At 43.6% G+C, this 57671-nt stretch carries 58 protein-coding genes and 1 other annotated feature (2 of these 59 cut by a window edge); of the genes, 17 read left to right on the forward strand and 41 right to left on the reverse strand.

Annotated features, from left to right (window positions below):
- The 6 genes from ACXQIQ_RS08855 to ACXQIQ_RS08880 all read right to left on the reverse strand — a co-directional run.
- Nucleotides 1-1762, reverse strand: partial view of an endonuclease MutS2 gene (locus tag ACXQIQ_RS08855; RefSeq protein WP_439299127.1) — the 5' portion only. The gene continues 137 nt to the left of window position 1, outside the view; only the first 1762 of its 1899 coding nucleotides appear in the window; the start codon lies at nt 1760-1762; its stop codon lies off the left edge, out of view.
- A 348-nt stretch (nt 1763-2110) separates the two neighbouring features.
- Nucleotides 2111-2740, reverse strand: a complete 630-nt coding sequence (locus ACXQIQ_RS08860) for a hypothetical protein (protein WP_439299126.1) — start codon at nt 2738-2740, stop codon at nt 2111-2113.
- 107 nt (nt 2741-2847) lie between these two features.
- Nucleotides 2848-3291 (reverse strand): GNAT family N-acetyltransferase, encoded by a 444-nt coding sequence (locus ACXQIQ_RS08865; RefSeq protein ID WP_439299125.1) that lies wholly within the window; start codon nt 3289-3291, stop codon nt 2848-2850.
- Between the two features lie 9 nt (nt 3292-3300).
- Nucleotides 3301-4281 (reverse strand): S66 family peptidase, encoded by a 981-nt coding sequence (locus ACXQIQ_RS08870; RefSeq protein ID WP_439299124.1) that lies wholly within the window; start codon nt 4279-4281, stop codon nt 3301-3303.
- A 119-nt stretch (nt 4282-4400) separates the two neighbouring features.
- A complete protein-coding gene (locus ACXQIQ_RS08875; RefSeq protein WP_439299123.1) occupies nt 4401-6800 on the reverse strand; it encodes an immune inhibitor A domain-containing protein in 2400 nt (799 codons plus the stop codon).
- Nucleotides 6801-7092: 292 nt separating this feature from the next.
- On the reverse strand, nt 7093-7734 hold the full coding sequence (locus ACXQIQ_RS08880) for a toast rack family protein (protein WP_439299122.1): 642 nt from the start codon (nt 7732-7734) through the stop codon (nt 7093-7095).
- Nucleotides 7735-7895: 161 nt separating this feature from the next.
- Here ACXQIQ_RS08880 and rnz point away from each other — a divergent pair, with 161 nt between their 5' ends.
- Complete coding sequence (rnz, locus tag ACXQIQ_RS08885; RefSeq protein ID WP_439299121.1) at nt 7896-8831, forward strand: ribonuclease Z; 936 nt, start codon at nt 7896-7898, stop codon at nt 8829-8831.
- A gap of 34 nt (nt 8832-8865) precedes the next feature.
- On the opposite strand, the gene ACXQIQ_RS08890 is transcribed toward rnz, so the two are convergent.
- From ACXQIQ_RS08890 to ACXQIQ_RS08915, 6 genes are all read right to left on the reverse strand, one after another.
- Nucleotides 8866-10413 (reverse strand): ABC-F family ATP-binding cassette domain-containing protein, encoded by a 1548-nt coding sequence (locus tag ACXQIQ_RS08890; protein WP_439299120.1) that lies wholly within the window; start codon nt 10411-10413, stop codon nt 8866-8868.
- 342 nt (nt 10414-10755) lie between these two features.
- Nucleotides 10756-11982: an MFS transporter gene (locus ACXQIQ_RS08895; protein WP_439299119.1), complete on the reverse strand. Its 1227-nt coding sequence runs from the start codon at nt 11980-11982 to the stop codon at nt 10756-10758.
- 96 nt (nt 11983-12078) lie between these two features.
- Nucleotides 12079-12435 carry a cyclic-phosphate processing receiver domain-containing protein gene (locus ACXQIQ_RS08900; RefSeq protein WP_439299118.1) on the reverse strand — a complete coding sequence of 119 codons (357 nt, stop codon included), beginning with the start codon at nt 12433-12435 and terminating at the stop codon, nt 12079-12081.
- A 73-nt stretch (nt 12436-12508) separates the two neighbouring features.
- A complete protein-coding gene (locus ACXQIQ_RS08905; protein ID WP_439299117.1) occupies nt 12509-13024 on the reverse strand; it encodes a GDYXXLXY domain-containing protein in 516 nt (171 codons plus the stop codon).
- A complete protein-coding gene (locus ACXQIQ_RS08910; RefSeq protein WP_439299116.1) occupies nt 13021-14235 on the reverse strand; it encodes a DUF2157 domain-containing protein in 1215 nt (404 codons plus the stop codon). Before ACXQIQ_RS08910 ends, ACXQIQ_RS08905 begins: the two co-directional genes overlap by 4 nt.
- A 133-nt stretch (nt 14236-14368) precedes the next feature.
- Entirely contained in the window at nt 14369-15115 is a 747-nt protein-coding gene (locus ACXQIQ_RS08915; protein ID WP_439299115.1) for a DUF1836 domain-containing protein, read from the reverse strand.
- A 395-nt stretch (nt 15116-15510) separates the two neighbouring features.
- Here ACXQIQ_RS08915 and htpX point away from each other — a divergent pair, with 395 nt between their 5' ends.
- The 3 genes from htpX (at nt 15511) to ACXQIQ_RS08930 (ending at nt 17453) form a co-directional block, all read left to right on the forward strand.
- Nucleotides 15511-16392, forward strand: a complete 882-nt coding sequence (htpX, locus tag ACXQIQ_RS08920) for a protease HtpX (RefSeq protein ID WP_439299114.1) — start codon at nt 15511-15513, stop codon at nt 16390-16392.
- Nucleotides 16393-16539: 147 nt separating this feature from the next.
- Nucleotides 16540-16863, forward strand: coding sequence for an ArsR/SmtB family transcription factor (locus ACXQIQ_RS08925; RefSeq protein ID WP_439299113.1), 324 nt, complete (start codon nt 16540-16542; stop codon nt 16861-16863).
- A 104-nt stretch (nt 16864-16967) separates the two neighbouring features.
- Nucleotides 16968-17453, forward strand: coding sequence for a BsuPI-related putative proteinase inhibitor (locus ACXQIQ_RS08930; RefSeq protein WP_439299112.1), 486 nt, complete (start codon nt 16968-16970; stop codon nt 17451-17453).
- 51 nt (nt 17454-17504) lie between these two features.
- Here the strand turns inward: ACXQIQ_RS08930 and ACXQIQ_RS08935 are convergent, their stop codons facing one another.
- The 5 genes from ACXQIQ_RS08935 to ACXQIQ_RS08955 all read right to left on the reverse strand — a co-directional run bounded on the left by ACXQIQ_RS08935 (nt 17505) and on the right by ACXQIQ_RS08955 (nt 21687).
- Nucleotides 17505-18017, reverse strand: coding sequence for a DinB family protein (locus ACXQIQ_RS08935; RefSeq protein WP_439299111.1), 513 nt, complete (start codon nt 18015-18017; stop codon nt 17505-17507).
- A 72-nt stretch (nt 18018-18089) separates the two neighbouring features.
- The gene (locus ACXQIQ_RS08940) at nt 18090-19262 is read right to left on the reverse strand and encodes an MFS transporter (RefSeq protein ID WP_439299110.1); all 1173 of its coding nucleotides are present in this window, start codon (nt 19260-19262) and stop codon (nt 18090-18092) included.
- A gap of 158 nt (nt 19263-19420) precedes the next feature.
- Nucleotides 19421-20812 (reverse strand): N-acetylmuramoyl-L-alanine amidase, encoded by a 1392-nt coding sequence (locus tag ACXQIQ_RS08945; protein WP_439299109.1) that lies wholly within the window; start codon nt 20810-20812, stop codon nt 19421-19423.
- Nucleotides 20813-20946: 134 nt separating this feature from the next.
- Nucleotides 20947-21111 (reverse strand): YtzI protein, encoded by a 165-nt coding sequence (ytzI, locus tag ACXQIQ_RS08950; RefSeq protein WP_439299108.1) that lies wholly within the window; start codon nt 21109-21111, stop codon nt 20947-20949.
- 81 nt (nt 21112-21192) lie between these two features.
- A complete protein-coding gene (locus ACXQIQ_RS08955) occupies nt 21193-21687 on the reverse strand; it encodes a hypothetical protein (RefSeq protein ID WP_439299107.1) in 495 nt (164 codons plus the stop codon).
- Between the two features lie 328 nt (nt 21688-22015).
- Here ACXQIQ_RS08955 and ACXQIQ_RS08960 point away from each other — a divergent pair, with 328 nt between their 5' ends.
- From ACXQIQ_RS08960 to ACXQIQ_RS08975, 4 genes are all read left to right on the forward strand, one after another.
- On the forward strand, nt 22016-22927 hold the full coding sequence (locus ACXQIQ_RS08960) for a glycoside hydrolase family 16 protein (protein WP_439299106.1): 912 nt from the start codon (nt 22016-22018) through the stop codon (nt 22925-22927).
- Entirely contained in the window at nt 22927-24264 is a 1338-nt protein-coding gene (locus ACXQIQ_RS08965; protein WP_439299105.1) for a glycosyltransferase family 2 protein, read from the forward strand. The genes ACXQIQ_RS08960 and ACXQIQ_RS08965 overlap by 1 nt, the downstream gene beginning before the upstream one ends.
- A 42-nt stretch (nt 24265-24306) precedes the next feature.
- Nucleotides 24307-25236, forward strand: coding sequence for a polysaccharide deacetylase family protein (locus ACXQIQ_RS08970; protein WP_439299104.1), 930 nt, complete (start codon nt 24307-24309; stop codon nt 25234-25236).
- A 184-nt stretch (nt 25237-25420) separates the two neighbouring features.
- On the forward strand, nt 25421-26296 hold the full coding sequence (locus tag ACXQIQ_RS08975) for a peptidoglycan-binding protein (protein WP_439299103.1): 876 nt from the start codon (nt 25421-25423) through the stop codon (nt 26294-26296).
- Between the two features lie 207 nt (nt 26297-26503).
- Here ACXQIQ_RS08975 and ACXQIQ_RS08980 read toward each other — a convergent pair whose 3' ends face one another.
- Complete coding sequence (locus ACXQIQ_RS08980; RefSeq protein ID WP_439299102.1) at nt 26504-27424, reverse strand: DNA-3-methyladenine glycosylase family protein; 921 nt, start codon at nt 27422-27424, stop codon at nt 26504-26506.
- A gap of 206 nt (nt 27425-27630) precedes the next feature.
- Between ACXQIQ_RS08980 and ACXQIQ_RS08985 the strand changes: the two genes are divergently transcribed.
- A complete protein-coding gene (locus ACXQIQ_RS08985; protein ID WP_439299101.1) occupies nt 27631-28650 on the forward strand; it encodes an acyltransferase family protein in 1020 nt (339 codons plus the stop codon).
- A 98-nt stretch (nt 28651-28748) separates the two neighbouring features.
- Here the strand turns inward: ACXQIQ_RS08985 and ACXQIQ_RS08990 are convergent, their stop codons facing one another.
- Nucleotides 28749-30464 carry a S8 family serine peptidase gene (locus ACXQIQ_RS08990; RefSeq protein ID WP_439299100.1) on the reverse strand — a complete coding sequence of 572 codons (1716 nt, stop codon included), beginning with the start codon at nt 30462-30464 and terminating at the stop codon, nt 28749-28751.
- Between the two features lie 291 nt (nt 30465-30755).
- Here ACXQIQ_RS08990 and ACXQIQ_RS08995 point away from each other — a divergent pair, with 291 nt between their 5' ends.
- Nucleotides 30756-32135, forward strand: a complete 1380-nt coding sequence (locus tag ACXQIQ_RS08995) for a Glu/Leu/Phe/Val family dehydrogenase (RefSeq protein WP_439299099.1) — start codon at nt 30756-30758, stop codon at nt 32133-32135.
- Between the two features lie 156 nt (nt 32136-32291).
- Here ACXQIQ_RS08995 and ACXQIQ_RS09000 read toward each other — a convergent pair whose 3' ends face one another.
- Together ACXQIQ_RS09000 and ACXQIQ_RS09005 are read right to left on the reverse strand one after the other, a co-directional pair.
- Entirely contained in the window at nt 32292-33695 is a 1404-nt protein-coding gene (locus ACXQIQ_RS09000) for a sensor histidine kinase (protein WP_458026020.1), read from the reverse strand.
- The gene (locus ACXQIQ_RS09005) at nt 33679-34344 is read right to left on the reverse strand and encodes a response regulator (protein WP_458026099.1); all 666 of its coding nucleotides are present in this window, start codon (nt 34342-34344) and stop codon (nt 33679-33681) included. The genes ACXQIQ_RS09000 and ACXQIQ_RS09005 overlap by 17 nt, the downstream gene beginning before the upstream one ends.
- A gap of 261 nt (nt 34345-34605) precedes the next feature.
- Between ACXQIQ_RS09005 and ACXQIQ_RS09010 the strand changes: the two genes are divergently transcribed.
- Nucleotides 34606-34995: a PepSY domain-containing protein gene (locus ACXQIQ_RS09010; protein ID WP_439299097.1), complete on the forward strand. Its 390-nt coding sequence runs from the start codon at nt 34606-34608 to the stop codon at nt 34993-34995.
- A gap of 238 nt (nt 34996-35233) precedes the next feature.
- Here ACXQIQ_RS09010 and hutG read toward each other — a convergent pair whose 3' ends face one another.
- From hutG to hutH, 4 genes are read right to left on the reverse strand one after another with little or no spacing between them, the layout of a single operon-like run.
- Nucleotides 35234-36217, reverse strand: a complete 984-nt coding sequence (hutG, locus tag ACXQIQ_RS09015; protein ID WP_439299096.1) for a formimidoylglutamase — start codon at nt 36215-36217, stop codon at nt 35234-35236.
- Nucleotides 36162-37436, reverse strand: a complete 1275-nt coding sequence (gene hutI, locus ACXQIQ_RS09020; RefSeq protein ID WP_439299095.1) for an imidazolonepropionase — start codon at nt 37434-37436, stop codon at nt 36162-36164. The genes hutG and hutI overlap by 56 nt, the downstream gene beginning before the upstream one ends.
- Nucleotide 37437: 1 nt before the next feature.
- Nucleotides 37438-39120, reverse strand: coding sequence for a urocanate hydratase (gene hutU / locus ACXQIQ_RS09025; RefSeq protein WP_439299094.1), 1683 nt, complete (start codon nt 39118-39120; stop codon nt 37438-37440).
- Between the two features lie 26 nt (nt 39121-39146).
- Nucleotides 39147-40652 (reverse strand): histidine ammonia-lyase, encoded by a 1506-nt coding sequence (gene hutH / locus ACXQIQ_RS09030; RefSeq protein ID WP_439299093.1) that lies wholly within the window; start codon nt 40650-40652, stop codon nt 39147-39149.
- A 346-nt stretch (nt 40653-40998) separates the two neighbouring features.
- Between hutH and ACXQIQ_RS09035 the strand changes: the two genes are divergently transcribed.
- Entirely contained in the window at nt 40999-41466 is a 468-nt protein-coding gene (locus ACXQIQ_RS09035; RefSeq protein ID WP_439299092.1) for a hypothetical protein, read from the forward strand.
- A gap of 65 nt (nt 41467-41531) precedes the next feature.
- Here ACXQIQ_RS09035 and ACXQIQ_RS09040 read toward each other — a convergent pair whose 3' ends face one another.
- The 3 genes from ACXQIQ_RS09040 to ACXQIQ_RS09050 form a co-directional block, all read right to left on the reverse strand.
- Nucleotides 41532-42266: a C39 family peptidase gene (locus tag ACXQIQ_RS09040; protein WP_439299091.1), complete on the reverse strand. Its 735-nt coding sequence runs from the start codon at nt 42264-42266 to the stop codon at nt 41532-41534.
- Nucleotides 42267-42573: 307 nt separating this feature from the next.
- On the reverse strand, nt 42574-42804 hold the full coding sequence (locus ACXQIQ_RS09045) for a hypothetical protein (protein ID WP_439299090.1): 231 nt from the start codon (nt 42802-42804) through the stop codon (nt 42574-42576).
- Nucleotides 42805-42897: 93 nt separating this feature from the next.
- The gene (locus ACXQIQ_RS09050) at nt 42898-43884 is read right to left on the reverse strand and encodes an aminoglycoside phosphotransferase family protein (protein ID WP_439299089.1); all 987 of its coding nucleotides are present in this window, start codon (nt 43882-43884) and stop codon (nt 42898-42900) included.
- 112 nt (nt 43885-43996) lie between these two features.
- On the opposite strand from ACXQIQ_RS09050, the gene ACXQIQ_RS09055 reads away from it, so the two are divergent.
- Entirely contained in the window at nt 43997-44098 is a 102-nt protein-coding gene (locus tag ACXQIQ_RS09055; protein WP_439299088.1) for a YjcZ family sporulation protein, read from the forward strand.
- A 261-nt stretch (nt 44099-44359) separates the two neighbouring features.
- On the opposite strand, the gene ACXQIQ_RS09060 is transcribed toward ACXQIQ_RS09055, so the two are convergent.
- Complete coding sequence (locus ACXQIQ_RS09060; protein ID WP_439299087.1) at nt 44360-44983, reverse strand: hypothetical protein; 624 nt, start codon at nt 44981-44983, stop codon at nt 44360-44362.
- Nucleotides 44984-45164: 181 nt separating this feature from the next.
- Between ACXQIQ_RS09060 and ACXQIQ_RS09065 the strand changes: the two genes are divergently transcribed.
- Complete coding sequence (locus ACXQIQ_RS09065) at nt 45165-46007, forward strand: CAP domain-containing protein (protein ID WP_439299086.1); 843 nt, start codon at nt 45165-45167, stop codon at nt 46005-46007.
- Between the two features lie 96 nt (nt 46008-46103).
- Nucleotides 46104-47447 carry a DUF2254 domain-containing protein gene (locus tag ACXQIQ_RS09070; protein WP_439299085.1) on the forward strand — a complete coding sequence of 448 codons (1344 nt, stop codon included), beginning with the start codon at nt 46104-46106 and terminating at the stop codon, nt 47445-47447.
- Between the two features lie 20 nt (nt 47448-47467).
- Here ACXQIQ_RS09070 and ACXQIQ_RS09075 read toward each other — a convergent pair whose 3' ends face one another.
- A complete protein-coding gene (locus ACXQIQ_RS09075; RefSeq protein ID WP_439299084.1) occupies nt 47468-47650 on the reverse strand; it encodes a hypothetical protein in 183 nt (60 codons plus the stop codon).
- A 58-nt stretch (nt 47651-47708) separates the two neighbouring features.
- On the opposite strand from ACXQIQ_RS09075, the gene ACXQIQ_RS09080 reads away from it, so the two are divergent.
- Nucleotides 47709-49040, forward strand: coding sequence for a DUF2254 domain-containing protein (locus ACXQIQ_RS09080; protein ID WP_439299083.1), 1332 nt, complete (start codon nt 47709-47711; stop codon nt 49038-49040).
- A gap of 3 nt (nt 49041-49043) precedes the next feature.
- Here ACXQIQ_RS09080 and ACXQIQ_RS09085 read toward each other — a convergent pair whose 3' ends face one another.
- Nucleotides 49044-49610 (reverse strand): peroxiredoxin family protein, encoded by a 567-nt coding sequence (locus ACXQIQ_RS09085; protein WP_439299082.1) that lies wholly within the window; start codon nt 49608-49610, stop codon nt 49044-49046.
- A 174-nt stretch (nt 49611-49784) separates the two neighbouring features.
- Nucleotides 49785-50002: a binding site (T-box leader), on the forward strand.
- A 50-nt stretch (nt 50003-50052) separates the two neighbouring features.
- Here ACXQIQ_RS09085 and proS point away from each other — a divergent pair.
- Entirely contained in the window at nt 50053-51492 is a 1440-nt protein-coding gene (proS, locus tag ACXQIQ_RS09090) for a proline--tRNA ligase (RefSeq protein WP_439299081.1), read from the forward strand.
- 166 nt (nt 51493-51658) lie between these two features.
- Here proS and ACXQIQ_RS09095 read toward each other — a convergent pair whose 3' ends face one another.
- From ACXQIQ_RS09095 to ACXQIQ_RS09140, 10 genes are all read right to left on the reverse strand, one after another.
- Nucleotides 51659-51817, reverse strand: a complete 159-nt coding sequence (locus ACXQIQ_RS09095) for a hypothetical protein (protein ID WP_439299080.1) — start codon at nt 51815-51817, stop codon at nt 51659-51661.
- Between the two features lie 100 nt (nt 51818-51917).
- Nucleotides 51918-53213: a M48 family metallopeptidase gene (locus tag ACXQIQ_RS09100; protein WP_439299079.1), complete on the reverse strand. Its 1296-nt coding sequence runs from the start codon at nt 53211-53213 to the stop codon at nt 51918-51920.
- Nucleotides 53214-53570: 357 nt separating this feature from the next.
- Nucleotides 53571-54035, reverse strand: coding sequence for an SRPBCC family protein (locus tag ACXQIQ_RS09105; RefSeq protein ID WP_439299078.1), 465 nt, complete (start codon nt 54033-54035; stop codon nt 53571-53573).
- Complete coding sequence (locus ACXQIQ_RS09110) at nt 54019-54378, reverse strand: MerR family transcriptional regulator (protein WP_439299077.1); 360 nt, start codon at nt 54376-54378, stop codon at nt 54019-54021. Before ACXQIQ_RS09110 ends, ACXQIQ_RS09105 begins: the two co-directional genes overlap by 17 nt.
- Nucleotides 54379-54711: 333 nt before the next feature.
- On the reverse strand, nt 54712-55083 hold the full coding sequence (locus ACXQIQ_RS09115; protein WP_439299076.1) for a VOC family protein: 372 nt from the start codon (nt 55081-55083) through the stop codon (nt 54712-54714).
- A gap of 26 nt (nt 55084-55109) precedes the next feature.
- The gene (locus ACXQIQ_RS09120; RefSeq protein WP_439299075.1) at nt 55110-55589 is read right to left on the reverse strand and encodes a hypothetical protein; all 480 of its coding nucleotides are present in this window, start codon (nt 55587-55589) and stop codon (nt 55110-55112) included.
- Nucleotides 55590-55615: 26 nt separating this feature from the next.
- On the reverse strand, nt 55616-56008 hold the full coding sequence (locus ACXQIQ_RS09125; protein WP_439299074.1) for a DUF4181 domain-containing protein: 393 nt from the start codon (nt 56006-56008) through the stop codon (nt 55616-55618).
- A gap of 1 nt (nt 56009) precedes the next feature.
- Nucleotides 56010-56453, reverse strand: coding sequence for a hypothetical protein (locus ACXQIQ_RS09130; protein ID WP_439299073.1), 444 nt, complete (start codon nt 56451-56453; stop codon nt 56010-56012).
- A 104-nt stretch (nt 56454-56557) separates the two neighbouring features.
- Nucleotides 56558-57352, reverse strand: a complete 795-nt coding sequence (locus tag ACXQIQ_RS09135; protein ID WP_439299072.1) for an IucA/IucC family C-terminal-domain containing protein — start codon at nt 57350-57352, stop codon at nt 56558-56560.
- Nucleotides 57327-57671, reverse strand: the 3' end of a protein-coding gene (locus ACXQIQ_RS09140) for an ABC transporter ATP-binding protein (protein WP_439299071.1). Its footprint extends 474 nt past the window's final position; 345 of the gene's 819 nt are visible here — the last part of the coding sequence; its start codon lies off the right edge, out of view — the gene reads right to left on this strand; it ends in the stop codon at nt 57327-57329. Before ACXQIQ_RS09140 ends, ACXQIQ_RS09135 begins: the two co-directional genes overlap by 26 nt.

Consider the following 57671-nt stretch of genomic DNA (forward strand, 5'->3'; position numbering starts at 1 on the left):
ATTCGAGCTTTACACGCTTATGGTTCATTTTCTTGAACGCACCATCTATGAAAAGAGTCAGATTCCCATTGGCATCTACACTTTCGTATACGATCGCTTTCCTTTCTTCTGACGGGATAAAAACGCTGTCCCCTTTTTTAAGAGTAGAGTCCGGTTTCTTACTCTTTTCCATTTTTCTCACTGGACCAGATGTAATTTGCAAGTCATGATGCGCTTCACTTTCATAATGGACTTCTTCTCCATAAGTGCGTCCATGTGCGTTTTCAAGAATTTTCGGATGCAATCCAAGCTTACGAGCGATATGGAAGGCCTGACTTTGCCCAGGTTTTCCAATCGTTAACTGATAGAGCGGTTGTAACGTTTCTAGGTCGAACTCCATTCGGGCATTTTCAAAGTCGGGATGTTCGGAAGCAAACGTTTTGATATCGTTGTAGTGGGTTGTGGCAATGGTCTTCGCCCCCATGTCATTCAACTGTTCAAGAATGGCGATGGCAAGCCCCATTCCCTCTGCCGGATCCGTTCCTGCCCCCAATTCATCCAACAAAACGAGACTTCGGGGGTTGGACAGTTTCAAGATTTCAATGACGTTCGTCAATCTTGACGAGAACGTACTTAACGATTGTTGGATACTCTGCCCGTCACCAATATCGGTCAATACGGTCTCAAAAATCCCCACTTCGCTCTCCGGAGAAGCCGGAACGAGCATTCCAGACAAGGTCATTACCGTCAATAGTCCCGCTGTTTTCAGGCTGACTGTCTTACCTCCAGTGTTCGGGCCTGTAATGACCAACGTTTGATATCGGTGTCCAAGATCAAGCGTCAAAGGCTTCGCTTCAGACCCAAGCAATGGATGCCGCGCTTCAACCAACTTCAATGCCGGCTCTGATACGATTTTCACCTGGTTACCTGAGATCTCTTCGCTGTACTTCGCTTTTGCAAAAATAAAATCGTAATGTGCCATCGTCTCGATGTTGATTCTGAGTTCATGTTCACAGCCTTCTACATGCCCTGTGAGCATTGAAAGAATTCGCTGTTCTTCCAAATATTCATCTGATCGGAGCTCTGCGATCTTCACCTGATCCTTTTGAACGACCTTCGGCTCCATGTAAACGGTGGACCCGCTTGCAGAGGCATCGACCACCTGACCGCCAAATTGTTTTCGGTATTCTTTTTTAACCGGGATGACATATCGACCATCTCTCTGACTTACAATAGGTTCTTGTAAGTATTTGCTTTTGGAAGGTGAGCGGACGATCTGATACACACTTTCTTTGATACGGCTCTCAAGAATCGCAATCTGCTTCCGGACTTTGGCTAGCTCTTTTGAGGCGTGGTCTTGAATTTGACCACTCCGAATGGATTCTCTGAGCGTTTCCGCCAACTCCTCCAGGTCGTAGATGGAATCGGCATAGCTTGATACGGTTGGACCCAGTGAGGCCTGGTTTTTCATAAAACGCTTGATTCTTCCACAACCCTCAATCAAATCGAGAACAGCCTCCAATTGATGTGGTGTGAGTACGATACCTTTATTGAATTGATTCAACAACGTTTCTGTTCCACTTAATCCATGGACAGGCACGCTTCCTTTTCGAATGATTGCTTGTGCTTCAGCCGTTTCTTGTAGTCGTAATTCAACCGCACGTTTTTGTGTAAATGGTTCTATCCGTTCAATCAATTCTTTCCCTTGCACGGAAAGAGCATATTCCTTCATTTGTTGTTTGATTGTATGAAATTCTAACATCATTTCAGTTGTATGATTCAATGTATTTTCCTCCTGATTGATTTGAAATATAAAAAAGCCACAGGTGAACACATCGTCACCTGCGGCTTCGCAGTAAAGTCGATCGAGATACAAATAACCCAATCCCAGAATATTCGTATTCTTGGAGTCAGCTTATGTGTACGAGTGTGTTCTTAACATGCAAACCAGAGAATGGCAAAATGGGCATACGTATCCCGTTGCAATGAAAGGCGATTTTTAAGAAAACCCCTTTCCACCATTACTCTGTATCTAATTTGCGTTAGTTAAGAACCCTCAGTAACATAAATTACATCTACCTTTTTATTAGAATGTACTATTACTATACTGAATCCTTGTGCATTTGACAAGTCAGCTTACGCCCAATTTCTTATAAATCCGTTTCACCCTTTTCAATTGAGGGGCAGTGAGATACTCTTCTCTTTCTTGTAACACTTCAATGAACGCTTCTTTATTCTGTTCGTTCACCGCGACCATTGTGCTTTCGGCATGCTGCGGAATTTCTTTCACCCGGCAATTCTTCAAATGTTCAATTAGGCTCGGAAACACTTTTTCGTTATTTGATTCATGAACAGAAGCAAGCTTCGCCAACGTAAGCACACCTTTATCCACCGTAATGACAGAGCCCGTTTTCATTGCTGAAAGGATGGGTGACAGGTGTTGCACCAGTGTATCTGGGACTTGGTCTGCGATTGTGGACAATGCAGACATCGCTCCCCACACCATACGGTTTTGCCCGCTCTTCAGTAGTTCAATGAAACTCAATACGTAATTGCTGATCAGGCCAGGGTCCCTCTCACCAATTTCATACGCAACTTTTATGCAATCACTTTGGATTTTTTTATCCTTATTATGCAAGTTTTCCATTACCTCTTTTATTCCAGAATGATCTCTTTCTTGAACCAATCTTTCCGCCAGCTCAATATTCGGTTGTTCATCGTTTCGACCTTGCTGGGAAGCTAAAGAATGAACAATCGACATACTATCACCCCTTTTATGGATGGTTTTTTGACAAAGTAGAACAGGGTGTTCATGATACAAATGAATCGTATGTAACCAATTTCCTCCCAAGTGCTGGATTGCAGAAGTCAGCTTATCAACTTTTTCTCGAGTATGATTTTCGGTTCTCCTTTTTGATCGGTGAACGTTCCGATTACATCAAATCCATTTTTCAGATTCAGGACAAGCATATTTTTGAATTGGTTTTTCGTATGCGTTCGGATCGTATGATAGCCCTCTCTTATACACCAGTCCTTTTGTTCCAACAGTAAAGCTTGACCGATTCCTTTTTTTCGGTGATGAGGGTCCACTCCACCCAACCAACTATAAAAGTGCTTGTCCTTCCGTTCATACCCGATCTTATAACCGACTAATTCATCGTCCAGAAAAGCCGCAGCGATGTGTACGTTGTGCTTCTTCTCCAACTCGTCTTCCAGTTCGTTAGAACCGGACCTGAACACGCGGTCATGTAAAACCATCAACTTTTCAAGAGTTGTCACGTCCAGCCTACCTGTTATGCTCCGTATCTCCATAATCCCACCTCAATGCTTGATGATTTTTATAGTCGCTTTGTTTTCATTTGCTGTTAGTTGTACTCGTCCACCTATCGGGAAAGTCGTGATTGGTTGTGTATGACCGAAATTGACGTTCGTAATGATCGGAATGTTCTTCAATTCGTTTTTGGTTTCAAGTACTTTTTTCAAAATCTCTTCTGCCATCTCTGACTTCTTCTGAAAACGACCGATGACCAATCCTCTGATTTGATCGGCATCAGGTAGATGAAGCAATGACTGCAAGTCCCGGTCGAATAAAGCCGGTTCTGTCATGTAGTCATCTTCTAGAAACAGGATGGCCTCTTTCAAGCTTGGCATATATTCCGTGCCTTGGAGGAGGTTCAACGTACATAAGTTGCCACCGATCAGTTGCCCTTCGGCAGTACCGTTCCGTATGACATCAAAGTCATCTTGTTGTAAAAAGTTTCGATTCTCCTGGTCCATGTACCACGCGTCATCGCTCCAATAATCTGCCGGTTCGATTTCATACGGCTCCTCAGACATCAAGCATTTCTTGAGATTGTCCCTCGTATATTCAATGCCTTTCAGCATACTGAATGTTGAAAAATGAGGACCAGAATATGTAACTAATCCCGTTTTTGCATAAATGGCAGTAGATAAAGCTGTGATGTCGGAAAATCCACAAAGAATTTTCGGGTTGTTCTTGATCAATTCGTAATCCAGATACTGCAACAGCTGGTTGGAATTGAAACCGCCGATGACCGTCAGAATCCCTTTCACATTCGGATCACGGAAAGCGTCATGCAGGTCTTCCACTCTTGACGCAATATTCGATGAGTGAAAATCATTCGCTTCCTCAACGTGCTTACCGAACGTCACCTTCAATCCAAGCTCTTCTAACCTTTGAATCGCAGTCTTTCTTTGGTTCTCATCTAAGATGACCATGCTTGTTGCTGGAGCAACTACCCTGATTTCATCACCCGGTTGTAATTTTTTGGGTATGTGCATATGTATCTTCTCCTTTTCGTATGTATGTAGCTCATAAGTTTACCAGATTACAGGAAAAAGAGAATAGAAAAGAAGAAAAACCAACCTCGAATATTCGAGGTTGGTTTCCAACTCAATGATTATTTGAATAATAATACTTTACCGACAGTTCCATCATCACTTTGTCCGATAACGCGGAACTTCAAGCCATAGTTTGGAACGTTTCTTCCAGCATCAACAAGTCCTGGGTTCAGGTAGTTGTTGCTGTCATCGAATAATGGATTACGTTTTGTATGATTGTCTTTCATAGTGATACCGAGCAAGTCTGTGTAATCCAAGAACATCTTCTCGCTCTTATCTAGGCTGAATGCAGCATCATGCACTTGGTAACGAGTAGAACCTACTGAACCATCACTCCAATAGTTTGTGTGTTGATCAGCATCAACTACACCAACAAATCCTTCACCAGGATGTGCACCAGTCCAGTTATCGCCATACTTCTTGTCTACATACCACACGACTAAGCCATCATCGAATGTCATCAAGCTATCACCACGGCGGATATTGTCAAGTCCTCTATCCACACCATTGTGACTGCGCCATTCTAATAGATAATAATGATCGGAACGCTTAATTCCATCGTTTGTTGTAAACCCATCCAGGTTGAATTTCGGTTCACCTTCAACGTCATCGAACAACACTTCTTCTCCATCAACAACGATTGAAAGATCGTCCGCATATAGACCAGGATTTGTAACTGCTGCATCTGTTACATATTCAATTGCCACTTCAACTTCTTCTCCAACATAGTCAGATAGGTCAAATGAAGCATCGATCCATCCATTTGAAGAACCAGTAATTCCATTTCCTAGGTTACTACCATATGGATTAGTATCCGTTGTAATATCACTTGGAATTGTCTCACCATTCACCGTTACGTATGCATAATCCCAATCAACTTCAATGTCGTACCAAGCTTTGAAATTGAACTGAGCAGACGTGGCATTGGTCAAATCAACCGTTTTTGTCAAATACGTATGCAAATCATCTGCACTTCCAGAGAAATACTCTTTTTCTCCACTTGCAGGTTCATTGATTACCGTTTCTTTTTGAGGAAGTGTCACTTTAACAACGTCATTGTTTGTACCTTTCGTTACACCCTCGTCAAGTAAAACCTCTACACCATTTGCATCGATTTCGCTTTGATCGATTTCAGTACCTGTCAACCAGTTTCCTTTTGTTCCCTGGTTATCGACAACGGCAGTTTCTTGAAGCATTTCTTTCATATAAGGACTGAATCCTGTAGGCATTGTACCTGGGATTTGTCCAGCCCAGCTTCCACTAGACATGATCGACCAGTAACTTACCGGTTCGCCTGCACCAGTGTACTGCGTGTCATACTCATCCGGGAGTCCAAGGTCGTGTCCAAATTCGTGGGCCATAACACCAACCGCACCATCTTCAGGCTCGATTGTGTAGTCGTAGGCAGCCATTTGACCTCCCCAATAAGGGACCTCAGCTTCGGTTCCACCTAAAGTATACACGCCACCTAAATTCCAACGGTGAGACCAGATCGCATCCGAACCAAGGGAACCTCCACCTGCTTCTTCACCTACACCAGAGTGGATAATCATCAAATGATCGACAAGTCCGTCTGGCTCAAGGTAATTTCCGTCACCATCAAGGTCATAACGATCCCATTGGTCGTAGTCTGCTAGGTTTACATCAGGGTCTGCTGCTGCAGCTTCTAATGCTTCTTTTACCAAGCCACGCGCATTTACGTCATTACCGTTTTCATCCGGATAGTTTCCGCCATATGCTGCCGCCGGTTGACTTGCTGTATACCATCCAGCTACTTCCCCTTCTACGGAGTAGCTTCCACCGGATTGTTGCTCATAATATTGTTTCATTGATACGTAGTTTTTGCCGTCTGGACCTGTCCAACCACCGGTACCGAACAACATATCTTGATAGTGTTCACGTGAGTATGCATTCTCACCTTCGTAATACATATCTGTTTCATCAGCGGTCATTGAGTTGGTAGGCTTGTCCGGATAGTCTATGAGGATTGCTAGAACTTTATCGGTACGCATTTGTCCATCGTACGCTTCCTCTACAACTCCGTCAGGCTTGTTTTTCTTAGCTTGTCCTAATTTATTTCCTTTTCCGGAAGTTAATCCGTTCTTCTTCATATCCTTTTGCAACTTGGCTTTTGACTCTTGAGCCTCATCATGAAGCTCTCCTTCTTCATGCGAATGCTCAGAGTTAGCTGATCTTTTCTTCAGATATATCTTTAACGCTTTTTCTGCTTCTGCTGCAGTTGCATTCTTATCGATTGTTCCTTCTTTCTTGAGCATTTCTATCAATCTTTCATCGTTGGCGATGCCCAGATCAATCGGTGCTCCACCATATTGCTGAGTTACACTCTCTCGTGCCTTTTCTGCTTCTGCCATTTGCGGTGAAGCGACTGCACCGTATGTAAGCGTACTCAACCCCATCATGACTGCTAAGGCTGTTGATGTGATTTTACTTTTCTTCACGTATTGATGCCCTCCCCTAAATTAGTAAAATCTTGCAATCTAATACTTTTGTAGTAATAGTAGCAATTTGACGAAAAATTGTAAATATTATGTTTAATATTTCAGAAAAAGGGGAATAAAGGTATATTTTTGTAGGTATTTGAGATAAATTGGTAAAATTCGTAGTACAATGAACCTTATTATCTTGAAATATTTTGAAGAATAAAGAAGTTTTCCAACCAATTTACTTGTCTTCATAAATTTTACAACAGTAAAAAGACCCATTTAACGAACATGGGTCGTTGGTTACCAATTATGAAATTTGCTCAATAATGACGTCACCTATGCCGATATCAATATCTATATCAATTTTTACATCTGCGGTTTCATAGGCTTGGTTTTGATAACTGCTTCCTACCTTCATGAAATAGTCAGCATCGATTTTTCCGACCCCTTTATCGACATCCAGACTTACACCGATTCGCTTCGGGACCATTACTCTCGTTTTTCCGACACCGCTATCGATTTTGACCTTGAAGCTTTCTTTCCAGTCACCAGAAAGGTCAATTTTTGTTTCTCCTACACCTGCTTCAATGACCAGGTCTTTCAACTTCAAATTCGTTAAGTTCAAATCCGATTTTCCAGCTCCTAACGCCAGATTCAAGGACAGAGGTAGTGTGTCGTTCAGTGCGACTTCCCAATCTTGTTTTACAGAAAAGAAATCCCATCCCTTTGTACTTTTCTGACTGACGGTCAAATCTCCCTTCTGATTCTCATGGATTTCGTAGTTCACATGAGGATCCATTTCTTCGCCTTTGTAGGAGAACGTCCCTTCCATAATTTGATTGGTTCCTCCCGTCACCTGAAGCTTTCCAGCTCCTAGTTGCAGGGATACTTCCAATTCCTTTTCTTCTTTTCGCTCGATCACTTTCTTCGTTTTCTCTTTCGTAAACATTACCTTCGCTCCTTTTTGTTCTTCTTATTTGTAGTGTAAGCCAGTTCGACAAGACAGATAACGTTCAGGAGGTTGGTTCTCTATCCGTCTCAGGGCTGATTTTTTCGTTCGGTTTGAGGACGAATTCGAGATGGTATACTAGTAACGAAAGGATGAATGGTATGGAGTTTCAATTTTTAGGAACTGGTGCAGGGATCCCATCGAAAGGTCGCAACGTTTCATCCATTGCGCTGCGATTCATGACGAATCGTCAAGGTGAAGTTTGGCTGTTTGATTGCGGGGAAGCGACCCAGCATCAGATTTTACATACGAATCTGAAATTATGGCAAATCACGAAAATCTTCATCACGCATATGCATGGAGACCATATTTATGGTTTGCCTGGCGTTCTCGGGAGCCGATCATTTCAGGGAGCTGATGATCCTCTCACGGTTTATGGTCCGAAAGGAATCAAGGACTTTATCACCGTCACGCTTGAAACGAGCCGGACCTATCTGAAGTACCCGTTAGAAATCGTCGAATTCGAGGATGATTTTGTAGAGCTTGATAACGGCTATGAAATCAAAATTGCCCAGCTTGAGCATGTCATTCCTTCGTATGGCTTCAGAATTACAGAGCCGGAACAGCCTGGCCGCCTTCAAGTGGAGAAATTGAAAGAAGCTGGTATTCCACCTGGTCCTTTGTATAGTGATTTGAAAACAGGGAAATCCGTAACGCTCGAGGACGGACGGGAAATCGATGGTGCAGATTTCACTAGTCCACGCCAACCTGGGAGAGTTGTAACGATATGCGGTGATACTCGGCCATCTGTCAAAACCGTTGAGCTTGCAAAGGACGCTGACTTGTTCATTCATGAGGCGACCTTTGCTGAAGGGATGGATGAAAGAGCGATCGAATACTTCCACTCGACAACGAATCAAGCCGCTGAATTAGCGAAACAAGCTGGTGCTAAGCGTTTGATCCTCACCCATATCAGCTCCCGTTACTATGATCAAGCTGACGAACTGCTTGAAAGCGCGGTGAATGTTTTTCCGGATACAGAATTGGCCCATGATTTCTCCGTCTATCAACTGAATAAGCGTAAAAACGAAGAATGACTCCACTAGAGGGAGTCATTTTTCTTGTACCCGATTATCGAATCCATTCCTCGACGTTCCATGTTTCCGTTATCCAATCTTCGTAAAAATCAGGCTCGTGGGAGACGAGCAGAATCGTTCCCTTATAAAGCTCGAGGGCTTCTTTCAGCGCTTGTTTGGCACGAATGTCTAGATGGTTTGTCGGTTCATCCAGTACGAGGAAATTGCTCTCTTTCATCATCAGAACACAAAGCCTCACTTTCGTCTGTTCTCCTCCACTCAACGTATCCATCGGTTGATAGATGTGCTCATTCCTCAAACCGCATCTGGCAAGCTGCTTCCGGACGTCTTTCTCCTTCATTTCAGGATATTGCGACCATACGTATTGTAAGGCGGAATCCTGAATGGGAATCTGTAGTTCCTGTTCCAGATAGACCGGGCGCACGTAGCTACCGATCTCAACCCGTCCGCCTAATGGTTCAATCAGCCCGAGCAATGACTTGATCGTCGTCGTTTTTCCGATTCCGTTATAGCCTGTTAATGCGATTTTGGCGTTCTTTTTGATCGACATATCGAGCCCTTCAAGCAGTGGTTCTTCATAACCGATTTTCAAGCCTTCGGCTACAAGCACTTCCTGATTCGGTTCTCGACAGACGCGAAAAGCAAACCTCGGAGTCGGTAAGTTGGTCGGTTTTTCAATCCGGTCGATTTTCTCGAGTTTCTTCTCCCGGCTCTTCGCTTGTTTCGCAGTGGATGCTCTCGCTTTATTCCGGGCGATGTAGTCTTCCAGCTTCTCGATCTCCTTCTGTTGCCTGAGATAGGTTTGGTACGCTTGCTTCTTCCGTAGTTCATACGCTTCTGTAAACGCTACATAATTCCCGACATATCGGGTGAGCTGTTTATGCTCGAGATGGTGGATGACCTTCGCCACTTCATTCATGAAATTCGTATCATGTGAAATCAGGATAAAAGCGTTCGGGTAGTTCACCAGGTATTTTTGCAGCCAGGTGATATGGATGTCATCCAGATAGTTGGTCGGTTCATCCATGAGCAGTACATCCGGCTTACTCAATAAAAGCTTCGCGAGCATCAACTTCGTCCTCTGTCCACCGCTTAAGTGACTCGTTTTCGTCTCCATTCCGAGCGCAGTGATCCCGAGGCCAGCTGCCACTTCTTCAATGGTGGCATCCAATGTGTAAAATTGGTTGGCTTCCAAAGTTTCCTGAATGAAGCCAAGTCGTTCCAAGTCCTTCTCTAGGTTTGTCGTATCTGGGCTTGAGAGACGTTCTGTGATGCGGAGCATCTCTTTTTCCATTGCATAAAGTCGCTCAAACGCGCCTCTCAAGTAATCCATGATCGTTTCATCTTGATTGAAATCTGGATGCTGAACGAGATAGCCGACTTCAACACCAGGATGCCATTCAATGCTTCCTCCGTCCGGAATCAACTCCTTGGTCAACAAATTCAGCAAAGTCGATTTACCGCTCCCGTTCGCTCCGACCAAACCGATGTGCTCGCCTTTCAACAGACGGAACTCGATTTGATTGAATAGATGACGGTCACCAAAACCGTGGGTCAGTTCTTTAACATGTAAAACACTCATGATTATTTCCTCGTTTCTCTTATGTGTTGGTTTTTTGGACACCATCACACAAAACGAATGGACCAACATCCTTATGAAAATGTCAGCATATAAAAAAGCAGCGTGTTTTCACACCCTGCTCTTGATTCTGCACATGATTGTACAGAAAATAGACCTTTTCCGGTCATGCCGATAAAGGGGGTGCGAGGATGTCGATCTGTCGTCTTTGTGATGGCTTGGTTTTATCAAAAATGGGCATACTTCTCCCGTCATCAAGCCACTACAATACAAAGAACAACAGATCGATTCATCATCTCGCTTCCTCCACCCTTTCATTGGTTATGCCTTCCATTTTAGCTGAAGTCATTTTTCTTGTAAAGCCCACTTCTGTTTCTGGACCATTGGCCGGGCTGATCGGATATAAACGAAGTATGACACGATCAAGAATAGGGAAGATGTAAGAAACATGTTCCCGTAACCGATTTGAACGACGACCCATCCCAATAGGAAGGATCCGATTCCGACACCGATATCGAAGAAAGTGAAAAACGTCGCAGTCGCCGCACCTCTCCTATGAGAAGGTGATAGTTGGATCGAGAGTGCTTGGTAGCTCGGTTGGAGAACGCCATAACCAATACCGATAATAAGCGCTGCGGCATAGACCATCCAACTGTTCATCGCCAATCCGAGGACAATCATACCGATCAAGTAAAAGAGTGTTCCGAATGCGATGAGCCGGTTCGGTCCTTTCTGATCAAACCATTTCCCTGCGAAAGGCCGGCAGATGACGATCGCAATTGCATATAAGGTAAAATAAGTCCCTGCGATCGAGGCATCACCGATCTCTTTTGCGTAAAGAGAGACGAAACTGATGACTCCCCCGAAGACGATGGCGATCATCATCATGGCTGCAGCAACCGGCACTGCTCTTTTCTCTATCAATTCGTTCGCCCAAAAACGAAAGTCCTCTTTCGTTTTCAAAGAAAACTTGCGGATGTTTTCATTCTTCTTACCAGGTTGTTTGTAGTTCGGCAACAGGCTTGCCATGATCAGTCCAATGACCGACAATGCAAAACAGAACCAGAACATGCCTTGATAGCTCGTTTTGGCGGCCACGTATACCCCGACAACAGGTCCGACACTCATCGCAACCATGATGAACGTACCATAATAGCCGAGACCTTCCCCTCTCCGCTCTTCAGGAATCCATTCGGCAGCCATCGTGCCACCAGCTGTCGTTGACATACCGAAACCGAATCCATATATGAAGCGGATAAGGAACACGAAGAGCACCGTCTGTGCGACTAAATAGCCGAAGGTTGCCACCACAAAGACGATGATGGCGATCAAGAACAGTGCTTTCTGGTTTTTCAAGTCCATCAGATAGCCTGTCAATGGCCGAGCAAATACAGCGGCAATCGTGAAGATTCCCATGATCAAGCCGACCTGATCCTCACTTGCCTGCAAGTTTTCCACCAAATATACCGGCAATGTCGGCAACAATAGGAAAAAGCTCATGAAGAATAAGAAATTGCTCGCACAGAGCAGTATGAATCGTTTCGTCCAAAGGGGTTTTCTTGTTGAGTCCATTTTTGACCGCTTCCTTTCTCACCCCATCTATTATAAGTTTGCTTCCGAAGATTTCCAAAGGAATCGTCTTATTCTACAGCACAAAAAAAAAGCACCCTACGGATGCTTTTTCTTTTTATTTATATTCAACGGCAATGGATGATAATGAATTCTGACATTCTGAGGTATAATCAAACTTTCCTGTGCGTCTTTCAAGTAGTGAAACATCTTTTTCCCCGCACCAGCGTTTGCAGAATGGACCGTAATGGTCTCTTCAGCAAAAAGTTTATGTCTCACCATATATTCAACGACCATAAAGCCATTCCTCAGCTTATTTTCCAAGTCGTGATCCAAGGATAGGTGCTGGATAGTGTTTTCACGCAGTAGCTTAATACATTCTTCCATATCAGACGCAAGTACATAATCATCGGGAGCTGAGCGGACATCGTCTAAAAAAACATTGATAGTTGACAATATATGTCTCCTTCCCGCTGGCTTGTATCAAGTATAACACGGATCGTATATAAACCCCACAACTATTATCGAATTATTCAGAAGATGTGTAGATCAGATCTTCAATCGTCACTTGGCCCCATGGTGCGACCCGGATTGCAACCCGATCGGGTCGTTCTTCTTCAATCTGTCGCCCTGTGCCTTCTTCCACATAATATCGTTCGATTCCATAATCCAGTCGGATCACCCCTACATGGTCCATCATCCCTCTGACGATGGCTTTAAGGACGACCTCCCCTTCGTCAGTGTCTGGTCGATTGTTGTGGATACTGCTCGCTTCATAGACTTCGCCTGATTCTTTTAGCACGACATACACGCTTTCATTATAATCAGGCTCTCCTTCATCAGCCCAGAGTGAAACTGGCAATCGGGATATCTTGTAATTCAAGATCACATAATCACCATGGAAAAGATCTTTCGGATCAATCGGTTCGGTTTCTAAAGTGACCCTTTCTCCGGTTTGAAGCGTCATAAAATGAGATCCTGCTATACCACCTAGGATGACCAACTGAAGGACAATCAACAGGTAAATCAATTTTTTACGATTCATGATTGACCTCCTTTCGCTTCATGCACCCATTTTCTACGTCTTCTTTCCAAATACCAGCTTAATAAGAACAAGAGAATCCCCCCTGCGAGGAAAAACATGGATTTAGGTAGGAAATCCCATGCCAGCTGGATGTATGCGACCAACGTACTGATCAAGAATAGGAAGGTCCCCCGGTTGATTTGGGTGGAATCCTCCAGCTTATACCCTTCGACCAGGATGTATAACGAATAGCCGAATACGAGTAATAAATAAAACACACCAGCTGTTTCCCCAATTAAGAAAAGGGGTGCGAATAAGATTAGATCAATCCAATGTGATTCTGATGGCCTTCTATACTTCGACCAACTGATGAGGCCGATAGTGATCAATAACAGTATGAAATACGGTAGAGACGCAGGTATTATATTTTCGTTGTAACGAATCATGTCTTCCAGCAAGAATACATGCACCAACGTGAGAATCACGACACCGAGCAGGCTGATGTTTTTATACGCAAACTGCGCTTTTTCAGCCGGTACCCATTCACTCATTGCATAAATGAAGAGAAATACAATCGTCATCCAAATATACGTCAGATCGTAACCGACAAGGAACGTAATGCCTGTGATCGTCAAAGCCCCTGCATACAAGTGATAGAATAAAGACTCGTTTTCTTTAAGGGTGATGATGCCGACACCTATGACAACAAGGAGAGCAAGAATGAAACTGAACGACTGGAATGACACTGCACTATAGATGAGACCCGCTGTACCGATCACGAGTGTAAGCAGATAAAAATACCGGTTCGGCAGGATGAAATACGTAAGCAGTGCAATCAGCGTCCATAAGACGAAGGCATTTGCACTATAACTGACGATGTGGAAAATTTGTGCCGTTAAGAAAATCCCCGCTCCGAATGTCAAAGTACCAATCCCGATCCAGGCAATCCCTAACGTACGTTTATCCTTTCCTAATAGATAAAGCCCCGTCAAGTTGAATCCGATTATGGCTGCACAAATTAGAGAGAACCGGAACAGATCGCTCATTTGCCCCCAATTCGAAGCAATAAAGGTCAAGACACCGAGTCCAATCAGCAGGCTTGCTAATATCGGTAACAAATTGCTGCTCTTCTTTTCGTACAGCGAAATGATTCCGTTCAATTGATCTTCCTCGATCAAACCTTTCTCGATCCATTTCGCACCTTCTTTTTTTAACCATTTCCGCTCGTTCATGTTGTACCCTCCCCTTCCCTTTAACATATGATAGCTGTTAGCGTGCTCATGTTCGTTTAGTGTAATTTTACACTATAAATGTTTATTTTCCAATATAAAAAAGTGGTGTTTCCACCACTTTCGTAAAAATTCCTTATATGAATAAAGTCGAATTCAAAAACTGTCTTGATACAGATTGAAAATAAGACGTCTGAACGGAGAGAGTTGCAATGACCAATGCATTTTTTACAATCGATTGTTCCCTTAATTCCAGATCGACGAGCCGCTCCATTTTTTCTTCAGCCTTCTGATAGATCATCATTTCAGCTTTATTTCCATCTTTCACACGGAAATCTACATCCACAACATGATCATCATTCAAGTCCAATTCCTCAAAAATCGTCGCATATGTATGGTAAAAATGAATCGGGTCAATCAAGTCGTCATGCCGATCTTCTATGTTATTGAAAATCAAAGTCAACAGATTCCGGATTGAAACGAAGTCGAGTGTACTTTTCAAATCCTCAACGATGAAGAGGATCGCGGCCTGTTCCAGGGAGTATTTCTTGCCTTGTTGAGGAGAACCAATCAAGCTTCTTACATCCCGTTTCACCCAGTTCTGAACTGCAGTAGTAGAAAAGCTGCTGTATTCAATCTGATTTCCGAGCGAAACGATTTCATTGATGGAGAAACCGATCTCCTTCTTGGAGCTTTTGATGATCTTTTCAAAAATACCTGGTAAAGAAGATTCCCCCATGCCTTTCATCGCGGCATCCTCTGACATACCATTTGTTTCTAACCACGCTTGCTTCAATACTTTGGTAGGGGTGCTGACCTCATTGTTTTGTAATGATACAAGCAGTTCAGCCATCTGTTTTCGGGTAAGGGTCAAGGAAGGCATCGTTTTTCACCTCTATTTATCCGTTCATTTGAACTTATCATACGCAACAAAAATGTGGACGTCAATTTATTGAAGATATTTAAATGATACAATTAACAGTATCATAAGGCTTCGTTTGTTGATTTCAATAGAAAATCACGACACTCCTGCGGGAATAGCGAGCCAGGCAAGACCCCACAGCGCTAACTTTAGTAGTAAACACATCCCCGCAAGCGAGGAGGCTTGCGGTTCGCCCGCGGAAAGGGAGTGAATTTCGAAGAAATCAACAATATAGCTATGACCTCATGTATCCTTTATAAAATCGTAATCTTCTATCTTGATTAATTTGAAGTGGTAATTTATACTCAACTTATATACAATATTAAGTTCAAATGAACTTGAAATGAGGTATGAAAATGTTTAAACGGATTTCATTATTCATCTTAACGAACATTCTAGTCCTTACGACCATCATGATTGTTCTATCGGTGTTAGGCGTAAACAACTACATCGGTGCTGATGGTAACATCATGTTCGGACAGTTGTTGGTGTTCAGTGCTGTCGTCGGTTTTACTGGCTCCTTCATGTCCCTTGCAATTTCCCGATGGATGGCTAAGAAACTCATGGGCGTTAAAGTCATCAACCCTGATAACCCTGGCTCAGCTTATGAGCGTGATCTCGTGGAACGCGTCCACCGCCTTTCACGTGCTGCAGGACTAACAGTCATGCCAGAAGTCGGATTGTATAACTCGCCTGAAGTTAACGCTTTTGCAACAGGTCCTTCAAAACGCCGATCACTCGTTGCTGTTTCAACTGGTCTACTTCAAAACATGGATGATGACGCAGTTGAAGGCGTACTTGCACATGAAGTTGCGCACGTTGCAAATGGTGATATGGTAACGATGACCTTATTGCAAGGTGTCATCAATACATTCGTAGTATTCCTATCCAGAATTGCAGCTTGGGCAGTCGCTCAGTTGGTGGATGAAGATAAAGCCATGATTGTTCATTTCATTGCCATCTTCGTTTTCCAAATCGCATTTTCCATTCTCGGAAGTATCGTCGTCATGGCGTACTCCCGATATCGTGAATTCCATGCGGACCGAGGCGGTGCAGATCTGGCCGGTAAGGACAAGATGCTACACGCACTTGAATCCCTTCGTGCCCATGTCAACCGCGTCGATACTCGTCAAGAATCTCTAGCGACTATGAAAATCAGTGGCGGTAAGAAAAAGAGACTTCTTTTCTCAACACACCCTGACCTTGATGAGCGAATCCGTCGTTTACAAGCGAAGTAATAATGGTATATAGAAACAGAGCAGACATCTCGTCTGTTCTGTTTTTTTCATTGCCAAGTCTTCTCTACATGTAACCAATTGCCAAACAGCCCGACCTGATATACTATGTACATATAGGTTTAAACTATTAAACGAATGGTGATCGATATGACAGATACAAACGAAAAAGAGCAATTCCTGGAGTCCTTCCGGAATGCCACCCCATTATTTCAGGCATTAGCAGATCCTGTACGTCAGGAACTGATTTTGTTGTTAGCGGAACATGAACGGTTGAACGTCAATGAGATTTCGGATTACTCTCCGATGTCCCGCCCGACGATCTCCCATCACCTAAAGATCCTAAAACAAGTCCATCTTGTCAGTTCCGAGAAAAAAGGTACTCAGAATTACTATAAACTAGAGGTGGAACGTCCTCTGGAACAACTGAAGGAACTGATCAAAGTTATTGAGGCGGAATGCATTTTTGAGTAAATTATAAAAAATGGTTGAAACATAAGCCCGCCCGGTTACGTCAATACTACGAACAATTAAAATCAAGGATTGTAAGGTCCTTTGATCAAAGGGAGGGTTACACCATGTTACGACTTCTTTCAATTGTGGGGTTGATGATCCTTTTAGCAGCTTGCGGAACGACGGAAACGAACGAGGAACCGGCTTCTGAACCGACTAACGGACAAGCTAGTGAAAAACCAGAAAAACCGGAAAAACCACCTGAAGGGAATGAGATTGTGGCAGGTGAACTTGAGCTGAACGTCGTTTCTTTCACGAACGACAAAGCAGTCATCGAATTAAAGAACCAAACTGAACGAGCGCAAAATCTAGAGTTTACAAGTGGACAACAGTATGACATGTGGATCATGGATGAGAACGGTAAACAGGTGTTCCATTGGGGAGAAGGCAAAATGTTCACTCAGGCACTTAAAACCGAGACGATTGAGCCTGGCGAAAGCAAAAGCTTCAGCGTAGCCTTACCGAAGTTGGACCCAGGAACATATCAGATCCGCTTCAAAGTCACTTCCAAGCCACCATTTGAAACGACATTCAAACAAACGATTGAATAATGTAAAAGCTGGTCCGATAGTTGAACGGACCAGCTTTTTGCTTGCGATCATTTATTTCGTTTCTTGTGCCTCGAGCGGTTTCCATAATTCCTGGATGCCTTGCGCACGTTTGATTCCATTGATGACACCGAGATGGAGACCTTCATGCCAAATCATGAAGTTGAGCACTTCTCCGTACGTTTCAAACGCAGTCCGTTCATTCAAGCGCAAAGGCTCTGGCAGCGTATCTTGCAATTTTTCCCCATATATAGATGCAATGCGCTCCGTTTGTTCTTCTAGTTGTGTCGCCAGCTCTTTTAACGTTGGTGGCTCTTTCGTCCAGGTGGATGGACTCGTACTATGGCCGAAGAATTCTTTGTAGCCATCCGGTATGTTCGCTTTACTTCCATCTACATGAGCCATGATGTTTTCTACCGCGATGAAGATGTGTCCAAGATTCCAAACGATCGAGTTGTTGAAACCTTCTGGTACGATTAGAGCTTGTTCCTCTGTTGTCGCCTTCAAGCTTGCCAATGTGTTGCTTCTTGAAAAGTTGAACATTTGCAAAATTGCTTTATTATCCATACGTCCTCATCTCCCCTGTTTTCCATTACTTTTAACAGTATCGTCAGAATATTCAGGTGTCAATAGAATCTGTCATCGATCATGAACACCGAATTTGACGAGGACACTGCCAGCCATCAAAATTACACCGGCAAAACCAAATACATATGCCGTGACAAAATTTCCTGAAATCCATCCACCGATCAAGGGACCGATCAAATTCCCTAGAAAACGGCAACTCGCTGTCACACCAAAGGCTCGCCCCTCGATATCTGCCGGTGTCTTCTTATAGATCAAGGTCTGGATTGCCGGCCAGACACCCCCAAGCAGCAATCCTTGGATGAAGCGCCATATATACAATTCATATATGTTATCAGTCCACAATTGAGGTAAAAACAAGACTCCGCTCGCGAACATCACGACCGGAAGCATTTTCAAATGACCGATCCGGTCTCCGAGCTTACCTAGATAAGGAGAGCCGATGATTGTCGCGATTCCAAGGATGGACGCCGCAAACCCAGCCAATAAGGCAAGGTTCTCTTTGTTGTCCACGAACGTTTTTACGAAGATCGTCATCATCGAGTTCGTACTGAGCATAGCCGCTTGCAAGATGAATGTCGCAATGAACAGCACCAGCAATTGCTTGTTCTTCAGGACATCCATGAAAGTCCCTGGCTTTCCTTTTTTAGATTGCATCGGCTGATCTTGAGGGATCGAGTAGATGACGAGCAGCAAGGTCAACAAAATGCTGATGCCCGTCACAGCAAAAACTGGTCGGAAACCGAACAAGTCTGACAAAGCACCTCCAAATAACGGTCCGACGATGCCTCCGGATATCCCGCCGGTTTGCAGAAATCCTAGCGCACTCCCGGTATGGTCTTTCGGAGTAATTCTAGAAAGATAAGAAAAGGATACGGTAATGAATCCTGAGAAAAAGCCCATGAAAAAACGGAGCCCCAGAAGCATCCATGGACCTGTCGCGAATGCCATCGAGAATGTAAGGATCCCCATTCCGATCCCCGCACGGATCAGATTTGCTTTCTGACCGAATTTATCTGCGAAGATGCCCCAAATCGGTGACATGATCGCGCCAGATAAAAACGCAGCAGAAAAGATGGCACCTGTCCAAACACTCAGTTCCTTTTCACCCGTTACCCCGAGTTCTTCCAAGTATAGTGGCAGGAATGGCAGGATCATCGTCATCGCCGCAACGATTATGAAATTACATAGCCATAAAAATCGTGCACTTTTCTTCCAATTTTCCATTGTTGTTCATCCTAACTCACTCGTACAAAGTCCGTCTTCAATACTATTCCTCATTGTAACACTAGACATGAGTGACTTAGGACTATCTTGCCTAAGCAACAATCTTGTAGAAAGGACCAGAAACAAAAAAAGCCCCCTGCAAATAAGGAGCTTTCCTACTATTGAAGTTGCTGTTTCGTTTTTTCCAGATCATCAATCAACTTATTGGCTGCATCGATTTCAGCGTTGACCATCTTTTCATAGATCGTCAGGATCTGTTGACCATAGGTCGTACCTGGTACGGCCCATTTTCCATTCAGCTTGATCCAAGTCGGTGCCGAGCCACGGGCAACGAGATTGAATCGCGGATCCACGAGTACTTGTCCCTCAGGTAACTTTTCTTTTGTCGCATACGCATACAAATGCTGGATGTGAGCGAGCACGCCTTCTCTTGGTGTTGCAAAGCTTGCGCCTGGCGTATTTGCATCTGTCGTTCCGATTCCCGCATAGTTGTTCTGTTCAGGCTTCACCGTTCCAGTGAATCGGAAGTAATTGGTTTCATGAATCGCTTGAGCGAGAGCCGTATCGCCTCGAATTCCATATAAATTACCGATATTCAAATACAACTGGGCCAATGCAGGAGCTTGAGGGTTCACCCGCTTGACGAAATCGTTCATCGTTTCAGCCGTAAGCACACTTGATCCTGTAATGGTAAAACCGACAACAGGCTCTGGCTTAGGAGGCTCTGATGGTTCACCTTCCGTTACGATGAATGCATCACCGATTCCGATGGTTCTCAACCGAGCAACCAACTCTTCTGCATTCTCTTTCTGAGAAAAAGCGCCGGCTTGTACACGGTAAAACCTCGTCCCATTGATGACAATCGGGTAGATATACGCTTCAATCTTATTGGACTGGAGCGTTTTTGCTCGTTGTTCTGCATTCTCTTCTTCTTTAAAAGAACCAGCGATCACCTTATAAAGGGTTCCCGTACCTGGTTGAGGTTGAGGCTGCGGCTTTGGCTTCTGTGGTAAGTTCAGTGCCTTCGCAACTCCTGTAGCCGCTGCTTTCGCTACATCTCTTAAGAATTTGTCATTCAACATCAACTGCAAGTCACGTTCATTATCAATGAAAAGCACTTCAATTAATAATGCGTTCATTCTTGTATTTCGGAGCACATAGAAATTCGCTCTCTTTTGTCCACGGTTGAAAACCTTGTATTGATCCGTCGTGAAGACGATCTCTTTGTGGATGATGCCCTGGATCTCTTTCGTTGCACTCGGTATCGTTCCGTTGTAGATATAACTCTCAAAGCCCGTCCCACCTGCTGCATTGTGGTGGATCGAAAAGAAAAAGTCAGCGTTCTTTTCATTCGCAAAATCGGTACGTGCTTTCAGACTTACGGTTTGGTCTTTCGTTCGGGTCATCAACACATTGACGACATATGATTCGAGCAAAAACTCTCGGACCATCAATGCTACTTTCAGGTTAAAATCCTTTTCCTTATATTGTTTGTAGACAGCCCCGCTATCAGAGCCACCATGTCCTGGATCTAAAACGACTGTTACCATCTATTCACCACTTTCATAGAATTTTCCCTTTATACACTCTATGCAATTTTCGGTCGATTGCTTGTACAAATATAAAAGGTTGACTGAATTGTACAGCCAACCTTATCAATCGGGAAAACTATGAAATCGAGCATTTATCGGTCTGTTTTGTCTTCTTCTTCATCGTTTCCATCCAGGTACGGGTTGTTTTCCAATGGATCGATTGTATGTTTATAAGAATATCCCTTCGTTATTGCTGCCACGAAAAGAATGAGGACAACGATGATGATGAGTACGGAAGCTATTAATACTTTGAACATGATAGAATCCCATCCTTCCATCTATCAATTTAACATAGTTGCTAGAATAGGTGCGATGGAAAAATGACAGATTCAAGACACCTACTTGCCGTAGGTCGCAGTTACGCCCCAATACACATCCACCACAATATCATTCATGACGACATCCAGATCATGAAAGATCCTGTGGGCCATCTTCAGGTGTGTAGAATCATTCTCTTCCAGCGCTTTCTCAATACTATTCGCTGCTCTTTCCATATCCTTTTTTAACGGTCCTCGAGTTTCTGGAGCAATGATCTTTTCAATGTGCATCAGTTGAGTACGCAGCTCTTCTTCTTTGTTCGTAGGATCAAAGCTTTGCCATGCTCCCCAACCGAGGAGTTGATTCAAATACGTATGCATCTGACTGATCTCTTTGAGTACGGCCTCTTCATTGCTTTCATTGACAAATAGAGCATCATTGGAGACGACACGGACGTCCCCGCTGCTCTTTGCCTCTTTTAACGTCGTTGCTCCACCATCTGCTTTTTGAAACAGGTAAAAGCTTGTCCATCCTCCGATCCCGATCACGATGAGAGAAACCAATACGATTGTCAAAATCATCTTCGATGGCCGTTTTGATTTTTCCAGAACAACCCCTCCAATAATATGGCGTTGGATGTATATGGTAATAATTTTATTTTAACTGATATGTTTATGAATAACAAAAACAAGACGTTCTTTATATAAAACGAATTAATACGCAGATAAACTTCTAAATTCCATTAAAAACCCTTAATAACGAACATAAATCGCTTAATTTCGTAAAAAAGAACAAATAAACCATTTTACTATTATGTTTGTTCGTTATATAATACATTTAATCAGTTGTTCTTAATCAAGAACTTTTTGAATATGCTATTTAAAGGAACGGGGGCGTGTCCAAATGAAAAAAGCATTTCAAATATTACTCATATTGTTATTAATCGTTTTTAGTTTAGCTATTTATGTGAACGTGCCCGCACTAAAATGGCTTGGTGATAATTATCTCGATATTACAAGTAATAATGAAACTGTCTTTGCTACAGACCTTGTTTCTAAAAGCTCTGTTTCTCAAAACCTGACTCCACAACACAGTAGAATACAAGATCCAATTTATTATGATGAAGCTAATAAGGATTGGGAACTTGTTTGGCATGATGAGTTTGACCAAGCTCAACTACACCGAGGTAAATGGGTGAAAGAAGATTGGGTTGCAGAAAAAAATAATGAGTTACAATATTATTCACCCGAAAATGTGCAACTGAAGAATGGCTTTTTACAGCTCGTGAGCAGAGAAGAGAATGAAAAGGGTCGCCATTTTACTTCTGGTGCAATTCATACAAGAGATAGATTCAGTTTTCTATATGGGAAAGTTGAAATGAGAGCTAAGCTTCCTTATGGAAAAGGGATATTCCCAGCTTTTTGGATGTTACCTAATCGGCATGACGTCTGGCTCCCAGAAATAGACATTATGGAGATGCTGGGAGATAAACCAGATGAAACTTGGATGGTTCTCCATTGGACTGATAAAGAAGGAAAATTGGCTACCGAATACAAATCACACCTTGGCCCAGATTATTCAAAGGGTTTCCACACCTTTGGAATTGAGTGGACACCTAGTAAAATCGTATGGTTCATTGATGGCGTAGAACGGTTTCAAACCGACAAATATGTTCCACAGGAAGAAATGTATCTGTATGTCAATACTGCTGTTGGAGGTGATTGGCCTGGTAGTCCTGATGATACGACAGTCTTCCCTCAATATTTTGAAGTTGACTATATTCGAGTTTATCAACAGACGGGAGAGGGTTTATAATGTTAGAAATTACAATGATAATGTTCATATTTTACCTCTTCTTCCAAATGCTATATATTTTTTATCCATTATTAACTGCAAGAAACAATTTGATTTCAAATTTAGAAAAGGAAAAAGGCATTTCAATTTTAGTTCCAGCATTTAATGAAGAAAAAGTGATACGGCAATGCCTGAAAGGTATATTACATCTGAACTATACGAATTTTGAAGCCATATTTATTAATGATGGATCCACTGATAGGACTTTAGAAGTTTTGTCCCAACAATTACATCTAGTGCCCACGTCTAAAAAGCTTCCCGCAGTCAGAATTTCTCATCAAGAAATTAATGAAGTTTACCAATCCAAACAATTTCCCAACATCTACTGTATTGATAAAAAGAATGGTGGAAAAGCAGATGCACTAAATGCAGGAATTGAGTACAGTGCAAAAAAAATCATTATTACGCTGGATGCTGATAGCGTTCTTGACACTGATTCAATGCAAGCCATTAATTATGCGTTTGAAGATGATAAAGTAATTGCAGCAGGTGGTATGGTACAAATTGGGCAAGGTTACAAAGGAATTGATACAGAGCCCGAGCCTACTTTTAAACAAAAGGGTGTCATTCGTTTCCAAATCCTTCAATACTTTACATCGTTTTACCTTCATAAGCTTACACAAGCTAGATTGAAATCGATCGTTGTAATTGCTGGAGCATTTGGTGCTTTCCGAAGAGGTGCTCTATATGACATAGGTGGATTTCGTCAAACTGTTGGGGAAGACATGGATATCACCCTAAGACTCCATCAATTAATCAAAACCAATATAGAGTACGTTCAACATACGCTTCTATTTATACCACAAGCTATTTGTTACACAGAATGCCCCGAAACCATTAAGGATTTATACAATCAAAGAATTAGATGGCAAAAAGCATTTGTAGACTGTGTATTTTACTTCAAAAAATCCTTCTTCAGAAAACTTGGCATACGATTATCCATATTTTTTCTTATTGATTCTCTATTACTCGGTACGCTGAATTCTTTTGCACTACTACTAATCCCCATAATGATTTTTCTCAATCCAGATCACTACATGGTAGCTGTAGCTTTATTTACAATTACTGTGATGATGTCAAACTACCAGAATATCGCAACTATTATTGTCAGTAGAAGGTTCGGGGTAAAATATTCAGGTATGAATTATCTCAGAATATTTCTGTTCATTCCTTTTGAAGTTCTTACTTATCGAATGTTAAGTGTTGTGTTTGTTGTCGCTGGCACGATTTTCTATTTTAAAAATAAAGAGGCTTGGTATGTGTCTAAACGTATTGGCTCGAATGTAGATTTTAACTAAAACATTTATGAGATAGATACGCTACTTAAGGAGAGATGATTCATGAAAAAGATTATCGTGAATATGGCTTTCATTCTTTCATTCATCTGCTTTGTATGTCTCATTAGCCTTCTTTTTTACGATGATTTTGTCCAAGCTTTTTCGGATGACAACTTATTCCCGAAGAATAAAAGCTTAGGCTTGTCAGAGTGCCAAGAATGGACAGAAGAAGTCCGACAATTTGATGTGCAAAAGGGTAATGAAGCAATTGAGGTACCTGTATTGATGTATCATAGAATCATTGAGGAAAAAAAGATAGTATCGGAACATCTTACTGACGATCTACATCTAAAGAAAACAATCATACCGAAATCAAATTTCCTTGAACAGATGCAGTTTTTACATGAAGAAAATTATACAACCTTGACCGCAAAAGAATTTCTAATGTTTATGGAGGGACGGTTAAAGGTCCCTAAGAAAAGCGTGCTCTTAACCTTTGATGATGGATATAAAGATAATTACACAGAAGTTTATCCCATTTTAAAGAAGTATGACTTTAAGGCGTTAAACTTCATAATAACTGGAGCAATAACTACACATAGGAAAACGTATAAGAGTGAAAAGCATCAATATTTCAGTTTGGATGAACTAAATAAGAGTTGTGATGTTTTCGATTTCCAAAGTCATACCTATAACTTCCATAAACGCACAACAGAAGGAACACCCTATTTAATCCATAAAAATAGGAAAGAAATTTCAAATGATCTTGCCTACAGTTTGAAAAATTTAGAGGGGCGTAACCACGCTTTCGCTTATCCATTTGGAGCATATGACAAAAAAACAATTAAAGCTCTAAAGAAGTTAGGGTTTAAGATGGCATTTACTACAAATTATAAGAATGCTAAACCTGGGATGGCTATGTATGAAATCCCCAGAAAAGAAGTGTTTCCTGAAGATAGTCTGATTGATTTTAAAAATAAGATAAACGATTAAGAGGCTGATTCTGTTCGGCCTCTTTTTTAATTGTGTGAAAAATGACAGACCCTCCTCCCCTCTGTAGTCTAATCGTAATCTCAATGTAACTGCACTATTATTGTCATGTCATATTGAGCTAGTAGAATGTGCAATTGGGACGTCATAAACAGGCGTTCATACTTCAAAGGAGGGAACCTTCTATATGTTTAAGAAACTTGCACTTACTGTAGCGCTAGCAGGAACTGCTGTCCTTGCACCTACAGCTACTCAAGCGGCTGAACTGGACAAGCCCCTTAAAAAGAACATGTGGCATGAAGATGTCCACACCATTCAACAGGACCTGAAAGAACTAGGATTCTTCGATTACCATAAAACTACCGGATATTTCGGTGACATCACTCATAAAGGCGTCAAAGCCTTCCAAAAAGACTACAACATGACACCGACAGGTACGGTAGACCAAAAAACAGCAGATGTTCTAGAAGAAGCAACAGCATTGATCCAACGTGGTGATGAAGGTAAAGCAGTCGAGCACTTGCAAAAGCACTTGGCTGAATTGAAGCTCTATAACTACCATGTAGATGGAATCTATGGCCCGTTGACTCAACAAGCTGTTGAGAAATTCCAGCAGAATAATAGTTTAGTAGTGGATGGAATTGTAGGTCCTGAAACGAAAGCCGCTTTATTCGACTTAAAAGAAACAGCAAAAGCTGAACCAGCTAAAGAAGAAACAACACAAGAATCTTCTGAACCAGAAGAAGCAGAAACAGCAAAAGCAGATGAAGAAAAAGCAACAATGACGATGGAAGCGACAGCTTATACAGCAAATTGTGATGGTTGCTCAGGTGTAACCGCTACAGGTATCGACTTGAATGCAAACCCTGATCAAAAAGTGATTGCAGTCGACCCGAATGTCATCCCTCTAGGAACTGAGGTATATGTTGAAGGTTATGGTCGCGCAATTGCTGGCGATACAGGTGGTGCAATCAAAGGAAACCGCATCGATCTTTACATGCAATCTAAAGATGCTGCAGTAAACTTTGGTCGCCAAAATGTTGAGGTAACAATTTTAAATTAATAGTTTAAGGTGAAAGAAAGGCTGCTCCGATCGTGGAGCAGCCTTTTTATGTGGAGTTGGCTTAGGTAGTTCTTACTATTTTCAAAAACGATGCTGCGTTTTTACAAAACCATGCCCTATTTTTCTAAAATGAAGCTCCGTTTTTCTAAAACGGAGCACCCTTTTTCCAAAACAAACCCGAATTTTTACAAAACCCACCACTCCGGCTCATTTCCCCATCGTATTCAAGTACTGCCAGAGATAGAAAGTGATGTAACTTTCCCATGGGTTCCAATCTTCTTTTTCCGCTAACAGACGGATTTCCTCCGTTTTCGGTTGTTTTTCTGTCCCATAAAGCATTTTCACCGCATTTCTCAGACCGATATCTGCAGCTGGCAAAACATCCGCCCGGTTAAGCCCGAACAACATCAAGCATTCGATCGTCCAAACGCCGATTCCCCTTAATGGAAGCAAACGGTCAATGATTTCTTGATTGGACATCGCCCACAAAGCATCCAGATCAATCTCTCCATTCGCAACAAGTCTCGCGAAATCAATGATATATTCCGATTTTCGCTGACTGAAAGATAACGCACGCAGGTCTTCGTAATCGAGCATAGCCACTTTTTCGGCAGTAGGAAACAGATAAAGGTCATCCCCTTCGTATTCCTTCACCTCTCCCGCCAATCTGACAAGCCTTTCTTTTAACGTAGCGGCGAACTTTAAATTCACTTGCTGACCGATGATCGTATCCACTGTCGTTTCAAACAGGTCCGGATTCGTAATCACCCGCATGCCATGGAACTGCTTAATCAGCCCATTCAGTCTATCATTCGTCTTCAAATGCTCATAAAACGCATTCAGAGAATTTCCTACACCAAACATGCGATGGAGATGGTGATGAAGAGCCTCCATCTGCGTTTCCGAAACATTTCTGTTCAATTGAATGGAAATTCCGTCTTCTTCATTTTGAATGGATGCATCCAAAAGAAATGCTTCATCACCAAGGTGGATCCATTTAATGAAACGGTTTTCTTCCCGTTTCACGACCATCGTTTTCAATGTATCGGTCGTCCGATGATGGCGTTGGAACGTGTGATCGAACGAAAATGGTCCTGGAATGTATAGAAGATTGCGCGTTTTTTCCATATTGACCCCTCTTTCTTTGTTTACATTTATTACAAAATGAGCATAGATGTTAAAACTCATTTACAGACGTCCAAAAACAGATGACAATTTCGAATAAATTAGGTGACAAACGATTGATTCATAATCTGACGGGGTATGTTAAATCACAGCATACTTCGTTTTTAATGATTGCACAAATTTTTTCAGACAACTTGGAGGCTAAGATTATGAATAAACAAAAGCGTGAGTATTACTTTGACAATGCAAAATTCATATTGATTTTTCTTGTGGTGTTCGGACACTTCATCAGTCCGCATAAGTCAAACAGCGATGTGTTATATACAGTATACAACTTCATCTACACGTTCCATATGCCTGCTTTCATATTGATCGCCGGCTTCTTCTCGAAAAGCATTTTGAAGGAAGGCTATCTGAAGAAGATTTTCAAGAAAATCCTGATTCCGTATTTCATTTTCCAAATGATCTACTTCGCCTTTTATACGGTGAAAAATGGTAGTGAAACATTCACATTGTTCGATCCGTACTGGACATTGTGGTTCTTACTCAGTATGGTGCTTTGGAATGTATTGCTCTTCGTGTTCGCACGCATGAAGTATCCATTGGTCATTGCACTCGCGATCGGACTTGTCGCAGGTTATATTCAAGATATCGGAACGTTTCTCAGCCTATCTAGAACATTCGTGTTCTTCCCGGTATTCTTATTGGGCTATTACTTGAAAAAGGAACACTTCTACGCGCTGCTTCGTACAGATGTGCGAATCGCGTCAGGTGCCATTTTCGCAAGTATGCTGATCAGCTATTACTTCTTCTTTCCAGATGCGGCAAAAGAGTGGCTCCTCGCTTCGTCCTCTTATGAGGAGTTGGGCGTAGGCGCAGAACAAGCGATTCTCATCAGACTGCTCATGTATGGATTGATGTTCATCGCGACATTCAGCTTCATGGCACTTGTACCAAGACGTCAACTATTCTTTACCCATATGGGCGGAAGAACACTTTATGTATATCTTTTACATGGATTCGTCGTCAAGCTGTTCTCGATCACTCCGTTCTATGATGCGATTCAGGACACAGGAAGCTATGTGTTATTCCTCGCTCTTGCAGCGGCGGTCACATTGCTCTTAGCTTCCAAACCGATTATCACGGTTGCACAACCACTGATTGAACTGAGAACGAATCTGCTGCAGAAATATATGAACCGTACTAGAAACACAGCAGATGCATCTTAAGATACGACGGAAGCCATCTTTTTCCTGGGAAATAATACGTTTTTCGACATGATAAAAGAGATGATCCCTCTTGGGACCATCTCTTTTTTTCGTCAAAATTATTGGTTGGAAGTCTGTGTCAAACCGTTCGTACCAGCGCTCAAGTCAACATAGTAGGAGCCGCTGCCGCTGTAAGAAGAAACCTTCAGTGTGTAAGTTCCTGTCTGTGTCGGTGTGAACGTAAGTGTTTCTTGACGCTTCGTTCCTTCCGCCTTCGCTACTTGTACACCGGATGGGTCGTACAAGTAAACGTCGAAGTCAGGAGATCCGCCGAACCACCAGCTTGCTGTCCAGTTCGGGATGATCATCGTAACGGCTGTCGGATAGTTCGTGTTGTTCACTGTGAACTGGTACGTGTCTTCACTACCCGTACCACCTAGAGAGTCTTGCTCCGCGAAGTGATTCGGAGTCGCGATGTTCGTGCCGCTCAAGCCTCCAGCATCCTTGATCGCTTCATATCCGTCCAGGCGTCCATGACCATAGTCGATGTCCTTACCTGCTGGACCCCAATCTTCAGCCGTGTTGGATAGGATGTTTTTCACATCAGTCGGCGTCAATCCTGGGTTTGCATCGAGCATCAATGCAATCGTACCAGCCGTGAACGGTGTAGCCATACTCGTTCCACTATACGTTACATAGCCACTTGAAGTGTTCGTTTGAGCAGCTGTAATGTTGTAGCCAGGTGCAAAGATATCCGGCTTGATACGGCCATCCGCTGTTGTACCACGACTTGAGAAGTCTGCAAGGAAGAAACCGCCTTCTCCAAGGTCAGCACCTGCCCCGACTGTAATCGCCTTTTCTGCTGCTCCAGGAGATCCGATCGTCTTCTTGCCTGGTCCATCGTTTCCAGCTGCAACTGTGACGACGAGTCCTGCGTCAACTGCATTGTTGACCGCTACAGAGGTAGAGTCTGTCCCATCTGAGCTTCCAGAAGTCCCAAGGCTCAAGCTCAACACTTCAATTCCATATACATCTTTGTTCGCTACTGCCCAATCGATCCCGGCTGTAACGGTACTCATGCTTCCGCTTCCCTGTGCATTCAATACTTTTATCCCGACAAGAGCCGCTCCAGGTGCAACACCTTTATGAGTCGGATTCCCATCTCCATCACCTGCTACCGTACTGGCAACGTGTGTACCATGTCCGTTGTCATCATAAGGAGTTGTCCGATTATTGACCAGGTCCTTCCAACCGATGACTTTTCCTTCATCCAAGTCAACGTGGTTTCCGTCGATTCCGGTATCAATGACCGCTACGACTTGGTCATCTTTTGAATACGTGTTTTCGTTTCCATCGCTGTTTCCTGTAAGACCGAAGTCACCACGTGCTTTTTCTGTTCCAAACCATTTGTTTGCTGTACCGTTCAAGGTTTGGATTTGAGCATCATGCTCGATGGATTTGACGAAAGGCAGTTTCTCAAGCTTTTCAATTTGTTTCTTGGTCAGAGTGACAGCTACCCCGTTCAAAGCGTTTGAAAAGACATGCTTTGTCTTGAATTTACCGAGGCGTTTCATCACCGCTTTGTGGGCCTTCTCACTCGCCATCGATTTATCGAACTGGACGATCACGTCGATCGTCTCAGATTCTGATTTCTGCTTCAGCATGGATTCAAGGTTGTCGAACACCTTGTTGTTGTTCATGTTCACCATTGCTGCAGGCAATTCCGGGTTTTTTGACACTTTCTTTTCAAAATCGGCACCACTCGCTCCACCCATTGCAGATAGGAGCATACTCGTCGCTAACACTGCGGAAGCGACAACATGTTTCTTCTTCATTCTTTTTCCTCCCTCAATTTTCTTTACTTTTCGAATGTTTAAAATATTCTGTAGTCATATCGTAATACAAATGACCTATGATGAAATGAGCAGATAGATGGAAGTAACTGTTTTTCATATCTGTGTGAAACGTCACGATTATTTGAATTTAAAAGTATTTAAAAGTCGGCTCGTCTACCATCTTTTCGACAAAATGGAAGAATTGTCGGATGATTCAGACCGTATCTTTTTAAATGAAAAGCATTTCTTGGTTATAATGTAATTAGTAGATGAAGGGGAGGTCGTTAAGGTATGGCAAGTTATTTTGGTTCGATCGTCCAGCATTCATTGGACGCATTACTTGAGGACGAGTCATTTTTACCAGATCTAAAGGAGCAAGACCGTGAACAGGCATTTACATCTCTGACAGCGATTCTATCAACGCCAAATCACATACATAAGTCGTTTTTACGAATCGCTCTAGAGAACGGAAAAGTCGTCAGAATCCCGGCATTCCGCGTACAACACAACAACACGCTTGGTCCTTATAAGGGCGGTATTCGTTTTCATGAATCGGTCAATGAAGAAGAGGTCATGAATCTCGCATCTCTCATGACATTGAAAAATGCACTGCATGAAGTGCCGTTCGGGGGCGGTAAAGGCGGAGTAGTCCTCAATCCACGAGATTATGAGGTGAAAGAACTCCACCAGATTTGTAAAAAGTACGTCCACTACTTCAGTGATATCCTTGGTCCGGACAAGGACATTCCAGCTCCGGACATGGGGACTGGTGATCGTGAAATGGACTGGATGATGGCAGAATATAAGAGCATCCGTCCGGGAACGACGTATCGTGGAAGTTTTACCGGCAAGAGCATCATCAACGGAGGTTCACTAGGCCGAAGAGAAGCGACAGGAAAAGGCGTCTACTTCACCTATCGTTACATGATGCATGACTTTATGAATGAAAACCGGGAATGGCTCGATGCACAAGAGAATCCGTTCGCTAGAACAGCATTGAATCATGATCGGAAAGATTTGAAGATGGCGATTCAAGGCTTCGGTAATGTCGGGTCTGTCGCTGCATTGGAAGCCTATCGTTGCTCACACCTGAACAATAAAATCGTTGCGGTGAGTGATCGTAATGTTACGATATACAACGAAGAAGGCTTGGATATTCCAGCGCTTGTCGATTACACCGCGAACAATGAAGGTGATCTACCGACAACGGAAAAGGAACTCGCTGGACTTGAAATGAAGGCAGAGATCCTCGATCGTGAAAAAGTGCTCTACATGGACGTCGATGTATTGGTGTTGGCAGCCTTAGAAGGACAAATCCATAAGGATAATGTCGATCAGATAAAAGCGAAAATCATCGTTGAAGGTGCGAATGCTCCTGTAACGGGTGATGCCGATAAATATCTGGCGGACAATGGCGTCATCATTGTCCCGGATATTCTCGCCAACGCTGGTGGTGTAATCGTCTCCTATTTCGAATGGGTACAAGGACGTGAAACTCAATTTTACAGTGAAGAGCAAATCTTCGAAAAGCTGGTCGAAAAGATGGAAGAAACGATGGTGACGATCCTGCCGCAATTCTTCGGGGATCCGTTCCCACTCCGTCAAAACTGTTACATCCACGCGGTTATGAAGCTATCCACAGTTCTATACAGACAAGGGAAATTGTACTGATTTGATTTGAAGAAGACCTGAGAGAGGATGATGCCTCTGCTCAGGTCTTTTTTATGTGGAGATAGATCTAGGTTTGGGCATAATAATTTTGGTTTTGGGCACATAAATTTGGATTCTGGACAGATAATATTCGATTCTGGTCTATATTTTCACCGCTCAATTGGTCTTTTTACTCATTGGGAGTAGTACCCTGAATGTACTTCCTTCCCCAAGTTCACTTTCTAATGAAATTTCTCCACCATGTAGTTCCACGAGTTCTTTGGCAATGGCGAGTCCTAGCCCTGTGCCCCCCATTTCTCGAGAGCGACCTTTATCGACACGGTAAAATCGCTCAAAAACGCGCTCTTGATCTTCTAGAGGTATGCCAGGTCCAGAGTCTGCGATACTCATTTTTACGTGACCATCCGAGTGACGAAGTTGGATTTTGACAGTATCTCCCTCACTAGAATACCGTTGAGCATTGTCTAATAGAATGATGACGACCTGAGAAAGAAACCCTTCATCCCCTTTGACAAAAACGTGATTCTCATAATTTTCCACCAGCTCAATACCGGACTCCGAATTCCAAACATGTTGAATGGCTGCTTTACATATATCGACTAGATCGACCGTTTTGAATTGAGTTTCGATTTGCTCGGATTTCGCCAGTGTCATCAACTGATCTAGCAACCGCTTCATCCTATTATTCTCAGAATCTAGTGCAGCTATGGATGTCTCCAACACATCAGGTTGGTCCTTACCCCACCGTTTGATCAAGTTGATATACCCGTTGAATGAGGTGAGGGGTGTTCTCAGCTCATGCGATGCATTTGCTATGAAACTCTTCTCTCGTTCTAGCTGTTTTCCTAATCGGTGCAGGAGTATATTGATTGATTCCGCTAAATCGTTCAACTCCTTAGGTGTATCTGGAACAGCAATCGGTTCTTTCAAGTCCGCATATGATTTCACTTTTTTAACCGAATGAATGATTGAAAGGAGTGGTTGCAGCTTTCTTTTTGTCATCCGATAGATGATGAAGGGTGTTGTGAACACACTGATCAGGAATGTCACTAAGAAAATGTTAAAGAGCAAGATCAGAAATTCGTTTATATGATTCAGCTCGACTTCATATAGAATCGTGCCGTTCACTCCGTCCGAATTCCAAGTGAGGCGGTCTCTGTAAAACAAACCCCGGTCATCGTTCCACATATAGTGAGGGAATCCGAGGATTGAGATATCCTCCTCCACTTCCTCTTCAAACTCCTTACTCCAACCACGAGTTTTGGCCAATAAATCTCCTTCATCCGTGAGGACTTTGACGAAGTAGTTCGGGTAATCAGGGTAAAGGGTATCATCTATCGCTTGTTGGAAGGATTCTGGGTTGTTTCCGATTTGAGTCACGATCTTTTTTTCCACATTCGTGATTTCTTGCTTTGAATCTTCCATTAAAAAGTAACCGGCAAAAAGAAGGATGGTGACGGCAAGGATTAAAATCATCCCTACGACAGTAATGGCATGCCAAATCGTAAATTGGAATACGATCGAAGAGGTTTTATCCCCTTTCCTAAAAAGGTTCATCATTTGTGTCAGCCTTTATCCTTTCTTCCGAAGAACGGATCACATAGCCGATGCCTCGGACCGTATGGATGAGGGTCCTTTCATAATCGCGATCTAACTTGTTTCTTAAATATCGAATGTAAACGTCAACCACATTCGTTTCACCGATAAAGTCGTAACCCCAAGCAGCCGTGAGAATCTGTTCCCTGTTAAGCACTTCTCCTTCATGTCGAAGCAAATGGACAAGCAGGTCAAATTCTCTTTGCGTCAAATCGATGAGATTCCCTCCACGTTTAACCATTCTTTTTTTTAGATCTACAGTCAAATCCTCAATGGATAGGAGTTCCTCATCTTTATCTTGATTTCGATGGAAGGCGTTTCTCCTTAAAATGGCACGGATTCTTGCGAGCAGCTCCTCAATTTCGAACGGTTTCGTCAGGTAGTCGTCCGCTCCCGTATCCAAGCCTGCAATCTTATCACCGATGTCCTCCTTAGCAGTCAGTAAGATGATGGGCACTTGACTGGTCTTGCGGATTCTTCGGCATACTTCCAGTCCGCTAAGATGAGGGAGCATCCAGTCCAAAATGATCAGGTCGAATTTCTGTTTTTGGAAAACTTCCAAGGCATTTGCCCCATCGCCTGATACTTCTACCTCGTATCCTTCATGGTTCATCTCCAGCTGGATGAATTGTGCAACGTGGAAATCATCTTCTACAATCAGAATCTTTTCAGCAGCGCTCAAGACTCTCGCCTCCTATCACCATTCTCTACCTTCTAGTGTAACGTTTTATCCAGGTGGATGTTTGGAATTTACTCATGAGAAATGGATGAAATTTTTCTCATCAAAATCTCATTTTCTTATTCTTATTTTTTCATTTCAAATTGATAGACTTAGAAATATAACATCAACCATTCTTCAAGGAGGTATTTTGTAATGAAACGATTCAGTAAGAAAACGATGTGGATCAGCGGATTAGCTGTTCTCCTAATTGGAGGAGGAATCCTGTTCGGTACAAAAGGGATGGATGCACTCGCCAATTCCAACCAAAGCGAGTTAATGAAACAAGCGGATCTGACGGTGGAAGAAGCGGAAGAGGCAGCACTGAAAGAAGTTCCAGGTAAAGTGACAGGAAAAACGGAGATTGAAAAAGAAGACGGCAAGCTGGTCTATGAAGTAACAATCGAATCCGCAGAGGATCAAAGTGTAAAAGAAGTCGAACTGGATGCAAATTCTGGAGAAATTCTTGAAGTAGAAGCGGAAGACGATGACGATGATGATGACGAAGACGAAGATGAGTCTGAAGAGGACGATGAACAGAAATAAAGGATAGAGGAAAGAGCCTGATTGCAATCATCAGGTTCTTTTTTCAGTTTGAGCTATATTTTCTGAATCTGATCTATAATTTCTGAATCTGAGCTATAATTTTTGATTCTGGTCTATATTTTTCAATTTTTATTGGAAATACACTCATTTTTATGGGAAATACGAGCAAATTAGCTTTCACCCCATGAAAAAAGACCTGAAAGAAGGCTTCCACCCCTCACTTTCAGGTCTTTTTCTATCATTTTCGGTGCAGCATGAACGTCAGGATGACATAAGCTGCTAGTTTGGTAGTCATATTGCGGAAATCAACGGTCGGGTCGATTTCTACGATATCCATTCCTTGCACCATCGGTTCAGCAGCGAGCATTCGGATGCCTTCCAGGAGGTCATCACTCGTCATGCCCCCTGGGCCAATTGCTGGACATCCGGGCGCGAATGCCTGATCCAGCACATCCATATCGAGCGAGACATAAATGACATCGACATGCTCTTTCAGCTGAGCAACCGACTTCTGAATCAGCTCTTCAATCCCCTTTTTCCGAACATCCTTCATCGTGTAGACGGTCACACCGTGTTTTTTCCCGTATTCATGATAAGGGCGGCTGTTCGAGAAGTTTCGGATTCCAATCTGGATGAGCTGATCGCCTTGGATGATCCCTTCCTCAATCAACGCCCGGAAAGGTGTTCCATTACCGGTTCCACCGTCTTCTCGATTTCGCAAGTCATGATGGGCGTCGAACTGGATGATGCCTACCTTTTTCCTAGTCTCAGAAAAAGCCTTGATACTCGGGTAGCTGATCGAATGATCGCCCCCAAGCACAACCGGCACCAGGTCCGGCTGATCGTTCAAAACACCAGAGAATGTTTCATAGATTCGCTTGTGGCTTTCCGGAATGTCAGTCAAATGCATTTCCACATCACCGAAATCCGTGATCACCTCGTCTTGAAGATCGCATTCCTCTTCTATCGCATATGTGGAAAGCGCGGAGAACATCGACCGGATTACGCCAGGTGATTGGGACGCACCAGACAAACTGATTGACGGCTTTGATAATGGTGCACCTAACAATCCGATGCCCTTCACCTTCGTTTCTCCGTCCCACTTTTTCACGATTTCATGCGCTTTGACGACTTCTGAATCCTTGAATCCTGCTTCGCCTGCTGGTTTAAGATACGGTAACGTTGCCAACCCGCTCTCCCCTTTCAAAAAGGGTTTTTCCATTCTTGATGACAGTCCGGACATGGTTCACACCGTAATGATACGGAATGTACAAGTAGTTCGGCGCGTCCCATACGAGAAGATCTGCCTGGCGACCTTCGCTGATTTTTCCAGCCCGCTCTCCACATCCAATCGCATAGGCTGAATTGACCGTAACCGCGTTCCAGATTTCTTCCGGTGTCATCCGCAATTTAAGCGCCGCGAGGTTCATGATCAACTGCAAGTTTTCCGTCGGACAGCTGCCCGGATTGAAGTCGGTAGCCAGTGCAACGGCCGCATTGCCCTCAATCATCTCTCGCGCCTTCGCAAATTCGTTTTTATTCAGGTAAAACGTCGTTCCTGGTAAAAGCACAGCGATCGTGTTCGTTTCACCGAGCTGACGGATGCCTTCTTCAGATGCTCCGACCAGGTGATCGGCGGAGATCGCTCCGACCTCACACGCCATTTCCGTTCCTCCGAGTGGGTCGATTTCATCCGCATGAATCTTGACGTCGAAGCCCATCTCTTTCGCTTTTTTCAAATAGGCTCGAGATTCTTCAACCGTAAACACACCGGTCTCGCAGAAAATATCGACGAATTCCGCCAAGTCTTCTTCTTTAACGGTTTCCATCAGCTTCACCATCTCATCTAAAAATGCCTGGGATCGGCCTTTGTATTCGTTCGGTATCGCATGCGCACCAAGGTAAGTCGATACGATATCTGCGTTCTTCGTTTCACGTAAGCGTTTGATGACGCGCAGCTGCTTCAGCTCTGTATCGGCGTCCAACCCATATCCGCTCTTCGCTTCCATCGTCGTGATGCCATAGCTCAGCATGCGCTCGAGGTGGAAGGACGCTTTTTCATACAGCGCCTCTTCATCCGCTTCACGCGTCGCCTGGACCGTCGACAAGATTCCGCCGCCTTGTTTTAAAATTTCAAGATACGGAACGCCTTGTTGTTTCAAAGCGAGCTCATGTTCACGCGATCCGCCAAAAACGAGATGCGTGTGCGGATCGACGAGTCCCGGTGTGACGAGTTTCCCTTCACAGTCGATGACTTCATGAGCATCAATGGAATGCGCATCGTCTTTCGGTCCTACATAGACGACTTTTCCGTCCGCTACAGCGACCACAGCATCTTCTACCAAGCCGATTTCTTTCATCGCTTCGCCTTTTCGAATGCCTTCTGAACCGTCCATCGTCAGTAATTGTCCGATATTTTTCAGTAGTAGATCTGCTTTCATATTACTTGCCACTCCTTTCGCTGACACTTTCCATTTCAAGCATCGGAATGCGGACTCCTTTTTCTTTAGCTGTGTCGATTGCCAGTTCATACCCCGCATCCGCATGTCGTGCTACGCCCATTCCCGGGTCAGATGCCAGAACACGCTCCAAACGTGCTGCCGCTTTCTTCGTACCATCCGCGACAATGACCATACCCGCATGCTGCGAGTAACCCATGCCGACACCGCCACCGTGATGGACGGATACCCAGCTTGCACCGTTGACCCCATTGATCATCGCGTTCAAGATTGGCCAGTCACTAATCGCGTCACTGCCATCCTTCATCGCTTCCGTCTCGCGATTCGGTGACGCGACGGAACCACAATCGAGATGATCACGCCCGATGACGATCGGTGCACTCACTTTTCCACTCTCAACCATGTCATTGATGATTTTTCCAAGTTTCGCGCGATCTCCGTAACCGAGCCAGCAAATACGTGACGGCAGCCCTTGGAAGGCAACTTTCTCCTGAGCCATCTTGATCCACTTGCACAAGTGCTCATCATGAGCGAACTCCTTCAGGATGACTTCATCAATCGCGTAAATGTCTTCTGGGTTTCCTGATAACGCCGCCCAGCGAAATGGTCCTTTTCCTTCACAGAACATCGGTCGGATGAACGCTGGAACGAACCCAGGGAAGGCGAACGCATCCTCGAAGCCTTCATCTTTCGCGACCTGTCGGATGTTGTTTCCGTAGTCGAACACGACCGCTCCTGCTTTCTGTAAGTCGACCATCGCTTCCACGTGCTGCTTGATGCTCGCTTTTGATTTCGCGATATAAGTATCCGCATCCCGCTTTCTCAGTTCTGCACCCTCTTCTAATGTAAAACCGATCGGCAAGTAGCCGTTCAACACATCATGAGAGGATGTCTGATCCGTGACGAGATGAGGGATTTCTTGACGTTTCACGAGTTCCGGTAAAATTTCAGCCGCGTTCCCGAGTAGGGCGATCGACAACGGTTCCTTCTTCTCCATCGCCTCTTTTGCAAGTTTCAAAGCCTCGTCGAGAGAATCCGCTTTCGTATCACAATAACGCGTTTCAATCCGGCGCTGGATGCGGTGCGGGTCACACTCGATTGCAATGACGACACCGCCGTTCATCGTGACAGCCAGTGGTTGCGCGCCTCCCATTCCGCCTAGACCAGCTGTGACCGTCAATGTACCGGCGAGTGTTCCACCGAAATGTTTACGCGCCGCCTCTGCGAACGTTTCGTACGTTCCCTGAAGGATGCCCTGCGTTCCAATGTAAATCCAGCTTCCTGCCGTCATCTGACCGTACATCATCAAGCCTTTTTTCTCGAGTTCACGGAACGTCTCCCAGTTCGACCATGCCGGTACGAGGTTCGAGTTGGCAATCAATACCCGTGGTGCATTTTCGTGTGACTTGAAGATCGCGACTGGCTTTCCGGATTGGACCATCAACGTTTCATCGTTTTCGAGCGTTTTTAATGATTCAACGATTGCATCAAAGCTTTCCCAGTTACGGGCTGCTTTTCCGATTCCGCCGTAAACGACCAGTTCATCCGGGTTTTCTGCAACCTCCGGATCGAGATTGTTCATTAGCATCCGTAAGGCCGCTTCCTGGACCCAGCCTTTCGTATTCAATTCCGTTCCTCTAGGCGCTTGAATTTTCTTCATGTTCATTCCTCCACTTCTCGTTTCATATTTTTTTATTGGGTGATGAGTATGCCATTCCAATGGTCCTCTTTTAGTGCGTTGGACAATCGTTCGATATCTTTGGAGAAGACGCGGTCACCAGTGATGCTCGGGGCGACTTTTCTGCCATGGTCGTAAGCTTTTCGCGTCCGTGGTGCCATCTTCTCTACGTCACGGAACTCGACTGCCTGCATCGCACAGAACAACTCGATCGCCAGCACATTCCTCGTGTTTTGGATGATCTGATAGGCGTGTCTTGATCCGATCGTCCCCATGCTCACATGATCTTCCTGGTTCGCAGACGATGGAATCGAGTCGACCGAAGCCGGATGAGCAAGTGTTTTGTTCTCGGAAACGAGTGATGCTGCAGAATATTGTAAAATCATCGCTCCGGATTCGACACCAGGATTTGCCGATAAAAACGCAGGCAAATCACTCAGCTGCGGATTGACCATCCGCTCGATTCTTCTTTCCGAAATGTTCGCAAGCTCCGCCATCGCAATTCCAAGAAAGTCCATCGCTAGCGCAATCGGCTGACCGTGGAAGTTCCCTCCTGAGATGACCTTCCTTCCATAATCGAAAATGAGCGGATTGTCGGTCGCTGCATTGATTTCGATCTCAAGTTTTTCTTTTACATAATTGAGGGTTTGCCAGCTAGCACCGTGTACTTGCGGGATACAGCGCAAGGAGTAAGCATCCTGTACGCGGACCTCTCCTTGTTCAGTGATGAGACCGCTTTGTTTGATGTACATGCGAATCCGTTGTGCTACACCGACTTGTTCCGGATACCCCCGTGCAAAATGGATGTCTTCATCAAACGCATCCGAGATGCCTCGCAACCCTTCGAGCGTCAAAGCAGAAATGAGCTCACTCTGATAAGCGAGTTTTTCCGCCTCCAAATAAGAGATAACGCCCATTGCTGTCATCGCCTGGGTGCCGTTGATGAGCGCGAGCCCTTCCTTCGCACTCAGTACGATCGGCTTCAGATCTTCCTTTTGTAAGGCTTCGCCACCAGCCATCTGCTCTCCTTGATAGTAAGCTTCTCCTTCTCCGATCAAGACAAGTGCGAGATGGGACAACGGGGCAAGATCACCGCTTGCACCTAGTGAACCTTGCTTCGGTACGATCGGATGGATCCTTTTATTGAGGCAATCGATCAACAGTTGGATGACCTCGACCCGGACGCCTGAGAAACCTTTCAACAATGCGTTCACCCGTAAAAGCAGCATCGCCCGGCTGACGATTTCAGGGAAAGGCTCCCCGACACCGCAAGCGTGGCTCCGTATCAAGTTGAGCTGGAGTTCTTCCACTTCTGTCGGCGCAATCCATACATCGCTCATTTTTCCAAAACCAGTCGTAATGCCATAGACCACCTGATGATCATCTACGATCTTTTCAACAGATTTCCGACTCACCTTCACGTTTTCCAGACTCTCTGCGGATGCCTGGACTTCTTCCCCTTCATAAAGGACATGATAGAGATCTTTCAAAGTGAGCGTATTCCCTGTAAGTGTAATCATTTATGATGTTCCCCCTTCCTAATGCACTACCAATTTAGCGAGATAAAATCGCATTAAAAAAGCCGCTGTCCCGATTGATTCAACCGGACAACGGCTCGCTTTCGATTCTATGCAATTGATGAAAATGCAAAAATAAATCTCGCATTTTGGTCAACTTCTTTCATAATTTTCTTAATTCTCTAATAGTATTTTTAGTGTAAACCTTCTTTTGAACTTTTGTCAATGACGATTCAAAAAAGGACAAGCTGTCACTGAACTCTATTAATCTTTCATTTGCATGTATAAAAGGCCGTTGATGTGGACATTCTGTTGATACTTATCATTCGAAATTGAGGGGGAAACGGAAATGATTGAAACTCAACGATTACTGGTTCAATGTACGATGTTACGCCAGCCTACCATTCATGAATCTGCTGCTGACTTTTTTGTCGGATTTGATATCGACCATACACCTTACTTGTTTTTACCGACGGCACACGGTGTGCTGGAGGATCATGAGCTGTACGCAGTACCGATCTTGATGAGGAAAAAAGATGCCCGCATGTACTTGTTGGACGATACGATTTTAGCAGTGGATCTCAAGGATTTCGATGAGTTTCATTGTGACTTATCCTACTACTTCGGACCGGAATACAACATGCTGAAGAAATACTTGAAAAGCACTGAATATCGCTCCTATGTGATGTGGAGTAACGGCATCCGCCAGGATCAGATCAATGAACTGTTGGATTCGTACGCATCGGCTGATACGGAAGAAGCGAAGCAGACCATCCGCCAACAACTGTCCCGTTTTAGTGGACGAGTTACAGGTTGAGGTTATAACCCTGACTTGAATAGAGATAAAACAAACAGGCCAAGATTGCATCTTGGCCTGTTTTCTTATTGATAAGTGATCGCTTGGCGACCCATTTGTTCCCATCCTTTTTGGAACTGCGTTTTAGGGATTTTGTGGTTTTTGATGCCGAGTAGTGGATCATTGAAATAGACGTACGTTTCATCATAACCGGTGACGAGGACCGAATGCTCTTTATAGGTGATCTTCACTTTTCCTTGTGGCGTGTTCCACTCTTGCCAGTACTTCGGCGGCAATTGGTTGAAAGCGGTATTGTTGATCACCCAGACAGGTTTTTCGTTTTGAACATGTGTGAGCACATCTTCAAATTCAGCACCTGTCATATCGACGATTCTTCCCGGAAGGTATTTTTCTCCGAGGTCCGCGATCGGCTTATGATACACCCCAAAGCCGGGTTTGCTTTTATCGTACATATTTCCAACGAAACCGACATTCGGATTCCCGAAGTGAACCACTCCATTTTTCCTTTGAAAAGGTGTGGGATCTTTCTTCACTTCTTTCGCCAACGTCATTTTACTCACTTTGACACCAGCGTGTTGAAGCAACATGGAAAGACTGGTCACTTCACAACCTCTTGGCAGTTCGGGCAATTGATTGATCAATGGAACATCGAGTTTGATTTCCTTTTTGATCTCCGGATTCACCCGCTGCGCTTGACTGACAACTGAAGAAGATTGCAACGACTTTTGTGAAATCGTGACTGCATTGTTACATCCTGCTACAAGAACTGCACATACCAACACAGAAGAAATTTTCTTCATTATCATACCCCGTTTTTGTGGGATGTATGTTTAGCGTCTCCGTTAACGACTGAGTGAAGTCGTATGAGTATTTGGCAATCATCCCAACAATCCCTATTTACCGTAAATATCGGCATTTTCCATCATATTTCAAGGTATGATAATAAGAAAAGTGCAAGCGCCCTGGGCAGACTCGAAGGGCACTGGAGGTCCGACGAGGAGGCTGCAGGAGGACTGAAGTGACCGAGAGTCTGGGCGCTGAGCTAGACATCACTTCTGTGAATTTAAACTTTTCACACTCTAACTCCAATAAAAAAAACAGCCTTTTTTAGGCTGTTTCTTCATAATTGGAATTGTTCCCTCTCACTTCATTGATTCCGCTTAATGTTGTAGTCAAGCCGATTCCACCGAATACGAAGGAAAGAACATAAGGCAATATGTATACGAAAAGGGATGATTGTGTTTCAACAATGCTTGCTGATCCTACAACTGCGTCCCACCAATTAAAGCTGACAAAACTCAATGCAATCAAGATAATTCCAGTGATGATGTTCTTCATGTCGTAAAACTCCCCCTGTAAAAGTTGTATTACTTAACTATTCACATATAGGTGGAGAACAAAACATTTTTTCGGTAAAAAGGGAATTAAGTCCTAATATTGATTTCTTACTATAGTACTTTGTGGCGAGAACAACGCTGTCGGCCACATGATTTCCGTCAGTTCATCCAGTGTGCTCACAGAAGTAATATTTTGTCTTTTGAATGTCTCACGTATCATGTCGGCACCGAATTGATGGATAAACGTCATATAAATGAGTGTATTGCGCATCTCCTTCATTCGAAAGGTTCGATCATCGTAAGCGATCATGAATGCTTGCATTGCATCAATACCGCCTTTGAACAGCTCAAACCAGATCGCAGGCAGTTCCAATAGAACGCTCGAATATTTGCTATCCGCCACATCAATCAATCCACTCAACTTCCAGCTTCCATCTTCTTTGTTCAAAAAGACGTGATCTTCTGTCAGGTCTGCATGGACGACAGTTTGAGGGAACTTGGCATTCGGCTTGAACGTCTGTAAAAAGTGGGCGATTTCGCTTATAACCTCCTCGTTCAGTGCATCAAGCTTTTTTAGGTTCTTTTTTAACGTTGAAAGATGATCTTCTGAACGTAAAGACCACTCAGGGATGTCATTGTACACCCATTGAATACCATGGTATTCCTTCAATTGTGTTGCGAGTGATTTCGCGAGCTGTGTTTTCTCTTCAACCGTCAAGAGGCTTTCGACATCCCGATATGCCACACCTTCCACGACTGAGACGATTGTATACTGCCACAACTCTGGACAGCGGACTTCCCCGGCAGCGACGAGCTCTGGAAAGTATGTATGGCCAGCTTTGGCAATGTTCTTGTAAACCGAAACCTCGACTGAAAAATCATCAGGTGATAACGGGGTGTAAATTTTTAAAATGTATCGACCATCCACTTCAAAAACCGCGTGTGTTCCTGGGTGCTTCGTCAACGTGACTTCGTTGTATGGGAGCTTTTCCGTTTCCAGCACTTGTTCAATGATCGGACTCCATAAATCCAGATTGACGTACATTTTACCCCATTCAGACCATGTCTTAGGATAGATCAAGGCTTTTCCCCCTTCAAAATTCCATTAATGTCCTAATTCACTTGTCCATACATCGGCTTCTTCTCCGCATATTGTATTAGTGTGAGGCAACTCTCACTGGAGGCAAGTTTTGATGGGGGTGTTAGCATGGGTTACTCTTACGGTGCCGGATTTTGCGTTAATCGTAGTATTGTTTATCTTGCTAATAAATGTAGGTACAGCGTTTGTAAATTAAACCTATTGTACTTCCCCTATTTCATAATAGTTAATTACGAACGCTAAAATGTAATTCACTATTACCCTTCCAATCCTGTACGGACGAAAAGCCACGACTCCCCCCCAGTTGTGGCTTTTCACTTTTGAGCTATAATCAGGCATTGGTGAGAATTAAATTGAGTTTGGTCACAATTAATTCAACTTTGGTCAGAATTCCATTAAGTTTGGTCATAATTAATGCACGTTCGGTGAGAATTCCATACCACCATCACAGCCCTTCTCAGCCGTTCATCTTCCGACTGAACCATTCCGGCATTTTACCATGCTTCGATACATAATCGAGATCCTGTTGGAGCTCTGCAAGCATCAGTTTCGCATCTCGCCTCACATGGATCGCCTGGAGCTGCAATGTTTCCCGCTCTTCTTTTGTCATGAAATCATTACAAGCCCGTGTATACGCGAGATGGATCTCATGTATGTACTCTTCTATTTCGAAAACTTGCTGGACAAGCAGCAGCATTTCCATTCGGTAGCGCTGGAACTCTTCCTTTTTCAATTTCAAATGCTGTTTTGCAGCCATTACTTCGCGGTCAAGCCCTCGCTGCAATGGCTTCATCCATTCATCAAGGCGTTCTTTTTGCGCTCGAGAAAGGTGAGAACTTTCTTCCATCACATCGCCCAGCTCTTCAGTCAACTTTTGCAAATCGGTACGAAGACTCGTCAGGCTTTCACGGTCTGGCGAGTTTGCCTTTTGTTGAGCACTGACTTTCGAGAGCAGATCCTCATATTCATTCAACATCTTCTCTTTTTCTTCCTCTAAATCGCCCTGTTCCAATTTCAACTTATTCAGCTGCTCTTCATATTGTTGTTTGATCTCTTTATATTTTACCAATTCAGGATACAAAACCTTCTCCTCCTCTGACCCACTCATTATATATAGTCTTCGTAAACCGATCGCTCTTTTCGTTGCCCAGAACCATATTTATCATACACGATTTCATTTTCCAATTGTTTCCTAACCCCCACCCGATATGGCGTATAGGCGAAACGTGTTTATGTAACCAAAATTGAGGAGGTAGAAAACATTGTTTAAAAAAGTTCTCGTTACTTCTTTACTATCTGCATCCATCATTGGAGCTAGCGCTGGTGTCAGTGAAGCTTCAACTACACAAGCAGATGCACAAGTTCATGTTTACAAGCAATCTGGTCAAGTTCAAATTGACCAAGCTCAAGTCAATACATTCGTACAAAATTTCATGAAGCAAAACAATATACAGCTTGATCCTGCATTACAAGACAAGATTCAAGCGGCACTAGATCAAGCTTACGGTCAAAAAGCTGAAGAACCAAAGGCTGAAGAACCTAAAGCTGAGGAGCCGAAAGCTGAAAAGCCAGCTCCAAAGCAGGAAGAACCAAAGGCAGAACAACCTGCTCCACAGCCTGAAAAAAAACAGCCTAAAGCTCAGGAGCCAACACCAGCTCCTCAACCACAACCAAAGCAAGAACAGCAACAACCAAAAGAAACATCTTCTAATGCAGAATTCCAACTAACAGCTGATGAACAGCAAATGTTGGACCTTGTGAACCAGGAGCGTCAAAAAGCTGGTCTAGCACCATTGAAAGCAGACCCTGAGCTTACGAAGATGGCGCGTGTGAAATCACAAGATATGATCGACAACAACTATTTCAGCCATAACTCACCAACTTACGGATCTCCATTCGATATGATGGATCAGTTCGGTATTGAATACAATACTGCAGGTGAGAACATTGCAGGAAACGGCTCTGTCCAAGGTGCTCATACATCTCTTATGAACTCTGATGGTCACCGTGCGAACATCCTCGGAAGCCAATATACGAAGATTGGTATCGGTATCGTGGATGGCGGACCATACGGTAAAATGTTCACTCAAGCATTCACTGGATAATTTGAATAAATGCTATGAAAGAAGCATCGCCCATTTGGGTTGATGCTTCTTCTTTTTGGGAATAAGTAAGACTATACAAAATGAAGGATGAGTCCCATGAAAATCAATGAACTATGGATCAAATTCAGACACAGCTTCTGGTTCCTGCCATCTTTTTACGGCACGCTTGCCCTTTTGCTAGCCATTTTAAGTGTATATTTAGAGAAAAACGTACCGGTCGAACAGATTCGGGCTTATGTGCCGAACGCGCTTTTGACCGATGCGAAACTTGGTCAGACGATCTTGAACGCTATTGCCGTATCCGTTTTAACGATGACGACGATCACGTTCTCTTCCATCATGGTCGTACTGACAACGTATTCCTCTCAATTCTCCCCACGTACCCTGCAAGACTTCATCAGTGATGTTGTCACACAAAGGGTCCTTGGCGTTTTTACAGGAGCATTCATCTACTCCTTATTGATTTTATTGTTTTTGAAAGATGTCAGTGATAAGAAGCTGTTCATCGCACCGGGAATAGCAGTCGTTTGGGCGATTATCTCGCTCGGTTTTTTCGTGTTCTTCATCCACCATGTGGCCACTTGGACTCAAGTGAACAACCTCATTGATAAGATTTCGACCCGAACGCTAAAAACGATCAATGAAAGCTTTCACCTAGTGGATGATCGATCCAAATCCAAATACTTATCCGCTCATGAAGACGTTTCGCATATCGATTCAAAGGATAAAGTGCAGGTTAATGCGCCGAATGCGGGTTATTTACAGATGGTCAAACTGCCAAAAATTTTGGAAAAAGCGAAAGAGCATGATCATGTCCTCCAGGTAGAGCGCAGAATCGGTGACTACATTTTGAAAGACACTCCGCTTTTCTCGATTATAGGCGGTCGTTCTGGTGAGGAGGAAAATTATCAGGAAATCTATAAAGAAGAGTTCGTGATCGGCACCGAGCGGAATACGGTGCAGGACGTCGAGTTTGGTATACAGAAGCTGGTGGAGATCGCCCTACGTGCCATTTCACCTGGAATCAACGATCCGCATACAGCCATCAACAGCATCAACCGGATCGGGTCCATACTCGCTGAACTTGGGTCGATCCCCTTCCCTCGCCCGTACTATTATGATGAGGATGATGAGCTCCGGGTGATCATCGACATCCAGACCTACCGGGAGCTTTTATATAAAGCGTTCTATCAACTGAGACATTATGCGCGAGAGGATGTTTCCGTGTGTGCATCCACACTGTCTGTACTGCACGGCATCACCGAACGGAATGACGACCGCGCGATTCAAAAAGCGATATGGGATTTTTCGTTGTATTTCATTGACGGCATCGAGACGGATGTCCTGCTGGATTGGGACAAAGACTTCATCAACGAGAAAATCAAGCGAATTGCTGAATCCACCGGTTGTGCTGACGATTATGATAAAGTGAAATTGTGAGCGTGAGTGAGGGCTGTCCTTTAGAGAGGGCAGTCTTTTTTAATGGTAAAAAAGACCTCATTTCTAAAACCTGCTCCTGATTTTACAAGACTGGGCGAAGAATTTCTAAAACGAAGCGTTGTTTTTACAAAACAACGGCCGATTTTTACAAAACTACCCTCTATTTTTACAAAACCATCCGGTGTGCACCAGTTGAATCTCATAGAATTCGCTCTCCTGTGGAAGAATATCGCCTAAATACACCGGGGTGGCGAGTCGGCGATGTTCATGAATGCATTTTCCCGCACAATTCGAAAGAGTTTCTGGTATTTACCCGCATTTTATAGTGTTTTTTCTGTCGTTTTGGCCTACTTTTCGGTTGTAATCGATGAACGGCTCTACCGGACAAATACGCAAACTGTTTTCCCAGCCTTCATGGTGACGGATCGCGAAACGACCCAAATCATACTGAGCGCTTTGGCAACTTCAATCCTGACGATGACGGCAATCACCTTTTCATCGATCATGGTGCTGTTATCGACTTATCTATCTCAATATTCACCGCGTACCTTGAACAACTTCATCAGCGACATGGTCACGAGGCGGGTATTGGGCGTTTTCATCGGATCCTTCCTCTTCTTCGTGCTCGTGATGCTTTGGATGAACATCACCGATCAAGCCTTGTTCTTGATCGTCCCGACTTTATCCGTGTTCCTTTCCGCTGTCTGTCTCGCCTTCTTCGTTTACTTTATCCATCATGTCGGCACTTGGATCCAGGTGAGCAACCTCATTCAGGACATCACCGACAACTGCTTATCGATTTTACAAAATCAGAAAAAGGGCCGTAAACAATTGCAAACATCCATCGAATCACCATGGTCCAGCTGGGAAAATGAGGAGTACAAATTGAACGTCCATAAGACGGCTACCTCTGTTCTTCCAGGGTTCATCCAACTCCTCGACTTGGAAGCCATCGTCAAACAAGCGCACAAGGATGATCTGCTCATCCACATGGAAAAGAAGATTGGTGATTACGTAGATGAAGGGACGCCTCTATTCCAATACTGGTCGCTAGGTGATCGTCCGCATGATGAAAAAGACTACCTCAAGCACATACGGATCGGGGAACAAAGGTCGTCGGAGCAAGATATTGAATTCGGCATCCAAAAGCTGACCGAGATTGCAGTCCGTGCCGTTTCTCCTGGCATCAACGACCCTCAGACGGCGATCAACTGTATCCAACGACTCGGAAAAGTGCTCTCCCGTCTAGCGGAGGAATCGGTAGATGAACCGTACATTTATGACCAGGATCAGAATTTGCGGATCGTGCTGCAAACTTCTACTTTCTCTCATATCCTGTACAAAACCTTCTATCAGATCCGGTTCTATGCCCGTCAGGATGTCTCGGTTTTGGCTGCAGTCTTTGAAGCGCTCACGTTAATTGCAGAAAAAAGCCAAACCTCTCTGCAGGAAAAGGTTTGGCAGTTCGCAAAATCCGTCGTAGAAGGCATCGATCGGTCCGCTATGATTGATATGGACTACCTGTACCTGAATGAAAAACTTGATGAGATCGCCAAGAACACAGGACATTTGAAAGAGAAGTACCACCTCTGACGATCACTGTTTCTTCAAATGCTGTTCCAGCTGATCGAGTTGGACCGGCCCCATGATTTTGTTTTGGATCCTGCCGTCTGGTCCGATGATGAACGTGGTCGGAATCATCACGATCTGGTACGTTTCCCCCACGATACCTTCTTTATCCAGCGGGATGGTGAAAGGAATCTCAAACTCCTTCGCAAACAACGCGACCTGCTCGAGGTTTTCTTCTTCTGAACTTAAGTTTACGGCGAGCACGACAATGCCCTCTTTTTCATATAGATGATGCAAGTTGATCAGCTCCGGAATCTCTTTTTTACAATAAGAGCACCAGGTTGTCCAGAAGTTGAGGACGACGGTTTTCCCTTTCAAATCTGAGAGTTGGACATCTTCACCGGATAACGCCTGCAGCTTGAAGTCAGGTGCTGGCTTTCCAATCTGGGCGATAGCCGGGACGGCTTGGGAGGATGCTTTCAACGCTTCGACTTGCAGTTGAGATTGCTCCGTGATACTTGGCACTCTCCATGCCAGGATTCCAAGGCTTATGAATAATCCAATCAGAATGGCGAATTTCACTCGTCTTTTCACTTTTTCACCTCAAATCAAATCCATTACTATACTATAAGTAGGAATGGGCGAAAAAATGAACAAGCTCACAAAGTTTTTTGGAAAAGTTCCTGAACGTGTAAAAATAGCCATTCATGGTTATGCTGTAGATATTCTCTTGACATTTTACAAGAACAGGCTTATATTACTATCAAAACTGAAGCGATGAAGAGGACTAGTAAGATGTTCCGGTCATTTTTAGAGAGGAATCCAGTTGCTGAAAGGCTTCCATTGATCCGCATTTGAACCTGCCTCCGAGTTCTGTATCGACTGAAGATACAGCGGTGTGAAAACCGTTATCCTGTTGAGTGTTTAAGGCATGTTTGATGTGCTTTACGAATGTAGGGTGGTACCGCCAAGTCTTGGTCCCTTTTGGGGCTAAGGCTTTTTTTGTTTTTATCAATTTTTTTACTATAAAAATGAGGTGATGAAAATGGGTAAGGGATTTGTCCAAGATGTAACCGCTATGGAGGAAGATTTCGCCCAGTGGTATACGGATGTCGTCAAGAAAGCAGACTTGATCGACTATTCGAGTGTCCGAGGGTCGATGATCATCCGCCCATACGGATACGCGATTTGGGAAAACATCAAAAACGAGCTCGACTCCATGATCAAAGAAACCGGTCATGAAAACGTGTATATGCCGCTCTTCATCCCTGAAAGTCTCTTACAACGGGAAAAAGACCATATCGAAGGCTTTGCGCCAGAAGTTGCCTGGGTCACGCATGGCGGTGAAGAAGAATTGACGGAACGCCTTTGTGTTCGCCCTACGTCGGAAATTCTCTTCTGTGAACATTATAAAAACATCATCCACTCGTACCGCGATCTGCCGAAGCTCTATAACCAATGGGCAAATGTCGTGCGTTGGGAAAAAACGACTCGTCCGTTCCTTCGTACCCTGGAGTTTCTCTGGCAGGAGGGGCATACGTGCCATGTAGATGCGGAAGACGCTCAAGAAGAGACGACGAGAATGTTGAATGTGTACGCATCTTTATGTGAAGACATCCTCGCGATTCCGGTCATCAAAGGGAAAAAGACGGAAAAGGAAAAGTTCGCTGGAGCTGATTTTACCTACACGATTGAAAGTCTCATGCATGACGGTAAAGCGCTACAATCCGGGACTTCCCACTACCTAGGTGACGGATTCGCAAAAGCGTTCGGTATCCAATATTCCGATCAGAATGGGGACCTTCAATATGTCCATCAGACGTCTTGGGGTCTGACAACACGGATTATTGGAGCGATGATCATGGTTCATGGAGACAACCGAGGTTTGGTCGTTCCACCAAAGGTTGCCCCGACTCAAGTGATGATTGTGCCGATTGCACAGCATAAAGAAGGTGTCCTGGACTTCGCATATGACCTGAAGGATCAGTTGTCAGCTTCCATTCGTGTCGGCATTGATGCGAGTGATAAGAAGCCGGGCTGGAAGTTCAATGAATATGAAATGAAGGGCATCCCATTGCGCCTTGAAGTCGGACCGAAAGACATCGAGAAGGAACAAGTGGTACTTGTCCGACGGGATACTGGAGAAAAGCTTTTCACACCTTTAAAAGATCTTGAAGGAACCATTGCACAGCTGCTGGACGAGATTCAAGACAATCTGTTGCGAAAAGCACAACAGTTGCGAGAGGATCGCACGTCCGTCGCGCTTACATTCAGCGAATTTGAAGGTCAGCTCGAGAATCAGCCTGGATTCATCAAGGCAATGTGGTGCGGCAAGACGTCTTGTGAGGAACAGATTAAAGAGAAGACGTCCGCAACGTCTCGCTGCATCCCATTCGAGCAGGAATCAATATCTGAAGAATGCATCTGTTGTGGTGAAAAAGCTGAGCACATGGTGTACTGGGCAAAAGCGTATTGAGTAGAATAAATCTGAGTTTGGGTAGAAATATTCAGAATTTGGATAGAATAATTCCGAGTTGAGGCAGAATTATTCTTACTTTGGTCAGAATAAATTACAGATCCAGCAGAATGTTCATTTCCATTCAAAAAGGCACCCGCTCAGGGTGCCTTCCTTATTGATTATTTTAAAACATCGGCAATATATAGTTGATGAGGAAATACAAAATTCCGAAAAAGATGATTAAGTAAGCTGCGTACTTGATGAAGGTTGAAGCCACCATGCTGGAATCTTTTCGTTTCTCAACCTTTCTTTCTCTTACATCCATTTCATCATGACGATCCATAGGATCACCCCTCTCATCATGTTCTTGTAAATGGATATTCCCTTCTTTCCGAAGCGGAAAACATCGCTCATTTACACACACTTATGAGAGGTTTCGGTAGCTATTTTTCCTCCTCATCCACTTCCTGATCGTTTGTAATTGTCCGCTCCCACTGGTCCAAGAATGTGATTCGTTCGAGCATCGTCGGATGACCGTACAAGAATAATTTTACGAGGAAAGGTGGATGCACTTCACTCAAGCCAGAAACAGCTAACTGTTGGAACGATCCTACTGCCGCTTCAGGGTCCTGCGTCATTTCAATCGCATATTGATCAGCAGAGTGTTCCGCATTCCTCGAAATCGCGTTCTCGACTGGACTTGCCATGAAAGACAACACCGAAAACACGAGTAAAAGTGCCGGAAGAGAAGCAATATCCGTCGGTTTTTCCACGCCCCAATGGTGACCCCAACGCCTGATCATTGCGACGAAAAGCTTTGAACCGATCCATAATCCGAGGAACGTGGATACGATGGATCCGATCAGATTCCAATACAGATGGTTCTTAACAAAGTGTCCCATTTCGTGGGCCATGACGAACAGCACTTCTTGATCACTCAACTTCTGTAACGTCGTATCCCATAGGACGATTCTGAGGTTGGACCCGATCCCGTTCACATACGCATTCAACGCATTCGTTTTCTCTGACATGTTCACTTCGTAAACCCTGTCCGCTGAGATGTCAGCTCGATCAGCGAGCGATAGGATTTTATCTTCGAGCGCTTTGTCTTCTAATCGGTAAAAGTCGTTGTACAGTGGATCGATCCAGATCGGCTGGATAAAGTAGATGAATAATGTGAAAGGAACGGATAAGAGAAATCCGTACACCCACCATCTTTTTTCCGACTTGTTCATGAGCCAGTACAACGCCTGGACGATGATGAATAAGAACATCGTATTGATCCAGAACGAAATCACCTTATCCCTCATCCAATCGGAAAAAGGCTGAACCGAAATTTCATAATCGAGTGAAACGGTATAACTATAATAGTCGATCGGCAAGGTCAAAATGAAAGCCATCAAGGAAAGCAGCACGACATAAAGTGCGTTATGGACGATGGAGAATCGCGTGATTTCCGTAGCACGGTTCCGGAACCATTTCGATAAGCCGAATCCCAATACCGCAATATAGATCACCCATTCAAACGGGATCGACAAGAAGTACAGCCATTGCTTGATTCGTGAGAAATCGTGACTCAATTCCAACTGCCGTTCAGACATGAAAACCGCTGGATCCGCTTCTGTCCCCTGATACTGTGCAGGAATGGATGTGTCCGCACCTACAAACAAGTACCATGAAATCAAGACTCCGTACAATAAGAATGCCGTGCCGATCCAGATCGATTTTTTCTTCTTCATCTATTCACCCCTCTCGGATTTGTCCATTATTATTGTAGTGACCTTTGTCCACGTTTAGAACAAGCAGTGAATCTCTTGCTTGGAAAATTTCAGCTAATTGGAGCACAGTCTGACTGTTTTTCAGGAGAAGAGCACATTTTTGAGTATTTCCCATAAAAATCGGGTTGTTTCCAATAAAAATGAAAAAATATAGCTCAGTTTTTGGATTTTCCCATAAAAATGAGAAATTATAGACCAGATTCAGGATTTATAGACCAGATTTCAAAATTATAATCCAAACTCCTTTTCGATCACCATAGCGAAAAGGGGCTGAAATCAATAGGACGTTCTAACTGCCCTTTGATTCAGCCCCTGATGTTAACTGGCGTCGCGTTCTTTAATGGCCTCTTCTTCTACCCGGTCCATGAAGTCTGTAACGACTTTCTGGTTACTCTTCTTCCCGCCGAGCTTCAGTAACGTTTTGCCTAAGAAGTTGAGCCCCTCGTTTTGTCCTTGATAGATGAATCTTGTTTCGTTTTCACTTACTTTTTCCAATGTGAAGGAGGCTTCGATTTCAAATGCCTTCGCGAGTGTAAAACCGATTTTGTTATGTTTCTTTTCAGGCGTGTTCTCGTATTCAAGGTCCTCGACGATATACGTTTCGATACGTTTGCCTTCCTTGTACTTTTGTTGATACGTGGTACCGACCACACCATCTTTCTTTTCCAATACCTTCGTCTCTACGACGTTCGGCATGATCCGGCTCAAGTTATCGATTTCAAACAAGTGCCAAATCACCTCGATATTGACGGGTATCATTCGTTCTTCATACCATTGGATCATGTTCTTCATCTCCTATTCCCAATTCAAAAAACTCGTCCATTTCCTCAATGACGGTTTGTAAGCGCTGGACTTCCTGCACTAGATTCTCTCTTTTTTCACGGATGAGCGTCTCTAAGTTCTCGAATGATTCATCATTCACGACTTCCAGCATCTCCTGGATCGTGAAATTGAATTTCCGCAGATACACCAATAACCTCGCAACTAGATAGGATCCATTATCATAATAGCGGTATTTGTTGCGCGGATCGATGTACACCGGTTCAAGAAGCTGGATCTCCGCATAATATCGCAGTGTTTCCTTGCTTAACCCAGTCATTTTGGAAAATTCACTAACCTTATACATGATTGCCACCTCACAATTCATCTTAAACGATGTGGTGCACCACAAGGTCAATAACATTCTTTATCTTTGTCTAATTCTTTCTTCGGAATGCATGATTGGTATGAGGTAACACTGCTTTTAACTGTAAAAAAAGCAATTGTCTGATCAGACAATTGCTTTCGTATAGAGCTTACTGTCTTCCCCTTTTGACCAATAGCACAGCTTGCATGATGAAGAAAGCCGCCGCTATAAAATAACAAATAGGCGTCAGCCATGAATTGTCGTCACTTAAGTACCCGGTCACCATAAACAAGATTCCCAGGATTAAATACAAATAATTTTTCATCTACTACCTTATCTGTGCTGATCGACGAGAATAGGATTTCCATCTGGATCTTCTATCGTGAAGCTTGCTGGTCCTTCAGTCGTTTCATCTGCACCTGAAAGGATTTCAATCCCTTGCTCTTTCAACTGTTTTTGAAGATCTCGAACATCTGTGAAAGAATCCAGATTCTCTGCATTCTCATTCCATCCAGGGTTGAACGTTAAAATGTTCTTTTCAAACATACCCTGGAAAAGCCCAATTACACAGCTTTCATTTTTCATGATAAGCCAGTTCTGATCGAGATCTCCTCCAAACGCTTCAAAGCCAAGTTTCTCATAAAACGCTTTCGATTTGTGAATGTCCTTTACATTTAAACTTACAGAAAAAGCACCTAGTTTCATATCATTTCCTCCTTAAATTAATTAAACTAAAATAGTTGGCTCCCTATTTGGGAAGGAACAGTGTTTGTAATCCTTACCTCAATGACTGGACTTGCCAAGATAGTAATGGATTGAGCTCCGAGTTTTAACACAAGTGCGGTTAAATATTCGCTACCCTCATTCCTGAAGCCATGCCCGCTCACTTTTTCTACTTTATCTGGTTCACACCAATATGTAGAAGCTATTACATCATGTTTTTGGTAAGGACGGTTAATCTTTTCATAATTTAGAGGATGGGGTGTATATTGCTCCGTACATTTCAAAATGTGATCACCTAACGTGTCCTCTTCCCACTCAAGTTTCCAGTATTGAACTTCTGATGAATTCGGTTTTCTAAACTGTAAAAGAGGTTCGACGCAATACAAATGTGTCTCATTAGATTTTTGAAAAGTATCAAGCCTATTTCCATAAATACCTCCCAACAACCATCCTTCCACGGACCTCAATCTTATCCAAACGTCATCCACTCTCACTCTACCTCCCTCATCACCGGTCACTCATATTCCCCTACAAAAAAGATGATAAATGTGACCAGCATGACAAAGGATGCGAGCCAGTTATGATAATACCTCTTCTCATCACGCCTCGTTAGACGTTCTTCAATGCCTTGATTCAGATTCTGTAGAAAAAACAGTCCAAACATCGGACTCATCCGGATCACTGGAGAGATCAAGTGCGAGTTCGCCCCCGTATTAAGATGCCACATACTACCAATGAACAGAATGAGGATGAGACCATCAATCCATACAGCCAGTTTGTTTCTCTCATCCGAAAACATCCATCGACCTTCTAATTTGATCCCTAAATATCTTTTAAAATAATACTCGCTCATCAAAATATAGATTGCGAATACGAGCACTAATAGGACAATCGTTGAAGTTTCCACATCAATCTCCTAATCTCTCTGTTTTCTTGTATAAACACTTTGCTAGATTGAACCCGAATATAGCCGTAACAATAAGACCGAACTCAAAATGTTCTTTGATAAAAATATCTGTCAAAGGTCTTACAATGTCATACAACGTATAACTCAGGAAAAAGCCGTATGAACCTGCGATCAGAATGACCAAAGGTAAACATACAAAAAGGATCTTGTGTACATTCAAACTCCAACTGCCTTCTTTCTTGAACTGCTTCCAAATATGAGGTATCCCTAGATAGATCCCGATTACAAAAGCAGTCATCATCATATAAAAGAGTACAGGTCGGGTGTTGAAGTTGTTCGCCGCCTCATCCATTAAATGATTCAAGTATGTGTAGATTTCTATGGAACCAATTAATAGCAAAAGGTAGTAAAGTAACCAGAGGAACTCTTTCTTGGATTTAGACATGTAATCATCCTCTTCCTAGTAACCTAATTTCCATAGAAACCGGACATATCCCTTCCTTTTCAAAAAAGTATCGCGTAAAAAAAGCAAGTGACTCCGGGATGAGGTCACTTGCTTTCGTCTGATGGTTGGTCTGTAAATCCGGTAAGGCATTTCGGACACGTTTTACAGAAATTCCGTTCTTCATTCACTTCATAGTAGAAACAACATGTTTTCCGAACCCGAATCGGCGGATCGTTCTTCACCAGCTGTTGTTTGTCATAATGGAACTTTTTCAATGGATTATCGGTTTCCCCGAAACATTCACCCGGGGCGTCCAGGATCAGTTGGAAGTCTTCTTCAATTTTGTTCGCTGGAAGTCCAAGTTCGTGACTGTAGAAATTCGTCTCATACAACCAGTAAAAGTAGGTCGCGGTATTCTCCCATAAGACGGGCATAGGTACACATGTTACTTTATTCAATGTCTCCCATACAGGCTTCAGGTGATTTTTGAACATCATCTCAAGCGCTCTATGTACCGCTTCTTTCCGATCCAATCCTGCTTCAGTCGTCCCCTCGTCCTTCAGGGCTAACCGTGGCAAAAAGAACCCTTTTTCAGGATCAGGCTGTACACTTGTATTTTTTGGTCCGACATTCAAAATTTGATTGAACAACGTCAGACTTGCGAAAAAGGGTGCTGTCACGAGAAATGCATATCGTTTGGAAAATTGAGATGCGCTCACCATTCCGTTCGGTGCATTCAACAATGGTGTCAATTGACGATTGATGAAGTGCTCTACACCGCAAGCATGCATCAAATCTTCCGATGGAAGAACCGTTTGATCGGAAGATTTCAGCGTCGCCAAACGATAATTTTCCTGTAAAAATTGAATTTGATTAGGCATTAGCACGTCTGAGATCATGGTTCAACATCCTACCCTTCCCGCAAGGTATGCACAATGGAGTACCAAACATCGGGTCGTATGTGATTTGAGCCTGCAGCCCGAATACATCCTGCACCATTTGCGGTGTTACAATTTGTTCTGGCGCACCTTCCGCATAAATCCCTTTGTCATGGACAGCGACGATATTGTCTGCATAGCGGCATGCGAGATTCAAGTCATGAAGAACCATGACAATCGTACGTTGTTCATTTTGGTTCAAATCGTACAAAAGATCGAGCACTTCAATTTGATGCGCTAAATCCAAATACGTTGTCGGCTCATCCAAAAGAATCGTCTC

The organism is Pseudalkalibacillus sp. Hm43, from assembly GCF_054170705.1.

Bases quoted from the DNA above. Each gene is read 5' to 3' on its own strand.
- ACXQIQ_RS08860 (WP_439299126.1), bottom strand. From the start codon at position 2,740: ATGTCGATTGTTCATTCTTTAGCTTCCCAGCAAGGTCGAAACGATGAA.
- ACXQIQ_RS08865 (WP_439299125.1), bottom strand. From the start codon at position 3,291: ATGGAGATACGGAGCATAACAGGTAGGCTGGACGTGACAACTCTTGAA.
- ACXQIQ_RS08870 (WP_439299124.1), bottom strand. From the start codon at position 4,281: ATGCACATACCCAAAAAATTACAACCGGGTGATGAAATCAGGGTAGTT.
- ACXQIQ_RS08880 (WP_439299122.1), bottom strand. From the start codon at position 7,734: ATGTTTACGAAAGAGAAAACGAAGAAAGTGATCGAGCGAAAAGAAGAA.
- rnz (WP_439299121.1), top strand. From the start codon at position 7,896: ATGGAGTTTCAATTTTTAGGAACTGGTGCAGGGATCCCATCGAAAGGT.
- ACXQIQ_RS08890 (WP_439299120.1), bottom strand. From the start codon at position 10,413: ATGAGTGTTTTACATGTTAAAGAACTGACCCACGGTTTTGGTGACCGT.
- ACXQIQ_RS08895 (WP_439299119.1), bottom strand. From the start codon at position 11,982: ATGGACTCAACAAGAAAACCCCTTTGGACGAAACGATTCATACTGCTC.
- ACXQIQ_RS08905 (WP_439299117.1), bottom strand. From the start codon at position 13,024: ATGAATCGTAAAAAATTGATTTACCTGTTGATTGTCCTTCAGTTGGTC.
- ACXQIQ_RS08910 (WP_439299116.1), bottom strand. From the start codon at position 14,235: ATGAACGAGCGGAAATGGTTAAAAAAAGAAGGTGCGAAATGGATCGAG.
- ACXQIQ_RS08915 (WP_439299115.1), bottom strand. From the start codon at position 15,115: ATGCCTTCCTTGACCCTTACCCGAAAACAGATGGCTGAACTGCTTGTA.
- htpX (WP_439299114.1), top strand. From the start codon at position 15,511: ATGTTTAAACGGATTTCATTATTCATCTTAACGAACATTCTAGTCCTT.
- ACXQIQ_RS08925 (WP_439299113.1), top strand. From the start codon at position 16,540: ATGACAGATACAAACGAAAAAGAGCAATTCCTGGAGTCCTTCCGGAAT.
- ACXQIQ_RS08930 (WP_439299112.1), top strand. From the start codon at position 16,968: ATGTTACGACTTCTTTCAATTGTGGGGTTGATGATCCTTTTAGCAGCT.
- ACXQIQ_RS08935 (WP_439299111.1), bottom strand. From the start codon at position 18,017: ATGGATAATAAAGCAATTTTGCAAATGTTCAACTTTTCAAGAAGCAAC.
- ACXQIQ_RS08940 (WP_439299110.1), bottom strand. From the start codon at position 19,262: ATGGAAAATTGGAAGAAAAGTGCACGATTTTTATGGCTATGTAATTTC.
- ACXQIQ_RS08945 (WP_439299109.1), bottom strand. From the start codon at position 20,812: ATGGTAACAGTCGTTTTAGATCCAGGACATGGTGGCTCTGATAGCGGG.
- ytzI (WP_439299108.1), bottom strand. From the start codon at position 21,111: ATGTTCAAAGTATTAATAGCTTCCGTACTCATCATCATCGTTGTCCTC.
- ACXQIQ_RS08960 (WP_439299106.1), top strand. From the start codon at position 22,016: ATGAAAAAAGCATTTCAAATATTACTCATATTGTTATTAATCGTTTTT.
- ACXQIQ_RS08965 (WP_439299105.1), top strand. From the start codon at position 22,927: ATGTTAGAAATTACAATGATAATGTTCATATTTTACCTCTTCTTCCAA.
- ACXQIQ_RS08970 (WP_439299104.1), top strand. From the start codon at position 24,307: ATGAAAAAGATTATCGTGAATATGGCTTTCATTCTTTCATTCATCTGC.
- ACXQIQ_RS08975 (WP_439299103.1), top strand. From the start codon at position 25,421: ATGTTTAAGAAACTTGCACTTACTGTAGCGCTAGCAGGAACTGCTGTC.
- ACXQIQ_RS08980 (WP_439299102.1), bottom strand. From the start codon at position 27,424: ATGGAAAAAACGCGCAATCTTCTATACATTCCAGGACCATTTTCGTTC.
- ACXQIQ_RS08985 (WP_439299101.1), top strand. From the start codon at position 27,631: ATGAATAAACAAAAGCGTGAGTATTACTTTGACAATGCAAAATTCATA.
- ACXQIQ_RS08990 (WP_439299100.1), bottom strand. From the start codon at position 30,464: ATGAAGAAGAAACATGTTGTCGCTTCCGCAGTGTTAGCGACGAGTATG.
- ACXQIQ_RS08995 (WP_439299099.1), top strand. From the start codon at position 30,756: ATGGCAAGTTATTTTGGTTCGATCGTCCAGCATTCATTGGACGCATTA.
- ACXQIQ_RS09000 (WP_458026020.1), bottom strand. From the start codon at position 33,695: ATGATGAACCTTTTTAGGAAAGGGGATAAAACCTCTTCGATCGTATTC.
- ACXQIQ_RS09005 (WP_458026099.1), bottom strand. From the start codon at position 34,344: ATGAACCATGAAGGATACGAGGTAGAAGTATCAGGCGATGGGGCAAAT.
- ACXQIQ_RS09010 (WP_439299097.1), top strand. From the start codon at position 34,606: ATGAAACGATTCAGTAAGAAAACGATGTGGATCAGCGGATTAGCTGTT.
- hutG (WP_439299096.1), bottom strand. From the start codon at position 36,217: ATGGAAAAACCCTTTTTGAAAGGGGAGAGCGGGTTGGCAACGTTACCG.
- hutI (WP_439299095.1), bottom strand. From the start codon at position 37,436: ATGAAAGCAGATCTACTACTGAAAAATATCGGACAATTACTGACGATG.
- hutU (WP_439299094.1), bottom strand. From the start codon at position 39,120: ATGAACATGAAGAAAATTCAAGCGCCTAGAGGAACGGAATTGAATACG.
- hutH (WP_439299093.1), bottom strand. From the start codon at position 40,652: ATGATTACACTTACAGGGAATACGCTCACTTTGAAAGATCTCTATCAT.
- ACXQIQ_RS09035 (WP_439299092.1), top strand. From the start codon at position 40,999: ATGATTGAAACTCAACGATTACTGGTTCAATGTACGATGTTACGCCAG.
- ACXQIQ_RS09040 (WP_439299091.1), bottom strand. From the start codon at position 42,266: ATGAAGAAAATTTCTTCTGTGTTGGTATGTGCAGTTCTTGTAGCAGGA.
- ACXQIQ_RS09045 (WP_439299090.1), bottom strand. From the start codon at position 42,804: ATGAAGAACATCATCACTGGAATTATCTTGATTGCATTGAGTTTTGTC.
- ACXQIQ_RS09055 (WP_439299088.1), top strand. From the start codon at position 43,997: ATGGGGGTGTTAGCATGGGTTACTCTTACGGTGCCGGATTTTGCGTTA.
- ACXQIQ_RS09070 (WP_439299085.1), top strand. From the start codon at position 46,104: ATGAAAATCAATGAACTATGGATCAAATTCAGACACAGCTTCTGGTTC.
- ACXQIQ_RS09075 (WP_439299084.1), bottom strand. From the start codon at position 47,650: ATGAGATTCAACTGGTGCACACCGGATGGTTTTGTAAAAATAGAGGGT.
- ACXQIQ_RS09080 (WP_439299083.1), top strand. From the start codon at position 47,709: ATGTTCATGAATGCATTTTCCCGCACAATTCGAAAGAGTTTCTGGTAT.
- ACXQIQ_RS09095 (WP_439299080.1), bottom strand. From the start codon at position 51,817: ATGGATCGTCATGATGAAATGGATGTAAGAGAAAGAAAGGTTGAGAAA.
- ACXQIQ_RS09100 (WP_439299079.1), bottom strand. From the start codon at position 53,213: ATGAAGAAGAAAAAATCGATCTGGATCGGCACGGCATTCTTATTGTAC.
- ACXQIQ_RS09105 (WP_439299078.1), bottom strand. From the start codon at position 54,035: ATGATCCAATGGTATGAAGAACGAATGATACCCGTCAATATCGAGGTG.
- ACXQIQ_RS09110 (WP_439299077.1), bottom strand. From the start codon at position 54,378: ATGTATAAGGTTAGTGAATTTTCCAAAATGACTGGGTTAAGCAAGGAA.
- ACXQIQ_RS09115 (WP_439299076.1), bottom strand. From the start codon at position 55,083: ATGAAACTAGGTGCTTTTTCTGTAAGTTTAAATGTAAAGGACATTCAC.
- ACXQIQ_RS09130 (WP_439299073.1), bottom strand. From the start codon at position 56,453: ATGTCTAAATCCAAGAAAGAGTTCCTCTGGTTACTTTACTACCTTTTG.
- ACXQIQ_RS09135 (WP_439299072.1), bottom strand. From the start codon at position 57,352: ATGATCTCAGACGTGCTAATGCCTAATCAAATTCAATTTTTACAGGAA.